50 protein-coding genes and 1 pseudogene (1 of these 51 cut by a window edge) are annotated in these 56,749 nt (G+C 72.8%); 19 read left to right on the plus strand and 32 right to left on the minus strand.

Translation table 11 applies throughout. The annotated features are described in order from the left end of the window. Positions 1-333: 333 nt before the first annotated feature. Positions 334-1,341 carry a stage II sporulation protein M gene (locus H299_RS0119730; protein ID WP_027749813.1) on the minus strand — a complete coding sequence of 336 codons (1,008 nt, stop codon included), beginning with the start codon at positions 1,339-1,341 and terminating at the stop codon, positions 334-336. Positions 1,342-1,421: 80 nt separating this feature from the next. Between H299_RS0119730 and H299_RS0119735 the strand changes: the two genes are divergently transcribed. Further along, positions 1,422-2,375: an RDD family protein gene (locus H299_RS0119735; RefSeq protein WP_027749814.1), complete on the plus strand. Its 954-nt coding sequence runs from the start codon at positions 1,422-1,424 to the stop codon at positions 2,373-2,375. Positions 2,376-2,410: 35 nt separating this feature from the next. Here the strand turns inward: H299_RS0119735 and H299_RS0119740 are convergent, their stop codons facing one another. The 8 genes from H299_RS0119740 to H299_RS0119775 all read right to left on the minus strand — a co-directional run bounded on the left by H299_RS0119740 (position 2,411) and on the right by H299_RS0119775 (position 10,837). After that, positions 2,411-3,037: a hypothetical protein gene (locus tag H299_RS0119740; protein ID WP_027749815.1), complete on the minus strand. Its 627-nt coding sequence runs from the start codon at positions 3,035-3,037 to the stop codon at positions 2,411-2,413. A gap of 99 nt (positions 3,038-3,136) precedes the next feature. Next, entirely contained in the window at positions 3,137-4,603 is a 1,467-nt protein-coding gene (gene ahcY, locus H299_RS0119745) for an adenosylhomocysteinase (RefSeq protein WP_027749816.1), read from the minus strand. 405 nt (positions 4,604-5,008) lie between these two features. Beyond that, entirely contained in the window at positions 5,009-5,929 is a 921-nt protein-coding gene (locus H299_RS35115) for a cation diffusion facilitator family transporter (protein WP_037759750.1), read from the minus strand. 54 nt (positions 5,930-5,983) lie between these two features. Continuing rightward, a complete protein-coding gene (manA, locus tag H299_RS0119755; protein WP_027749817.1) occupies positions 5,984-7,204 on the minus strand; it encodes a mannose-6-phosphate isomerase, class I in 1,221 nt (406 codons plus the stop codon). Positions 7,205-7,282: 78 nt separating this feature from the next. Next, positions 7,283-8,476 (minus strand): SIS domain-containing protein, encoded by a 1,194-nt coding sequence (locus tag H299_RS0119760; RefSeq protein WP_027749818.1) that lies wholly within the window; start codon positions 8,474-8,476, stop codon positions 7,283-7,285. A gap of 45 nt (positions 8,477-8,521) precedes the next feature. Further along, a complete protein-coding gene (locus H299_RS0119765; RefSeq protein WP_027749819.1) occupies positions 8,522-8,737 on the minus strand; it encodes a Trm112 family protein in 216 nt (71 codons plus the stop codon). 186 nt (positions 8,738-8,923) lie between these two features. Then, a complete protein-coding gene (locus H299_RS0119770; RefSeq protein WP_027749820.1) occupies positions 8,924-10,291 on the minus strand; it encodes a phosphomannomutase/phosphoglucomutase in 1,368 nt (455 codons plus the stop codon). 153 nt (positions 10,292-10,444) lie between these two features. Continuing rightward, positions 10,445-10,837 (minus strand): DUF3499 domain-containing protein, encoded by a 393-nt coding sequence (locus H299_RS0119775; RefSeq protein ID WP_027749821.1) that lies wholly within the window; start codon positions 10,835-10,837, stop codon positions 10,445-10,447. A 187-nt stretch (positions 10,838-11,024) separates the two neighbouring features. Here H299_RS0119775 and H299_RS0119780 point away from each other — a divergent pair, with 187 nt between their 5' ends. After that, the gene (locus tag H299_RS0119780) at positions 11,025-11,471 is read left to right on the plus strand and encodes a metallopeptidase family protein (protein ID WP_027749822.1); all 447 of its coding nucleotides are present in this window, start codon (positions 11,025-11,027) and stop codon (positions 11,469-11,471) included. Positions 11,472-11,532: 61 nt separating this feature from the next. Here H299_RS0119780 and H299_RS0119785 read toward each other — a convergent pair whose 3' ends face one another. The 5 genes from H299_RS0119785 to H299_RS0119805 form a co-directional block, all read right to left on the minus strand. Further along, positions 11,533-13,074, minus strand: coding sequence for a DUF5719 family protein (locus tag H299_RS0119785; protein WP_027749823.1), 1,542 nt, complete (start codon positions 13,072-13,074; stop codon positions 11,533-11,535). Beyond that, positions 13,071-16,811 carry a glycosyltransferase family 2 protein gene (locus tag H299_RS0119790; RefSeq protein ID WP_027749824.1) on the minus strand — a complete coding sequence of 1,247 codons (3,741 nt, stop codon included), beginning with the start codon at positions 16,809-16,811 and terminating at the stop codon, positions 13,071-13,073. The genes H299_RS0119785 and H299_RS0119790 overlap by 4 nt, the downstream gene beginning before the upstream one ends. Positions 16,812-17,082: 271 nt before the next feature. Continuing rightward, positions 17,083-17,499: an enediyne antibiotic chromoprotein gene (locus H299_RS0119795; RefSeq protein WP_037759770.1), complete on the minus strand. Its 417-nt coding sequence runs from the start codon at positions 17,497-17,499 to the stop codon at positions 17,083-17,085. 192 nt (positions 17,500-17,691) lie between these two features. After that, the gene (locus H299_RS0119800; protein WP_027749826.1) at positions 17,692-18,519 is read right to left on the minus strand and encodes an AfsR/SARP family transcriptional regulator; all 828 of its coding nucleotides are present in this window, start codon (positions 18,517-18,519) and stop codon (positions 17,692-17,694) included. A gap of 1,062 nt (positions 18,520-19,581) precedes the next feature. After that, positions 19,582-19,845 carry a WhiB family transcriptional regulator gene (locus tag H299_RS0119805; protein ID WP_027749827.1) on the minus strand — a complete coding sequence of 88 codons (264 nt, stop codon included), beginning with the start codon at positions 19,843-19,845 and terminating at the stop codon, positions 19,582-19,584. A gap of 667 nt (positions 19,846-20,512) precedes the next feature. Here H299_RS0119805 and H299_RS35120 point away from each other — a divergent pair. Genes H299_RS35120 through H299_RS0119820 form a run of 3 tightly spaced genes read left to right on the plus strand, consistent with a single transcriptional unit; the run spans position 20,513 to position 23,418 of the window. Next, positions 20,513-21,055, plus strand: a complete 543-nt coding sequence (locus H299_RS35120; protein ID WP_037759772.1) for a cysteine dioxygenase — start codon at positions 20,513-20,515, stop codon at positions 21,053-21,055. A gap of 12 nt (positions 21,056-21,067) precedes the next feature. Next, the gene (gene cofD, locus H299_RS0119815) at positions 21,068-22,048 is read left to right on the plus strand and encodes a 2-phospho-L-lactate transferase (protein ID WP_037759753.1); all 981 of its coding nucleotides are present in this window, start codon (positions 21,068-21,070) and stop codon (positions 22,046-22,048) included. Continuing rightward, positions 22,045-23,418, plus strand: coding sequence for a coenzyme F420-0:L-glutamate ligase (locus H299_RS0119820; protein ID WP_027749829.1), 1,374 nt, complete (start codon positions 22,045-22,047; stop codon positions 23,416-23,418). The genes cofD and H299_RS0119820 overlap by 4 nt, the downstream gene beginning before the upstream one ends. A gap of 45 nt (positions 23,419-23,463) precedes the next feature. Here the strand turns inward: H299_RS0119820 and H299_RS0119825 are convergent, their stop codons facing one another. The 3 genes from H299_RS0119825 to H299_RS0119835 form a co-directional block, all read right to left on the minus strand. Further along, positions 23,464-24,408 (minus strand): DNA-3-methyladenine glycosylase, encoded by a 945-nt coding sequence (locus H299_RS0119825; RefSeq protein ID WP_051262659.1) that lies wholly within the window; start codon positions 24,406-24,408, stop codon positions 23,464-23,466. A gap of 56 nt (positions 24,409-24,464) precedes the next feature. Beyond that, positions 24,465-25,604: a mannose-1-phosphate guanylyltransferase gene (manB, locus tag H299_RS0119830; RefSeq protein ID WP_051262653.1), complete on the minus strand. Its 1,140-nt coding sequence runs from the start codon at positions 25,602-25,604 to the stop codon at positions 24,465-24,467. A gap of 189 nt (positions 25,605-25,793) precedes the next feature. After that, a complete protein-coding gene (locus tag H299_RS0119835) occupies positions 25,794-27,242 on the minus strand; it encodes an N-acetylmuramoyl-L-alanine amidase (RefSeq protein WP_027749832.1) in 1,449 nt (482 codons plus the stop codon). A 130-nt stretch (positions 27,243-27,372) separates the two neighbouring features. Between H299_RS0119835 and H299_RS0119840 the strand changes: the two genes are divergently transcribed. From H299_RS0119840 to H299_RS35125, 4 genes are all read left to right on the plus strand, one after another. Next, positions 27,373-28,152, plus strand: a complete 780-nt coding sequence (locus H299_RS0119840; RefSeq protein WP_027749833.1) for a TIGR03089 family protein — start codon at positions 27,373-27,375, stop codon at positions 28,150-28,152. 212 nt (positions 28,153-28,364) lie between these two features. After that, positions 28,365-29,720 carry an LCP family protein gene (locus H299_RS0119845; protein ID WP_027749834.1) on the plus strand — a complete coding sequence of 452 codons (1,356 nt, stop codon included), beginning with the start codon at positions 28,365-28,367 and terminating at the stop codon, positions 29,718-29,720. A gap of 121 nt (positions 29,721-29,841) precedes the next feature. Further along, positions 29,842-31,698 carry an LCP family protein gene (locus H299_RS0119850; protein ID WP_027749835.1) on the plus strand — a complete coding sequence of 619 codons (1,857 nt, stop codon included), beginning with the start codon at positions 29,842-29,844 and terminating at the stop codon, positions 31,696-31,698. Positions 31,699-31,765: 67 nt separating this feature from the next. Next, a complete protein-coding gene (locus H299_RS35125; RefSeq protein WP_078512884.1) occupies positions 31,766-33,460 on the plus strand; it encodes an LCP family protein in 1,695 nt (564 codons plus the stop codon). A 61-nt stretch (positions 33,461-33,521) separates the two neighbouring features. On the opposite strand, the gene H299_RS0119860 is transcribed toward H299_RS35125, so the two are convergent. Continuing rightward, on the minus strand, positions 33,522-34,505 hold the full coding sequence (locus tag H299_RS0119860; protein WP_051262660.1) for a glycosyltransferase family 2 protein: 984 nt from the start codon (positions 34,503-34,505) through the stop codon (positions 33,522-33,524). 254 nt (positions 34,506-34,759) lie between these two features. Here H299_RS0119860 and H299_RS0119865 point away from each other — a divergent pair, with 254 nt between their 5' ends. Next, on the plus strand, positions 34,760-36,379 hold the full coding sequence (locus H299_RS0119865) for an LCP family protein (RefSeq protein ID WP_027749837.1): 1,620 nt from the start codon (positions 34,760-34,762) through the stop codon (positions 36,377-36,379). Between the two features lie 133 nt (positions 36,380-36,512). Here H299_RS0119865 and H299_RS0119870 read toward each other — a convergent pair whose 3' ends face one another. From H299_RS0119870 to H299_RS0119880, 3 genes are all read right to left on the minus strand, one after another. After that, on the minus strand, positions 36,513-37,028 hold the full coding sequence (locus H299_RS0119870) for a lytic polysaccharide monooxygenase (protein ID WP_027749838.1): 516 nt from the start codon (positions 37,026-37,028) through the stop codon (positions 36,513-36,515). Between the two features lie 345 nt (positions 37,029-37,373). Continuing rightward, complete coding sequence (locus H299_RS0119875; protein WP_037759760.1) at positions 37,374-37,673, minus strand: hypothetical protein; 300 nt, start codon at positions 37,671-37,673, stop codon at positions 37,374-37,376. 175 nt (positions 37,674-37,848) lie between these two features. Next, positions 37,849-38,403, minus strand: coding sequence for an acyl-CoA thioesterase (locus H299_RS0119880; protein ID WP_027749840.1), 555 nt, complete (start codon positions 38,401-38,403; stop codon positions 37,849-37,851). A gap of 129 nt (positions 38,404-38,532) precedes the next feature. On the opposite strand from H299_RS0119880, the gene H299_RS0119885 reads away from it, so the two are divergent. Beyond that, the gene (locus tag H299_RS0119885) at positions 38,533-39,807 is read left to right on the plus strand and encodes an LCP family protein (RefSeq protein WP_027749841.1); all 1,275 of its coding nucleotides are present in this window, start codon (positions 38,533-38,535) and stop codon (positions 39,805-39,807) included. A gap of 129 nt (positions 39,808-39,936) precedes the next feature. On the opposite strand, the gene H299_RS0119890 is transcribed toward H299_RS0119885, so the two are convergent. After that, positions 39,937-40,305, minus strand: a complete 369-nt coding sequence (locus H299_RS0119890) for a VOC family protein (protein WP_027749842.1) — start codon at positions 40,303-40,305, stop codon at positions 39,937-39,939. Positions 40,306-40,409: 104 nt separating this feature from the next. Between H299_RS0119890 and H299_RS35130 the strand changes: the two genes are divergently transcribed. Next, positions 40,410-41,036, plus strand: a complete 627-nt coding sequence (locus H299_RS35130; RefSeq protein ID WP_078512886.1) for a CGNR zinc finger domain-containing protein — start codon at positions 40,410-40,412, stop codon at positions 41,034-41,036. A gap of 19 nt (positions 41,037-41,055) precedes the next feature. Here H299_RS35130 and H299_RS0119900 read toward each other — a convergent pair whose 3' ends face one another. After that, complete coding sequence (locus H299_RS0119900) at positions 41,056-42,408, minus strand: UDP-glucose dehydrogenase family protein (protein ID WP_037759762.1); 1,353 nt, start codon at positions 42,406-42,408, stop codon at positions 41,056-41,058. A gap of 214 nt (positions 42,409-42,622) precedes the next feature. Here H299_RS0119900 and H299_RS0119905 point away from each other — a divergent pair, with 214 nt between their 5' ends. Then, positions 42,623-43,744, plus strand: a complete 1,122-nt coding sequence (locus H299_RS0119905; RefSeq protein WP_051262661.1) for an acyl-CoA dehydrogenase family protein — start codon at positions 42,623-42,625, stop codon at positions 43,742-43,744. Between the two features lie 87 nt (positions 43,745-43,831). On the opposite strand, the pseudogene H299_RS35135 reads toward H299_RS0119905, so the two are convergent. Beyond that, positions 43,832-44,137, minus strand: a pseudogene (locus H299_RS35135) (SAM-dependent methyltransferase); the annotation flags it as partial. Positions 44,138-44,173: 36 nt separating this feature from the next. Here H299_RS35135 and H299_RS39215 point away from each other — a divergent pair. Continuing rightward, positions 44,174-44,377 carry a hypothetical protein gene (locus H299_RS39215; RefSeq protein ID WP_027749845.1) on the plus strand — a complete coding sequence of 68 codons (204 nt, stop codon included), beginning with the start codon at positions 44,174-44,176 and terminating at the stop codon, positions 44,375-44,377. 17 nt (positions 44,378-44,394) lie between these two features. Here the strand turns inward: H299_RS39215 and H299_RS0119920 are convergent, their stop codons facing one another. Next, a complete protein-coding gene (locus H299_RS0119920) occupies positions 44,395-45,306 on the minus strand; it encodes a lytic polysaccharide monooxygenase (RefSeq protein ID WP_027749846.1) in 912 nt (303 codons plus the stop codon). A gap of 304 nt (positions 45,307-45,610) precedes the next feature. Between H299_RS0119920 and H299_RS0119925 the strand changes: the two genes are divergently transcribed. Further along, entirely contained in the window at positions 45,611-46,363 is a 753-nt protein-coding gene (locus H299_RS0119925) for a VOC family protein (RefSeq protein WP_027749847.1), read from the plus strand. Between the two features lie 166 nt (positions 46,364-46,529). Next, positions 46,530-47,018 carry an anthrone oxygenase family protein gene (locus H299_RS0119930; protein WP_027749848.1) on the plus strand — a complete coding sequence of 163 codons (489 nt, stop codon included), beginning with the start codon at positions 46,530-46,532 and terminating at the stop codon, positions 47,016-47,018. Positions 47,019-47,094: 76 nt separating this feature from the next. Here H299_RS0119930 and H299_RS0119935 read toward each other — a convergent pair whose 3' ends face one another. The 3 genes from H299_RS0119935 to H299_RS0119945 are packed head-to-tail and all read right to left on the minus strand — an operon-like array spanning position 47,095 to position 49,999. Next, on the minus strand, positions 47,095-48,288 hold the full coding sequence (locus tag H299_RS0119935) for a dipeptidase (protein ID WP_027749849.1): 1,194 nt from the start codon (positions 48,286-48,288) through the stop codon (positions 47,095-47,097). Continuing rightward, positions 48,285-48,791: a 5-(carboxyamino)imidazole ribonucleotide mutase gene (gene purE / locus H299_RS0119940; protein ID WP_051262662.1), complete on the minus strand. Its 507-nt coding sequence runs from the start codon at positions 48,789-48,791 to the stop codon at positions 48,285-48,287. The genes H299_RS0119935 and purE overlap by 4 nt, the downstream gene beginning before the upstream one ends. 35 nt (positions 48,792-48,826) lie before the next feature. Continuing rightward, complete coding sequence (locus H299_RS0119945) at positions 48,827-49,999, minus strand: 5-(carboxyamino)imidazole ribonucleotide synthase (RefSeq protein ID WP_027749851.1); 1,173 nt, start codon at positions 49,997-49,999, stop codon at positions 48,827-48,829. A 235-nt stretch (positions 50,000-50,234) separates the two neighbouring features. Between H299_RS0119945 and H299_RS35140 the strand changes: the two genes are divergently transcribed. After that, on the plus strand, positions 50,235-50,885 hold the full coding sequence (locus H299_RS35140; protein ID WP_078512888.1) for a GtrA family protein: 651 nt from the start codon (positions 50,235-50,237) through the stop codon (positions 50,883-50,885). Here H299_RS35140 and H299_RS0119955 read toward each other — a convergent pair. Continuing rightward, positions 50,826-52,082: an ATP-binding protein gene (locus H299_RS0119955; RefSeq protein WP_027749852.1), complete on the minus strand. Its 1,257-nt coding sequence runs from the start codon at positions 52,080-52,082 to the stop codon at positions 50,826-50,828. The two genes, H299_RS35140 and H299_RS0119955, sit on opposite strands and share 60 nt — an antisense overlap. A gap of 11 nt (positions 52,083-52,093) precedes the next feature. After that, the gene (locus H299_RS0119960; RefSeq protein ID WP_027749853.1) at positions 52,094-52,774 is read right to left on the minus strand and encodes a response regulator transcription factor; all 681 of its coding nucleotides are present in this window, start codon (positions 52,772-52,774) and stop codon (positions 52,094-52,096) included. A gap of 402 nt (positions 52,775-53,176) precedes the next feature. Here H299_RS0119960 and H299_RS0119965 point away from each other — a divergent pair, with 402 nt between their 5' ends. Both H299_RS0119965 and H299_RS35145 read left to right on the plus strand, forming a co-directional pair. Further along, positions 53,177-54,673 (plus strand): oligopeptide:H+ symporter, encoded by a 1,497-nt coding sequence (locus H299_RS0119965; protein ID WP_027749854.1) that lies wholly within the window; start codon positions 53,177-53,179, stop codon positions 54,671-54,673. Between the two features lie 103 nt (positions 54,674-54,776). Continuing rightward, positions 54,777-55,787: an alpha/beta hydrolase gene (locus H299_RS35145; protein WP_158692361.1), complete on the plus strand. Its 1,011-nt coding sequence runs from the start codon at positions 54,777-54,779 to the stop codon at positions 55,785-55,787. 48 nt (positions 55,788-55,835) lie between these two features. Here the strand turns inward: H299_RS35145 and H299_RS0119975 are convergent, their stop codons facing one another. Both H299_RS0119975 and H299_RS0119980 read right to left on the minus strand, forming a co-directional pair. Continuing rightward, positions 55,836-56,381, minus strand: a complete 546-nt coding sequence (locus H299_RS0119975) for an ATP-binding protein (protein WP_027749855.1) — start codon at positions 56,379-56,381, stop codon at positions 55,836-55,838. Positions 56,382-56,677: 296 nt separating this feature from the next. Beyond that, positions 56,678-56,749, minus strand: partial view of an STAS domain-containing protein gene (locus tag H299_RS0119980; protein WP_027749856.1) — the final stretch only. Its footprint extends 303 nt past the window's final position; 72 of the gene's 375 nt are visible here — the last part of the coding sequence; its start codon lies off the right edge, out of view; it ends in the stop codon at positions 56,678-56,680.

Consider the following 56,749-nt stretch of genomic DNA (forward strand, 5'->3'; position numbering starts at 1 on the left):
ATCAACATATCTGGCGTTGACTTTTGGCACGCTGTTGAGTTCTCAAAGAACGGACGCTTCCTTCGAATGCCGTCTCCGACACCCTCCGGGCTTTCCCTTCGGTATTTCGTGTTCCCGACTCTACCAGAAGAAATTCACTGGAAGTTTCGAGGGGCTTCGACGTCTCAATCCAGAAATGGAGTGCACGTGATGAAGCCGAAGAAGATACTCACTGCGGCTCCCGCTCTCATCGAGTTCGGGGCAACTGTTCGAATCTACTGCCCGCAAGGCCCCGTGTCAACGGTTCCCTTTGGACTCGGGAGACATTAGCAGGTCGGCAGAGCCGCACGCACATCAGGCTGCGGTCGGCTGCTCGGCCGGGCGGTCCGCGGCCTCCACGTCCCCCGTCTCCCCGGCCAGCACCGCCCGGCGGCCGACCACGTACACGTACGCCAGAAAGGCCAGCTCGGCGATGACGCCGATGGCGATCCGGCCCCAGGTCGGCAGGCCGGACGGCGTCACGAAGCCCTCAATCGCGCCGGAGACGAACAGGACGGCCGCCAGCCCCAGCGCCATCCCGATAGCCGCGCGCCCCTCCGCCGCGAGTGCCGTACGACGGCTGCGGTGCCCGGGATCGACCACCGTCCAGCCCAGGCGGAGGCCCGTGCCCGCCGCGACGAATACCGCCGTCAGCTCCAGGAGGCCGTGCGGGAGGATCAGCCCGAGGAAGATGTCGAGCCGGCCGGCCGAGTGCATGAGGCCGATGCCGATGCCGAGGTTGAGCAGGTTCTGGAAGAGCACCCAGAGCACCGGAAGGCCCAGGAAGGCGCCGAAGACCAGGCAGATCCCGACCGCCTGGGCGTTGTTCGTCCAGACCTGCGCCGCGAACGAGGTGGCGGGGTGGCTGGAGTAGTACGTCTCGTAGTCGCCGCCGGGACGGGTCATCTCCCGGAGCTGGTCGGGCGCGGCGATCGCCGCCTGGACCTCCGGATGGGTACCGATCCACCAGCCGATGAGCGCGGCCACGACCGTGGAGAGCAGGGCGGTGGGCACCCACCAGTGCCGGGTGCGGTAGAGCGCTGCGGGGAAGCCGGCCGTGAAGAAGCGGGTGACGTCCCGCCAGGAGGCCCGGCGGGCGCCGGTCACCGCACTGCGGGCGCGGGCCACAAGTGTGGTGAGGCGGCCGATGAGCGCGGGGTCCGGGGCGCTGGACTGCACCTGGGAGAGATGGGTGGCGGTGCGCTGGTAGAGGAAGACGAGCTCGTCCGCCTCGGCTCCGGTCAGCCGTCGGCGGGTGCGCAGGAGTGCGTCCAGCCGGTCCCACTCCGCCCGGTGGCTGGAGACGAAGACATCGAGGTCCATGGGGAGAGCTTGGCAGACGGTCCGTCCCGCGCGGCAGACTGTCCGGACGACGGTTGTGGCACTGCGAAGGAGGACAGCCGGTGAGTCAACTGGTGACGGGTGACGCGGTCGTGCTCGGGCTGCGGCCCGCGAAGCTGCCGAGCCGTGCGCTGGCCGTCTTCATCGACCTGGTGCTGGTCTGGGCGGTGTACATCCTGCTCTCCCTCACGCTGCTGACAGCCGCGCAGTCCTTGGACGACGCCGCGATGGCGGCGGTCCAGGTAGGACTCTTCCTACTGGTTCCCGTGGGTGTGCCGATCGCCGTCGAGACACTCAGCCGGGGGCGCTCGGCGGGCAAGCTGGTCTGCGGCCTGCGGGTCGTCCAGGAGGACGGCGGGCCGGTGCGGTTCCGGCACGCTCTGGTGCGCGGGGCGATGGGCCTTGTGGAGATCCAGTTCTGCGTGGGGGTCATCGCCTGCATCGCCTCGCTGGTCTCCGGCCGGGGGCGGCGGATCGGGGACGTGTTCGCCGGGACGCTGGTCGTACGGGAGCGGGTGCCTGCCGCACGGGCGGGTGCCCGGGTGCCCCCGCCGCCGCCCTGGCTGGCGGGTCACTTCGGTGAGCTGGACCTCTCACGGGTGCCGGACGCGCTGTGGCTGGCCGTACGGCAGTACCTGATGCGGGCCGGGCAGCTGGACGAGACCGTCTCGCACGCGATGGCGGAGCGGCTGGCGGAGGATGTGCGGGCCTGCACAGGAGCGGCGGTGCCGCAGGGGCTGCCGGCCGCCGCCTTTCTCGCGGGCGTGGTGGCGGAGCGGCAGGCGCGGGACGCGTACCGGGCCTTCGGGCCCGGCAGTGGCGCGCCCGCGGCTGCCGGGCAGCCGGTGCCGTCCGGGCCGGCGGTGGCTCCGCCGGTGCCGGAAGGGGCTGGTGGGGCGGGTGGGCCGGGCGGGTTCGCGCCGCCGGGTGCCGTGCCGGGTGCCGACACGGGCCGGGGCGCGGGGCGGCCGGACGAGCCACCGCGTACGCGTTCCGGCTTCGCGCCGCCCGGCTGACACGCACGCCCGCCCCGTTCAGCTGCGCCCGCGGGTCAGCCGGAGGCCGAGGGGAAGGACGAGGGCGGGGACTCCAGGTCCTCCAGCTCGATGCCCGGAGCGGCCAGGACCACGTCACCGGCCAGGTGCACGGTCTGCTGCTCCCCCGTCGCAAGGTCGCTCACCTGATAGTTATCCACAACCAGAGGGGCGTTGTCCGCCGGGTGTGTTTCGCTGGTTCCACGTGCCCAGGACTGGTCGACGGTCCGGGGGGCCAGCACGGGCGCCGTCAAGGCGACCAGGCGTGTGCGGGTCGGCAGCGCGCGGGCGGCGGGGCGCAGCAGCAGCGCCGTGGCGACGAGAAAGGCGGGGGAGGCACCGGTGAACGAGTGGGCGGCTACGTTGCCTTCCTGGGCGTCCTCTCCCGAGGGCGAGCTGCGGACCCAGGTGACGCCGTCGAGTGCGGCGCCGCGTACGCGCCAGCCCATGGCGTGCAGCTCGAGGCGTACGGGGCGTCCAAGGGCGTCGAGGGTGAGATCGACGGAGCCCACGTGGTCGCCGGCCGTACCGGTGATCTGGGAGACGTAGCGCCAGCCGGTGGGGCCGGTGGCGCAGTGGAAGTGTTCCTCGCCGAGGGGGGTGTGATCGTGCGGATCATGGAGCGAGTAGCGACCGCGTGGCATAGGGCGACTCTACGGCGGGCAGGCCGAAGGCCCCCGCCCGGCGGGGGCGGGGGCCTGGCGCGGAGGCGCTGTGCCTGTGCGGAGGGTGCCGCTCGCGGCTCAGTAGCGGTAGAGGTCCGACTTGTACGGGCCCTCGACCGGGACGCCGATGTACGCCGCCTGCTCGGGGCGCAGCGTGGTGAGCCTGGCGCCCAGGGCGTCCAGGTGGAGCCGCGCGACCTTCTCGTCGAGGTGCTTGGGCAGCACGTAGACGTCGGTCGGGTACGACTCCGGCTTGGTGAACAGCTCGATCTGCGCGATCGTCTGGTCGGCGAAGGAGTTCGACATCACGAACGACGGGTGTCCGGTGGCGTTGCCCAGGTTGAGCAGGCGGCCCTCGGACAGCACGATCAGGACCTTGCCCTCGGGGAAGGTCCAGGTGTGGACCTGCGGCTTGACCTCGTCCTTGACGATCCCGTCGATGGCGGCGAGGCCGGCCATGTCGATCTCGTTGTCGAAGTGGCCGATGTTCCCGACGATGGCCTGGTGCTTCATCCTGGCCATGTCCGAGGCCATGATGATGTCCTTGTTGCCCGTGGTGGTGATGAAGAGGTCGGCCGTCTCGACGACGTCGTCGAGGGTGGCGACCTGGTAGCCGTCCATCGCCGCCTGGAGGGCGCAGATCGGGTCGATCTCGGTGACGATGACGCGGGCGCCCTGGCCGCGCAGCGACTCGGCGCAGCCCTTGCCGACGTCGCCGTAGCCGCAGACCACGGCCGTCTTGCCGCCGATCAGCACGTCGGTGGCGCGGTTGATGCCGTCGATCAGCGAGTGGCGGCAGCCGTACTTGTTGTCGAACTTCGACTTGGTCACGGCGTCGTTGACGTTGATCGCCGGGAACAGCAGGGAACCGGCCTGGTGCATCTCGTAGAGCCGGTGGACTCCGGTGGTGGTCTCCTCGGTGACCCCGCGGATCTCCGAGGCCAGCCTCGTCCACTTGGTCGGGTTCTCGGCGAGGGTGCGGTTGAGCACCTCCAGGATGACCCGGTGCTCGTCGTTCTCGGCGGTGGAGACGGCCGGAGCGGCGCCAGCCTTCTCGTACTCGACGCCCTTGTGGACGAGGAGGGTCGCGTCGCCGCCGTCGTCGAGGATCATGTTCGGTCCGCCGGTGGGGGTGCCGGGCCAGCTGAGCGCCTGCTCGGTGCACCACCAGTACTCCTCCAGCGACTCGCCCTTCCAGGCGAACACCGGCACGCCCTTGGGGGCGTCCACGCTGCCGTCGGGGCCGACCGCGACAGCGGCGGCGGCGTGGTCCTGGGTGGAGAAGATGTTGCAGGAGGCCCAGCGCACCTCGGCGCCGAGGGCGACCAGGGTCTCGATGAGCACGGCGGTCTGCACGGTCATGTGCAGCGAGCCGGTGATCCGCGCGCCCGCCAGCGGCTGCTGCGCGGCGTACTCCTTGCGGATCGCCATCAGACCGGGCATCTCGTGCTCGGCCAGCGCGATCTCCTTGCGGCCGAAGGCCGCGAGGGAGAGGTCTGCGACCTTGAAGTCCTGCTCGGTGGTGGTCGTGGCGGTCGTCGTCATTCTTGGCTGCTCCTCGGGATGTCGAGGTGTGGCTGGCTGGTCCGTGCTGCGGCGCAGCGGGCCGACGCGTGGCGTGCCTCGTCGGGCGGCAGGGCCATGGTCTGCATGGCCTTGTCCGCCGGCGGGCACACGTCTCCCCTGCTCGCAGCACAGTCCGTCGGAGGCCCTCTCTCCCTCGGTGATCCGGGTACGGATCGCCCGACCGCCATCAGCAGCGACGTCTGTGCTCTACGAATCTACACCGCTCCCCCAGTCGAGCGGATGGCTTCGTACCGGTGCAAGACCGACCGTGGGTCGGTTTTCGGCCCCGGCCCGGTGTGGCCGGGGGCACGGCCGGGCCCTCGGCGCGCGACGAGGGCCGAATCCGACTCCTCGCGGTGGGACGGGAGGTGGGCGTCGCGGTGGCTACGTGGCGTCGCCGCGGTATATGTCCGGCTCCAGGTAGATCACCCGTGCGATGGGCACCGCCTCGCGGATGCGCTCCTCCGCGGCGTTGATCGCGTGCGCGACGTCGGCCGCCGTGTCGTCGTGACGCACCGCCACCTTCGCGGCGACGAGCAGTTCCTCCGGTCCCAGGTGCAGCGTGCGCATGTGGATGACGCGGGTGACGGTGTCCTCGTCGACAAGCGCCTCGCGGATGCGCGCGACCTGGGTGGCGTCGGCCGCTTCCCCGAGCAGCAGCGACTTCGTCTCGGCCGCGAGGACGATCGCGATGAGCACGAGCAGTACGCCGATGCACAGGGTGCCGATGCCGTCCCACACCCCGTCGCCGGTGGCGAGGGCGAGCCCGACGCCGCCGAGCGCGAGGATCAGGCCGACGAGCGCGCCGAGGTCCTCGAGCAGCACGACGGGCAGTTCCGGAGCCTTGGCCCGGCGAACGAACTGCGTCCAGGTGAGCTTGCCGCGAACCGCGTTCGACTCCTTGATCGCCGTACGGAAGGAGAAGGTCTCGGCGATGATCGCGAAGACCAGGACACCCACCGGCCAGTACCAGTGGTCGATCTCGTGCGGGTTCTTGATCTTCTCGTAGCCCTCGTAGAGCGCGAAGACGCCGCCGATGGAGAAGAGCACGATCGCGACCAGGAAGCTGTAGACGTATCGCTCCCGGCCGTAGCCGAAGGGGTGTTCCTCGCTGGCCGCCTTCTTCGCCTTCTTCCCGCCGAGCAGGAGCAGCGCCTGGTTGCCCGAGTCGGCGACGGAGTGCACGCCTTCGGCGAGCATCGAGGAAGAGCCACTGAAGGCGAAGGCCACGAACTTGGCCACCGCGATGGCCGCGTTCGCGACCAGCGCGGCGACGATCGCCTTCGTTCCGCCTGCTGCACTCATACGAAGGGGGGTCCCTCTCTCGGGGTGGTTTCGGTGCCCCGGCCGCCGCCTTGTCTAGACGGCCACGGTGGCGCGGAAGAGCGTACCGTCACCCGAGACCTCGGGGCGGCTCCATGCGCTCACATACGCCGACTGCCCGCGTTCCAGGACCAGTTCGGAGCCGTCCGCCAGGTCGCGCAGGCGGGCGCGGCCGACCGTGCACAGCAGGATCTGGGGCGTCCCGCCGCTCAGTTCCCGGCTCCGGCCGCCCGGTGCCAGGAGCAGCCGGGAGAGCCGGAACTCGCCGACGGGAGTCGCGTACACCTCCTCACCGGCGCCGTCCGGCTCCGGGCGGAGGATCTCGGGGGCGCCGCCCTCGAAGCGGACGACGCGCAGCAGTTCCGGCACGTCGACGTGCTTGGGGGTCAAGCCGCAGCGCAGCACGTTGTCCGAATTGGCCATCAGTTCGACGCCGAGTCCGGAGAGGTAGGCGTGCGGGACGCCCGCGCCGAGGTACATGGCCTCGCCGGGCTGGAGCCGTACGTGGTTGAGGAGCAGCGCGGCGACGACGCCGGGGTCACCGGGGTAGTGCCGGGCGAGCGAGGCACTGGCGGCGTACGCGGCCTGCGGCGTACCGGCCGGGGCGGTGCCGCCGTCACCGCCGCCGAGCCGCTCGGCGGCGGCGGCCGTCAGGGCGACGGTCTCCGCCAGTGCCGCTCGGTCGGCGGTCAGCAGCGCGGTGAGCACCTCGCGCAGGGCGTCGCCCTCCGGGCTGGCGCGCAGGATGTCCGCGTACGGCTTGAGGTCGTCCACGTCCAGTCCGGCCAGCAGCTGTGCGGCTTCCGGCGCGCGCCGGAAGCCGCACAGCCCCTCGAACGGGGTGAGGGCGCAGAGCAGTTCGGGCTTGTGGTTGGCGTCCTTGTAGTTGCGGTGCGGTGCGTCCGGAGGTACGCCGTCCGCTTCCTCGGCCGCGAAGCCCTCGGCCGCCTGCGTCAGATCGGGGTGCACCTGGAGCGAGAGGGGCGAGGCCGCCGCGAGCACCTTGAACAGGAAGGGCAGGCGCGGCCCGAAGGCCGCCGTGGCTGCCGCGCCCAGCTCGCCCTGCGGGTCGGCCGCGATCACCTCCGGGAGCGTGGCCGTCCCGGCACCGCGGTCGACGCGCGACGGGGCGCCGGGATGCGCGCCCATCCACATCTCGGCCTGCGGCTCTCCGGTGGGCGGCACGCCGAGCAGCTCGGGCAGTGCGGTGGCGGAGCCCCAGGCATAGGGGCGCACGGAGTTGTCGAGACGGTCCATGGCGTGCGGGCTTTCCTGACTCTGTGTACGGCCGACGGCCAGGAGGCGGCGACCTGCCGGCGATGCGGTTGCTGGCGATCAGGATGCGTCGCCGACGGCAAGCGTGAGGTAAACGGCGGCGAAATCCAGCGTGGCGATCAGCTCGGCCGCGGCTTCCAGCGGGCTGCTGCCCTCGGCGGGCTCCAGTTCGCTCAGCGGCGTGTCGTGTGCGTACGCCAGCTCCCGGGCGGCGACGGCCGCCGAGTCCCGCGCCAGGCCCTGCTCGCGCAGGAGTACCACCCGGGGGTGCAGCGACTCCGGGTCCTCGACGCGGTCGCGGAAGAAGTCCTGCTGCGGATCGCCCGCGGTCGTGAGCGCACCGGTGAGCATCGCGCCGTGCGCCTCGAGTGCCTCGGGCAGCGGAGCTGCCAGCGCGGGCCGCCCGGCGAGGGCGCCGAGGAGGGTGGCGGCGTGCCGGGCGGCAGCGCCCGCGAGCGGGCCCTCGCTCCACAGCAGCGGCAGCGAACCCGCCAGCTCCACGGCCAGCGTCTTGCCGGGGTTGCTGTAGGTGTCGACGGCAGGGCCGCACCGCTCGGCGACGCGGTCCAGCCGGTCGGCGAGCTTCTGGAGCGCGGTCGGCGGGGCGGAGACCAGGCCGAGCCGGTCGACGAGCACGAGGAGCGGGGTGATCAGTGCCCACAGGGTGCCGGGCCGGGTGACGGGTGTCCGGGCCGGTACGGGGGCGCCGTCCCGCTCGTGGGCGGCGGGCTCGTAGCGGGTGGGCTCGTAGCCGGCGGCGGGGCTGGTCGCCAGCGGGACGGCCAGCCCGCGGGTCTGCCCCATCGCCTCCGTCAGCGCGGAGCGCGGCGGGGCGACGGCCACGACGGTGCATCCGCGCCGGTACGCCTGCTCGACGAGCGCTTCCAGACCCGGTTCGTCGCCGCCGGAGGTGATGAGCAGCAGCAGGTCGAGGGGGCCCGCCCAGCCGGGCAGGACCCAGCCGAGCGCGGCGGGGGCCGCGAGGGCGCCGGTGGGGCGGAGCAGCGTGACCGGCAGGCCGCCGTTGCAGAACGCGCCGAGCAGGTCGGCCACGCAGCCGGCGGCCGGGCCCGGCCCGGCGACCAGGACGGAGCGGGGCCGCCCGTCGGGCTGCAGTCCGGCGAGCCCGGCGTCGTCGGCCTGCCGTATGGCGGTGCGGGTGCGGGCCCCGGACTCCGCCGCGCCGAGCAGCAACCCTGCCGCGTCGGCGCGGGCCAGCGCGTCGGGTGCGTCCAGCAGGGACTCGTCAAGCATGGGTTCGAGCCTCCGATCAGTCGTCGGGCAGGCGTCGGGCGGGTGTCAGCCGGGGCGGCGTGCCTCGTCCACGAGCAGGACCGGGATGTCGTCCCGGATCGAGTACGCGAGGCCGCAGTCCGCACCTCCGGTGCAGACCAGCTCGCCGCCGGAGGAGGCGTCGGCCTCCGCGTCCGGGCCGTCGGCGCCCGGCTCCTCACGGAGCGGCGCGTGGCACGCCGGGCAGGCGAGGATCTCGAGAAGGCCGGCTTCGAGCGGCATGGGGGATGTCCCTTCAGAGGCGGGCGGCGCTGTGCGGCCCAGCGTACCGCCGGGCCGCAGCGGGGCGCGGACCAGTCGCGGGCGGCTGGCGGTTCACCGGCCGGACCGCCGCCGCGCGGCGGTGCGCAGGTGCGCCGGAGCACCGGAGCGGCCGGAGCCCTCCGCCCGCGACGGCCGGGGCCGCCGTCAGCCGCGGATCAGGCCGAGAACCGTGTCGCGGACCTCCGCGACGGTATCCGCGTCCCGCGCCTCCACGTTGAGGCGCAGCAGCGGCTCGGTGTTGGAGGGGCGCAGGTTGAACCACCAGTCGCCCGCCGTCACGGTCAGCCCGTCCAGCTCGTCGAGGGTGACGCCGTCGCGGCCGGTGTAGGCCGCGCGCACGGCGACGGAGCTGGCGGCCTGGTCGGCGACCGTGCTGTTGATCTCCCCGGATGAGGCGTAGCGGTCGTACGCGGCCACCAGTTCCTCGAGCGGCCCGCTCTGGCCGCCGAGCGCGGCCAGTACGTGCAGGGCGGCCAGCATGCCGGTGTCGGCGTTCCAGAAGTCGCGGAAGTAGTAGTGCGCCGAGTGCTCGCCGCCGAAGATCGCGCCGGTCGCGGCCATCTCCTGCTTGATGAACGAGTGCCCGACACGGGTGCGTACCGGCTTGCCCCCCGACTCCCGGACGACCTCGGGCACCGACCAGGAGGTGATGCAGTTGTGGATGACGGTGGCGCCGGGCGACTTGGCCAGTTCGCGTGCGGCGACCAGCGCGGTGATCGCGGAGGGCGAGACCGGCTCGCCACGCCCGTCGACCACGAAGCAGCGGTCGGCGTCGCCGTCGAAGGCGAGCCCGAGGTCGGCCCCGGTCTCGCGTACGCGCGCCTGGAGGTCGACGATGTTGGCCGGGTCGAGCGGGTTCGCCTCGTGGTGGGGGAAGGTGCCGTCCAGCTCGAAGTACATCGCGTCCAGCGTGAGCGGCAGCCCGTCGAAGACGGTGGGGACGGTGTGGCCGCCCATGCCGTTGCCCGCGTCCACCACGACCTTCAGCGGGCGGATCGCGGAGAGGTCCACCAGGCCGCGCAGATAGGCGGCGTAGTCGGCGAGGGTGTCGCGCCGGGTGAGCGAGCCCTCGGGCGCCTCCGTGGCGGGCGGCCCGGCGGAGCCGTCGGCCGACCACTCCTCCACCAGCGCGCGGATCTCGGCCAGCCCGGTCTCCTGGCCGACGGGTGCCGCGCCGGCCCGGCACATCTTGATGCCGTTGTACTGGGCCGGGTTGTGCGACGCGGTGAACATCGCGCCCGGCAGCCCCATGCTGCCGCTGGCGAAGTAGAGCTGGTCGGTGGAGCACAGCCCGATCAGGGTGACGTCCGCGCCCCGCCCGGCGGCGCCGCGCGCGAAGGCCTCCGACAGGCCGGGCGAGGAGGGCCGCATATCGTGCCCGACCACGATCGCGTCGGCGTCGGTGACCTGTACGAAGGCCGCACCGAACAGCTCCGCGAGCGGCTCGTCCCACTGGTCCGGTACGACACCGCGCACGTCGTACGCCTTCACGATCTGCGACAGATCAGCCACGGCGACCAAGCCCTCCAGGAGTCCTCGAACGGAGCCCCAAACCTACCCGCAGGCGCGGCGGCGGCAGTTGAGGAGGGCGTGTTACGGCCATGGTGATCTTCAGGACCCCGACCGCCAGGCACCCGCGCCAGGCACCCGCGCCAGGCACCCGCCTCAGGGCTCCGGTGAGCGGAGCACCCGCAGGTGCCCGCGCCGGGCGACCTCCATCGGATCGGCGTCGCGCCCGCCCGGCCCCATCGGGGGCGGCTCCCCGCGCCCCGGCCTGCCGCGGTGCGTACGGGCGGCCTCGCGTACGGCGTCCGCCAGGGCCTCCAGGTCGTCGCCGCTGGGGCGGGGCGGGGCCGAGTCGAGCGCGAGCCGGACGACTTCCCAGCCGCGCGGGGCGGTCAGCCGCGCCGAGTGCTCGGCGCACAGGTCGTAGCAGTGCGGTTCGGCGTAGGTGGCGAGGGGGCCGAGCACGGCGGTGGAGTCCGCGTAGACATAGGTCAGCGTCGCCACGGCAGGGCGACCGCACGCGGTGCGCGAACAGCGGCGTACAGGACTCACGACGTTGGACGGTACCGCACTCTTGAGCGGGCTGCGACGACTCCACCGGACGTCACCCCGCCGTGTCGTGCCCGCGCGCCCGCGCCCGCCCGCGCGCCAGGCTCCTGCCAGGCGCGCGGACCGCGCCGTGCGGCGGGGCGCGGCGGGTGCGCGTGGCGCGCCCGCGCGAAGGCTAGGCTCAGAGGTGATGAGCGACCCGGTCCCGCCCCGCCCCGCCGAATCGCGGCCACGCCGCCGCGACCGCCACGGCCGTGGCATGCGCGGCCCGGTCGCCCCGCCGCAGGTGCCGCTGGCGACCAGCCGGGCGGAGCGGTTCGACGATCTGGTGCGTGACTCGGCCGACCGGCTGGAGCGGTACTGGCCCCAGCTGGCGGGGGTCGACTTCGCCGTGCAGGAGGTACCGCGCGCGGACGGCGGCGAACTCGAGGAGGCCGCCGCCGTACCGCTGGGGCGGGTCGTGCCGGCGCACGCCGACCGCCCTGACTGCGTGATCGTCTACCGGCGCCCGGTGGAGCTGCGGACCAAGACCCGCGACGACCGCGCACTGCTGGTGCACGAGGTGGTGGTCGAGCAGGTCGCCGAACTGCTCGGCCTCTCCCCCGAGTCGGTCGACCCGAGGTACGGACAGGAGTGACGGCGGCGCGCGCGGCAGGCGTACGCCGCGTACGTCCCGCCCGCCGCGCGCCCGGCCCGGCTCAGCGGCCCGTCAGCATCGACAGGTCCTGCTCCGCCGCCGGTACGGAGACGGTCCCCTCGTCGTCCGGCAGCGACTGCACCGTGAACATCGGGATGCCGTCCTGCTTCCGCTCGAGCGTGCGTGCCGCGTGGACCTCGCCTCCGGAGAGCCGCTCGACCGTCAGGGCATACGCCCCCTTGCCGCCCGCCGGGACGGGCGGGGTGACGGCCAGCGTGGCACCGGCCTTGACCGTGTAGTCCTCGGTGCGCGGCGTCCCGCCGCCGCTGCCCGGCGACGCGGTGACCCGTACCCGGGCCGACTTGCCGGGCGCCACCAGCGAGAGCGTCGTGCCCTTGGCCCGGTTGTCGGCCGCGGTGGCGCGCTCCTCGACGGGGGCCGTGGCGGGGATGAACGCCGTCTCCTGCTCGGCGCCCTTCCCCCTGGTCACGCGCAGCGCGGCGACGACCGGGGCGGCCTTGCCCTCGCCGGACGGCGAGAGGATCAGCGAACCGGCCTCGCCCCTGGTCAGGTCCGCGAGGTCGACGGCCATGCTCATGCCCGCCTTCACGTGCAGCGTCTCGTGGCCCGCCGGGGTCAGCTGCCCGGTCGGTGCCGCCAGCCGTACCTTCAGGTCCGCGTCCTCTCCGCCCGGGGCCACCACCATCAGGCGTACGGACGTCGCGTCGGCCGGGATGCCGGGCAGTACGGCGGTCGGGCTCGGTTCGGCGGCCGGGGGCAGCCAGTCGCCGCCCAGCTTCGTGTCGAGCGCCTGCACGTGGGCGGCGACCCGGCCGGAGCGGACGACGGCGTGGACCGCCACGTTGGTGACCGGCTCGGGGGTGAGCGTGGAGAGCAGCACCGGCACGGTGGAGCGCGCCGGGACGCTGATCTCTTCGCCCGCGGCCGTCTTGATCCGGCCGTTCTTGCCGTACAGCTCCAGGTCGACGACCGCGGAGGACTGGTCCGGGTTGGTCAGGTGGACGTAGTCCTGCCGCTCCGCCGCGGTGCTCGCGGCGGGGAACCAGAAGTCCGTGTCTGCGTCCGTACAGACCGCGCCGTGCAGGCCGCGGCCGGCTCCGGCGCTCACGGTGGTGGTCTGCTGAACGGTCCAGCCGGGGGCGAGCGGGCCGTCGGCGGAACCGATCAGGGCGGGGGCGTCGGAGCGGTCGGTGCGGGTGGCGACCGGCTTGCCCGGCTCCTTGAGGGGGAGCACGGGCTTGGTGCGCGCGCCGTCCCCGCCGTCGTCCTTGTCAGCCTTGTCGTCCTTGTCGTCTTTTCCGTCCGGGGCGGCGGGGTCGGAGTACTCGGCAGGGAACAGCTCCGCGCTGCCCTTGCCGCCGGCCCCGCCCTTCGGCGTGAACGCCGTGTACTCGGTCTCGCCCAGTTCCGACGTGGTCGGCTTCGGGCACAACCGGGTGGACCGCTCCACGGGCAGCCGCTCGGTCGACGAAGCGCTGTCGGCCGTGTCCCCGGAGTCCTCGGGCACGGTGAGCGCGCCGACACCGGTGACCGCGGCGAGCGCGGTGACGGCGCCGATCAGGGCGAGGGTGGTGCGGTTCACTGCTGGTCGCTCCTGTTGCCGTACGGGGTGCCGTCGTAGCCGTCGTAGCCGTCGTAGCCGCCGGGGTCGTAGCCGTACGGCTCGGCGGGCTGCTGCGGCTGCGGCTGCCAGTCGCCGTAGGGCGGCTGCTGCGGGGGTTGCGGGGGCGGGGGCGGGGCCTGGTCGTACCCCTGGTCGTACTGCGGCTCGTAGGGCTGGCCGTACGGCTGCTGGTAGCCGCCGTTCCCGTAGTCCTGCGACGCGTGGTCGCCCCCGTGGTCAGGCGCGAACTGCGGCTGCGGCTCGTACGGAGGCTCGTACGGCGCCTCGTGCACCGCCTCGTACGGCGGCTGCCCGGGCACCGGCGGCGCTCCGGCCGCCGCCTCGGCTCCCCCCTCCGCCTCGCTCTCGGCCCCCGCCTCCGCCGCCGCGCGCAGCCTGCGCGCCCGCCGCCCCTCACCCGCCACCGGCTGCGCGGGCACGGGCGCCGCCGCCACCTCCGGCAGGTCGTCGTCGACCTCGCGCCGCCGCCCCGGCAAGGCGAGCACGAGCACCACGACGGCGAGCAGGCCCTGCGCCCACACCCATCCGGTGTGTGACAGCGGAGTCTCGTACGTCAGGTCCAGCCGCCCGCCGTCCGTGGACAGTTCGAACCCCTGCGCCCAGCCGTCGACGGTGACCGGTTTGAGCGGCTCGCCGTCGAGCGTGGCCTGCCAGCCGCCGTCCGCCGCGTCCGCGAGGCGCAGGACCCGGCCGTCCGGCCCGGAGGGGATATCGGTGTGCGCCTCGACCGGCCCCGCGGCGACCGGCACGGGCGCGGTCACCGCACCCGCGGAACCGTCCTTCCGCGCTCCGGTGCCCGGCACGATGGAGACCCGCGAGACGTCCGCCTCCACACTCCACAGCGCACTGCCGTCCTCCTGGCTGAGCCGGGTCAGGCCGGGGGTCGCGTCCAGCACCCGGCCCATCTCGCGCGGCGCGCCGTCGCGTACGAGCACGTAGCGGACGGCGTAGCCGCCCAGCTGGCTGGTCTGGTCGGCGCCGGAGCCCGCGACGAGGTTGGCCACGACGCCGCCGAGCCGGTCGTCCTCGCCCGCGGCGGCGGTCAGTTCGGCGTCGCCCAGTCGGGCGCCGGAACCGCGCACCAGCGCGTACGAGACGCCGGAGTCCCGCGCCGAATCCGCGGCGAGCACGAGCGTACGGGCCTGGTCCTTGGTGCCGCTCTCCTCCGCGACGAACGCGGGCACCTGCACCGGGTCGCGCCGCGAGAGCGGCCCGTCGGCGCCGTCCGACATCCATCCGGCGGCGGCGATCAGCGGGGCGAGCACGGCGGCGGCGGCGATCAGCGCGGCGACCGGCTGCTGCCAGCCGAAGCTGCGCGAGGCGACGCGTTCGCGCGCCCCGTCGGCGCCCACGGCCGCGGCCGACAGCAGTGCCAGGCCGTAGACGAGGGTGGCGGGACCGGCCCAGCCGGAACCGTTGGTGAGGGCGGCGAAGAGCAGCCCGGTCAGCGCCACCACCCAGGCGGCGAGCGTCGCGCGGCGCCGGTCGGGGCGCAGCAGAGCGGCGAGGGCGGCGAGGACGATCCCGACGAGCAGCAGCCCGGCGGGCGTCCCCGGGCCGCCGGGGGTGAGGGTGAGCAGGTCCAGTGCGTCGGCGGAGCCCTCGCCGTACGGCAGGCCCGCCTCGTCGAGGAAGCGGGACGGGCTGCCGAGCAGCGTCATCGACCACGGTGCCAGCAGCACCAGAGGAGTGGCCAGCACGATCAGGGCGCGCAGCGCGGTGCCGGCGAAGTTGCCGCCCGCTGCCACGCCCGGGAGGACGGGCAGCGCAAGCACGACGAGCACGAGCACCAGCGTCAGCGGCCACACGACCGGGGTGAAGGCGGTGGTGAGGGCGAGCAGCAGCGCGAAGCCCCAGGCCGCGCGCCAGGAGGCGGCGCCGCGCAGTCCGCTCGCGGCGACCGCGGTGCGGGCCAGCAGCGGCAGAGTGATCGCCAGTACGGCGGTGCCGATGCGCCCGCCCGCCAGCGCGCCGGTGGCCGCAGGCAGGAAGGCGTACGCCACGCTCGCCCAGGCGCGTACCAGCCGGGATTCGGCCAGCGGGCGGGAGGCGAAGTAGGCGGTCAGTCCGGCCAGCGGCACGGAGCAGACCAGCAGCAGGGTGAGGGCGAGCCCGGTGCTGCCGAGGAGCAGGGTGGCCAGCGCGGCGACGATGCCGAGGTAGGGCGGCGCGGTCTCGGTGCCGCCGATGCCCACCGGGTGCCAGCCGTCGTAGACGTGCGACCACAGGTCGGAGGCGTCGGCGGGCGCGGGCAGCAGGGCGCCGCCCGCCAGCGCGCCGCCGCCCAGCAGGGAGCGGCAGGCGACGAGCGAGACCAGCAGCAGGACGCCGAAGAGCAGCGGACCGGGCTTGTGCGCGAGCCGCTTGAGCCGGGCGAACTGCTCGACCTCCAGGAAGTCCGCGTCCTCGTCCCCCGGCCCGGACTCGACGGCGCCGTGCCGTCCGCCGGAGGAGGGTTCGGCCTCGGTACGGCCGCCGAGGCTCCCGGCGATCTGCTCGACGGTGGCCCGTACGGTCGCGCCGGGCGGCGGGAAGAGCGCCCGCAGGTCGCCTTGGCTGACCGCCGGTTTGCCGCGGCTGCGCCGCGCGCCGGTGATCCGCAGGGGCCGCAGCAGGGTGCCGAAGAGGCCGCCCACCTCGTCGAGGGCCTGGCCGGGCACCTTGCCGACGAGATACGCCAGGGTGCGCACCAGGGTGCCGAGCACCAGCCGGAGCAGCACCCAGGGGAGCACGGCGGTGCGGCTGTTGGCGAGCAGCGTGTAGACGGCCCCTGCCTTGTCGACGCGGTGCGGGCTGGCGCCGCCGCCGCGCCCCACGCAGTCGACCGGACGGCGCTCGCGGGAGGCCGCCTCGGCGTGCCGCAGCACGGCGTCGGGGACGACGAGCACCCGGTGCCCGGCGGAGTGGGCACGCCAGCACAGGTCGACGTCGTCCCGCATGAGCGGGAGTCGCTGGTCGAACCCGCCGAGCTGCTCGAAGACGTCGCGGCGGATGAGCATCCCGGCGGTGGAGACGGAGAGGACGGGCCGTACGAGGTCGTGCTGCCCCTGGTCCTGTTCACGCCGCTCGACGCCGGTCCAGCGGCGTCCGCTGTGGGCGATGGTGACGCCCGCCTCGAGCAGCTGCCGGTGGTCGTACCAGCTGCGCAGCTTGGGTCCGGCGATCACGACCGAGGGGTCGGCGTCGACGACGTGCAGCAGCCGCTCGAGCGCGTCCGGCTCGGGGGCGCAGTCGTCGTGCAGCAGCCACAGCCACTGGACGGGCTCGCCGTAGGGGAGTTCCGGCATGTCGTAGGCGTCGTCGCGCCAGCTGCGGGTGGCCGGGTCCCAGCCGCTGGGCCGCTTGAGATACGGGAGGTCGTCCGGGGTGAGCACCCCGGCCGTACGGACGGCCTCCTCCACGGCGGTGCCGAAGCCGGTGCGCCGGGCCATGTGCAGCACCCGTGCGGGGCCGAGGGACTCGGTCAGGAGGGTGGCGGAGTCGTCCGCGCTGCCGGTGTCGGCGGCGACGACGTTCTGGACCGGGCGCTCCTGGCCGGTCAGTCCGGCCAGCGCCTCGGGCAGCCAGCGTGCGCCGTCGTGCGAGACGATCACGGCGGTGACGACATGCCTGGCGTAGGCGGGCGGCGTCGGGGTGGAGGTCAACCCTGCTGTGGCCGCCTCGTGTTGGGCCGCCGAGTGACTGTGCACGGACATCGAGGTAGGGGCCCCGTTTGGGTGGACTGCGGTGGACGCGTACGCCCCCTGCGGGGGCCGACACGTCTCGGACGGTGCCCCACACTAACGGCTCGGCGCCGGGCCGGTCCTCGTCCCGCCCGCGCTGCCTCCGCCCGGCCGCCGCCCGGCCGCCCGCGGCCTCACGGGGAGGGGCCGGACATGCGGACGGGCCGCCTCCGGCCCGGGTGGGGCGGAGGCGGCCCGTACGTCAGCTGATCAGGTGCGCGACCCGCTGACGGTCAGCGGCCGGTCACTGGAAGCTGATGGGCACGGCCACGGGCCCGCCCACCTCCTCCCAGGCGACGACCTGGCACTGGCTCACGGCACAGTCGACCGTGACGACCTGACCGGTGGACCAGTCGGTCGCCTGGAACGTCTTCTTCACGGTGTAGGAGGCCGAGAAGGTGCCGTCCGCCGCGGCCGGGGTGTGCACGGTGTCGTTGGCGCAGATGGTGTCCTGGACGCACTGGCTCACGCCGACGTTGGTTCCGGCGGTGTAGCCCGTTCCCGCCACGGCCACGGACTGACCGTCGGTCAGACCGGTGCTCGGGGTGACGGTGACCGCCGGAGCGGCCGACGCCGAGGCGGTGCCGGCGAACAGGAGCGTCGCGGCGGCCGCGGCGCCCACGGCGCCGATCTTGGAGAAACGGGAACGGTTCACGAGCATGTTCATCTCCACCTCATGCAGGTTGGGGTGCCTTGCACTGATCGCGCGCTCTCACACTGGGCGACGCCGAGGGAGCCTCACTTGAGCCTCACTTGAGTCCCGCAGACGGTGTCCGGCCGGCCGGTGCTCGCACCGGGCTCGCTTCACAGGTGGGGGTAAGGGCCGGGGGGCAGCCGGGTTTCCGGCCGGGAGTCAGGCCGCGTAGAGGTCGAACGTCGAGGTGCGGCGCGGCCCGGCGACGACTTCGAGCTGCGGGTCGACGGCGAGCATCGCCTGGTGCAGCCGTTGGAGCCGGGGGGAGGGTTCCACCCCCAGGTCCTCGATGAGCCGTCCGCGCAGCCGGCGGTAGGCGTCGAGCGCGGACGCCTGGCGCCCGGAGCGGTAGAGCGCCACCATGGCCTGCGCGTGCAGGCCCTCGTGCTGCGGGTGCCGGCCGACCAGGTCGGCCAGTTCGGCGATGAGTTCGGTGTGCCTGCCCAGCCGCAGCTCGGCGTCGATCCGCCGCTCCATGGTGACCAGGCGGCTCTCCTCGAGCCGGGTGACCTCGTTCTCCAGGACCGCGCCGGCCCGTACGTCCACCAGCGCCGGGCCCGTCCACAGTCCGAGGGCCGCCCGGAAGGCGCGGGCCGCCCGGTCGTCGTCCCCCGCCTCGAACGCCTGCCGTCCCTGGGAGACCAGGCGTTCGTACTCGTGCGCGTCCAGCCCTTCGCAGGGGAGCTGGAGGCGGTAGCCGCCGTGCTGGGTGGCAAGCACTTCTTTGGCCGAGGCCGCGCCGGCCGCGCCTGGTTCCAGCACGGCGGCCATCCTTCTTCGTAACTGGAGGATGTACGTCTGCAGAGTGGTGAGCGCGCTCGCCGGGAGGTCCGCGCCCCAGATCTCCTCCATCAATGTCTGAACGGGCAGGACCCGGCCCGGACAGAGGGCGAGCAAAGCCAGTATCTGCCGGGGCTTTCCCGCGGTCGGAACTACGGAGACGCCGTTGACCTCGACACTCAGCGGCCCCAGAACTTTCACCTTCACTGCTTCCTCCGTACCTCGCCGGACTCCTCCGATTCCGAGCCGGTACCCGAGCCGTAGATTCCGTCCTGCCGCGGGCTGCCTTTCCTTTCACTCGGCGCCACGAACAAGCAAATACATAAGCGTTTTCGACCTCTCACTCGGTCAACCTCCATTATTTTCCAACACATTCCTCCGGTGAGCAGGAAATGGAAGCGGCAGAGGTGCCGTTCGGGCACCACGGCCCGCGAAGTGCGCCCCTTCGGGCGCGGCCCGGACTCGTACGGCCACCGGGGAACGGGAACAGCCGATCACCAGACGGCGCCCTCACCGGGCAGCGGACGCAGGGCACGGGCCGTGCTCGCCGAATTCACGGAAGCCGGGGCAGCCGGGGCAGCCCGTCGCGCACTCCCCGGCCGACGGCACGCGGAAACGGGCTCAGCCGCTCCTCCACACTCCCCCGCGGTCGGCGAGCCCAGCACTGCGGTGCTCATGCTTCCCCCAGTTCGAGCATGCGGCGCGGGCCACGCGAACTCACCGTGTCCGCTCCTGAGACGGGACTTACCACACCGGACGTACACGAACCATATGATTAAAGAAACAGCGCAGACGGTTTGTCAACCCTTGGTAGTCCTCGTTTTTTACCCCCGCTTGGTGAATACGCGGCGTCAGCCGCGCGACAGCGCGCGAGGGTTGCGTGATACGAACACCGGGCCCGCCGCCACACGAAGCGATCCGACGACCCGCTCCACCCGCGGAAGCGGTCACGACAGGTCCGGGCGCGACGGGGATTGGGTGATCTGCGATCGAGTCGCGATCTTCACCTGTGCGGAGCTGAACGGAATTCGTAATTCCAGAAAGAATTCGGAGCGCCGCCACGGAGCGGCGGGCACGGCCCTGGCCGCGTGGGCCGCCCCCGGGGGCAGCCCGGTGGATCTCTGCGGAGCGGTCCGCGGTGTCCGGTGCCGTGCACGGCGAGGCGGAGGACCACCCTTCCGCGGGGCGTACCCGGGCGACTCCGACCACACGGCACAGCACGGCGCGGAGCCGGGCGTCGCGGGCCCGAAGGGACCCACCGGACCGCCCTCAGATGGCCGCCTTCTTCAGCCGCCGGCGCTCGCGCTCGGAGAGCCCGCCCCAGATCCCGAAGCGTTCGTCGTTGGCGAGTGCGTACTCCAGGCATTCGGAACGGACCTCACACGCAAGACAGACCTTCTTCGCCTCACGCGTAGATCCACCCTTCTCGGGGAAGAACGACTCCGGGTCGGTCTGGGCGCACAGCGCGCGCTCCTGCCAGCCGAGCTCCTCGTCCGCCTCGTCGACCAGCAGTTGTTCGAACAGCTCGGTCATGTGCGCGCCCCTCGTCCGTCTTTACGTCCCCGTGATGCAGCCGTTACCGATTCCGCCTGAACGACACGAGTGAAATTACAAGTGCGCCGATCCGGGCCAGTCAAGCCGAGATCTGCTATTGCGCCCGTTATTCACTCTGCGGAACCAAGGAGATCCGGTAAGTCTTCAAATAGCTACAAACTATGACATACCCGCCGAGCGGATGATCACTCTGTGCAGTCCTTGCCCGGAAGTCGGCCTCGGTCGAACATCCCCCGCCTCGCGCACCGCGACAAGCTCGGTCACGACAGGATCACAGAATCACAACGACGCTCCCCTGCGGGGTTGTTGCGCCACTTGTCCGCGATGAGTCGTGCACAAACCTTTCTCCACCCAAGGCCACCGGATGCGGTGAATCCGTACGCCCGAACGCGGGTGCTCAGTTGACAACGCCCCCGCGCAACGGGTCTCCTTGTGCGCATGTCTGTGCCCCGTTCGCTCCACCCGACCCGCTTCGGCCGGTCGGGCTGCGCCGCGTCCGGGCACTGTTGCTGTCGCTGCTGTTGAGGCGTCTCCACCCCGCCCAGCCCTCCGCAGAGGGCTGCTGAGCGCGGACTCCCCACCGGCCTCCGCCGGATCTCCAGCCCGACACGACCCACCGAAGGCCCTCCTTCCCGTGAACTCCTCCCTGGACAGCGACCTCCAGATCGCAGGCGACCTCCTCGCCGTCACACACCTCCTGCCGCCCGTGCCCGCCCACCCCAGCACCGTCGCCGGCTTCGCCGGACTGGCCCGCACGATCGCCGCCGACCGCGACTCCTGGGTGCCGCTCGTGCGGTACGACCCCCTCACCCGCTGGTACCACCGGCTGCGCACCGGCCCCGGCTACGAGGTGTGGCTGCTCAGCTGGCTGCCCGGCCAGAGCAGCGGACGGCACGACCACGGCGCGTCCAGCGGCGTGCTCACCGTGCTGGCCGGGGAGCTGACGGAGCATGTGCGGAGCGCGGGCGGCATGCCGCGCGCCACGGCGCCGCGCGTGCTCGCACCGGGCGCGCAGCGCGTCTTCGCGCCGGGCTATGTGCACGAAGCGCTCAACGACAGCCTGGAGCCCGCGGTGAGCCTGCACATCTACTTCCCCGGGCTCACGGCGATGCCCATGCACACCGCGAACGCTCCCCGCCCCGCGCTCGCGCCGTCACCACCACCCCTCAAGGATTCAGCCTCCGGCTGACACACTGTCGGGATGCAGCGCATTGTGGTTCTGGCCGGGGGCATCGGTGGTGCCCGGTTCCTTCAGGGGCTCAGGTCCGCGGCCCCCGACGCGGACGTCACCGTCATCGGCAACACCGGGGACGACATCCATCTGTTCGGCCTCAAGGTCTGTCCCGACCTCGACACGGTGATGTACACGCTCGGCGGCGGCATCAACGAGGAGCAGGGCTGGGGCCGCGCCGAGGAGTCCTTCACCGTGAAGGCCGAACTGGCCGCGTACGGCGTCGGGCCGGAGTGGTTCGGCCTGGGTGACCGCGACTTCGCGACACACATCGTGCGGACCCAGATGCTCGGTGCCGGATACCCGCTCAGCGCGGTGACCGAGGCGCTGTGCGCACGCTGGCAGCCCGGTGTCCGCCTGCTCCCCATGACCGACGACCGCGTCGAGACCCACGTCGCGGTGACCCTGCCGGACGGCGAGGGGGACGGAGCGGGCGACCGCAAGGCGATCCACTTCCAGGAGTACTGGGTGCGCCTGCGCGCCTCGGTCGAGGCGCACGCCGTCGTGCCGGTGGGGGCGGACAAGGCCGAGCCCGCGCCGGGCGTGCTGGAGGCGATCGCCGAGGCGGACGTCATCCTCTTCCCGCCGTCCAACCCCGTCGTGAGCGTGGGCACGATCCTGGCGGTGCCCGGCATCCGGGAGGCCATCGCCGACGCGGGTGTGCCGGTGGTCGGTCTCTCGCCGATCGTCGGCGACGCCCCGGTGCGCGGGATGGCGGACAAGGTGCTGGCCGCGATCGGGGTCGAGGCGACGGCCGCCGCGGTCGCCCGGCACTACGGCTCCGGACTGCTGGACGGCTGGCTGGTCGACACCGTCGACACCGGTGCCGTGCCGGAGGTCGAGGAGGCGGGCATCCGCTGCCGCGCGGTGCCGCTGATGATGACCGGCCTCGAGGAGACCGCCCGCATGGCGCGCGAGGCGCTGACCCTGGCCGAGGAGGTCCGCGCATGACCGGCAGCACGACGGCCTATCAGGTGTGGGCGCTGCCCGGCATCCCCGAGGTGCGCACGGGCGACAGCCTGGTGCAGCTCATCGTGGACGCGGCCACCGCCGAGCCGATGCCGGGCCTGGAGGACGGCGACGTCCTCCTGGTGACCTCGAAGATCGTGAGCAAGGCGGAGGGCCGGACGGTACGGGCCGCCGACCGCGAGGCGTCCATCGACGCGGAGACCGTACGGGTCGTCGCCCGGCGTGGTGCCGCCCGGATCGTCGAGAGCAGGCACGGCTTCGTCATGGCGGCGGCCGGTGTGGACGCCTCCAACACCCCGGCGGGCACGGTGCTGCTCCTCCCCCTCGACCCCGACGCCTCGGCCCGCGCCCTGCGGGACGGGCTGCGCGAGGCGCTGGGTGTCGAGGTCGGGGTGGTCGTGACCGACACCTTCGGGCGGCCCTGGCGCGAGGGGCAGACGGACGTCGCGATCGGCGCGGCCGGGGTGCGGGTGCTGGAGGACCTGCGCGGCGGTGAGGACACGTTCGGCAACCCGCTGGGGGTGACGGTCACCGCCGTCGGCGACGAGCTGGCGGCGGCCGGGGAGCTGGTCAAGGGCAAGACGAGCGGGCTGCCGGTCGCCGTGGTGCGCGGCCTGGCCCGGCACGTCGCCCTCGGCCCGCCCGGCGAGGCGGAGGGTGAGGACGAGGCCGCGCACGGCCGCGCACAGGCCCCGCAGTCCGCGCGTGCGCTGGTGCGCGAGGCGGCCGACGACATGTTCCGGCTGGGCACTTCGGAGGCCGTACGGGAAGCGGTGACGCTGCGCCGCACGGTGCGGGAGTTCACCGGCGCGCCGGTCGACGGTGCGGCGGTACGGCGTGCCGTGGCGCTGGCGGTGACGGCACCGGCGCCGCATCACACCACGCCCTGGCGGTTCGTCCTGCTGGAGTCGGAGGAGTCCCGGAAGCGGCTGGTGGACGCCATGCGCGAGGCGTGGATCGCCGACCTGCGGGCCGACGGCAGGAGCGAGGAGAGCATCGCCCGCCGGGTGCGCCGGGGCGACGTGCTGCGGAACGCGCCGTATCTGGTCGTGCCGTGCCTGGTGATGGACGGCTCGCACAGTTATCCGGACGCGCGACGCGCCGCCGCCGAGCGGGAGATGTTCGTCGTGGCGAACGGCGCGGGCATCCAGAACTTCCTGGTCGCGCTGGCCGGGGAGCAGCTGGGGTCGGCGTGGGTGTCGTCCACGATGTTCTGCCGCGAGACCGTACGGGAGGTGCTGGAGCTGCCCGCCGACTGGGACCCGATGGGTTCGGTCGCGGTGGGGCACCCGGCGGCCCCGCCCCGGAACCGGCCGCCGCGGGACGGCGCCGACTTCCTCACCGTGCGCTGACGCCGGCGGAGCCGGCCGGAGCCCGAGGGCGCGTGCGGCCCGCGTTCAGAGGCGGGCGATGTCGCCGCGCGGGAAGCGCGGCGCGCGGCGCGGCGGCGTGCGCCCGGTGGCCAGGATCAGCCGCGCCGCACGGTGCCGCTGTCCCTCGTACGGGGCGAGCAGCTCCAGCATGCGGGCGTCGTCGGCGCCGCGTTCGCCGGTGAGCGCGTAGCCGATGATGCCCGGCAGGTGCAGGTCCCCGACGGTGACGGCGTCCGGGGCGCCGTTGCTGCGCTGGAGCGTCTCGGCGGCGGTCCAGGGGCCGATGCCGGGGATGGCGCAGAGCCGGGCCGTCGCCGCCGCCAGTTCCATCCCGGCCGCCTCCTCCATCCGCCCGGCGCGCCGCGCGGCCCGTACGACGGTGGCGGAGCGCTTGCCGTCCACGCCCGCCCGGTGCCACTCCCAGGACGGGATCATGCACCAGGTGCGCGCGTCGGGCGGGACGTGCAGCCCGCCCATCGGGCCGGGAGCCGGGTCGCCGTAGCGGCAGACGAGCAGCCGCCAGGCGCGGTACGCCTCGTCGGTGGTGACCTTCTGCTCCAGGATCGACGGAATCAGGGACTCCAGTACGAGCCCGGTGCGGGCCAGCCGCAGGCCCGGGTGGCGGCGGTGCGCGTCGTGGGTGAGCCGGTGCTGCGGGACGAAGGCGGCCGGGTCGTCGTCGGCGCCGAGGAGTCGGGGCAGCCGGTCGAGCGACCAGTTGGCGCCGGGGCCCCAGGCGTCGGCGGCGATCCGCCCGGCGCCGTCCGGCGCGACGCGCAGCGTGGCCGGGCCGGCCGGGGTCCGGCTGACCCGCCAGACGGCGCCGTCCAGCACCCGGTACGCCGGGTCGTACGGGCCGCGCCGCAGCACGCGCAGGCAGCCGCGCAGGTCGTAGGGCCCCTCGGGGGTCCACACGCGCCGCCGGGCACCGGGCGCCGCACCGGAGGGGGCGCGGTGCTGGGCGGGCACCGGCCGGGAGGGGGAGTCGGGGGCGGGGACGGGTGCGGGGCCGTCCCCTGCGCTGCTCACTGGTCCGACGAGAAGCGGACCGATCCGGCGGCGAGTTCCGCCCCGCACCAGATCCGTATCCCTCCCCGCAGTTCGTTGTCGGCGCCGATCACCGCGCCGTCCCCGATCACCGCGCCGTCCAGCACCGCGCGGGCACCGATCCGCGCGCCCGCGCCCACCAGCGACTCGCGTACCCGCGCGCCGGGCTCGATGACCGCGCCGTCCAGCAGCGTGCTGCCCTCGATCCGCGCCCCCGCGCCGACCACGGCGCCGCCGCCCACCGCCGTGCCGCCGGTCAGCTTGGCGTCGTCGGCGACCCGGGCACCGGCCAGCACCAGGCTCTCGCCGCGCCGGCCGGGCACCGCCGGGGAGGGGGCGCGGCCCAGCACCAGGTCGGCGGAGCCGCGTACGAACGCCTGGGGCGTGCCGAGGTCCAGCCAGTAGGTGGAGTCGACCATGCCGTGCAGGTACGCGCCCGCGGCCAGCAGGTCGGGGAAGGTCTCGCGTTCCACCGAGACGGGGCGTCCGGCCGGGATGGTGTCGATGACCGAGCGCCGGAAGACGTACGCCCCCGCGTTGATCTGGTCGGTGACGATCTCCTCCGGGGTCTGCGGCTTCTCCAGGAAGGCGGTGACCCGGCCGCGCGCGTCCGTGGGCACCAGTCCGTACGCGCGAGGGTCGGCCACCCGCGTCAGGTGCAGCGAGATCTCGGCGCCGGAGGTGGTGTGCGCGGCGAGCAGGGCGCGGATGTCGAGGCCGGTGAGGATGTCGCCGTTGCAGATGAGGACGGGATCGCCGGGGGCGGAGTCGAGCCGGGCGGCGACGTTGCGGATCGCGCCGCCGGTGCCCAGCGGCTCGTCCTCGGTGACGTACTCCAGCCGCAGGCCGAAGTCGCCGCCGTCGCCGAAGTACGGCTCGAAGACCTCCGCCAGGTAGGAGGTGGCCATCACCACGTGTTCGATGCCGGCCGCCCGCAGCCGGGCGAGCTGGTGGCTGAGGAAGGGGACGCCGGCGGCCGGGACCATCGGTTTTGGCGTGTTCACCGTCAAGGGCCGCAGCCGGGTGCCCCTGCCTCCGACCAGGAGGACCGCCTCCGTACCGGCCGATCCAGCCCGCCCTACGGGACCGACGGCTTCGGATGACGCTCTGATCTGCATAGATCCCCCTGGGAAGCGGGTGACGCGCGGGGATCGACTCCGGCGCGTCCGATTGCTTCCGGAGATTCTCCCCCACCTGCCGCCACCGGCATACGCACCCGCGTCATGACCTGACCGGGGCCTCCTGTCCGGTTCTGCCAACGCGGGCGGGCGGCGGGTGCGGCGGCGGGCGGTGCGCCGCCGCGGGCGTCAGCGGCCCTGGAGGCGGCCGGCGGTGGTGCGGATGGAGCCGAGCCGGTCGTAGAGCTGCTTGCCGGGGCACTCGGTGCTGAATCCGTCACGGTGCCCGGAGACGGTGCGCATCCGCACCTTGCGGCCCTTGGCGTACTTGCCGCCGGCAGAGGTCATGGTGGTGGTGCCCTTGGCGTTGACGCCGAAGAGTCCCAGCTTCCAGGCCGTGATCTTGGCCACGGCGTCCTGCGCGGCACGGGAGGGCTGGGCCTTCCCGAACGAGCCGAGCACGGCGACGCCCATGCTGTTGCTGTTGAAGCCGTAGGTGTGGGCGCCCTGGACCGGCTCGACGACGCCGCCCGCGCGGCCCTCGTAGATCTTGCCGCACTTGTCGACGAGGAAGTTGTAGCCGATGTCCCGCCAGCCGCTGCTCTTGACGTGGTAGCGGTAGATGCCGCGAATGATCGCGGGCGCCTCGGCGCAGCGGTAGCCGTTGGTCATCGCGGTGTGGTGGACGAAGGCGGCCTTCACCGTCCGGGTGTAGAGGTAGCCGCCGTCGCGCAGGTCCGGGTCGGCGCCCCAGCCGGTGCGGGTCACGATGCCGGGGCGCGGGCCGATGTGCTTGCCGCCCCCGGCGGCGGCCTCGCCCAGGCCCTGCGCGGAGGCGGCGGCCTCGGTCTCGGCCTTGCTCAGCGCGGGCAGCTCGGCCAGCCGGCTCTCGGCGCTCTCCGCGTGGCCGACGCTCTCGGCCTTGTCGGCGGCGCTCTCGCCGTCGGCGGTGCGCCCCGTCTCGGCGGTGCGCTCCGTGCCGTCCCGGTCCTGCGAGCCGTCGCCGTCCCGGCCGCGGGGCTCGGCGGCGCCCGGGCCCGCGTCCGCGTCACCCGGGTCGATCAGGTCGAGCCGCAGCCCGCGCGGCAGGCCGTCGCGCCCTTCGGGGCTCACCCGCAGCTGCACTCCGTCGGACGCGCCGGTCCACAGCGGGTTGGTCGCCCCACGCACGCTGCCGCGCGCACGCTCCCCCGGAGCGGCGTCGGGGGCGTGCGCGCTGTGCACATCCAGCTCGCGCCACCCGGACCAGGCGCCCGTGTGCGCGGAGCGGATGCGTACCTGCGCCCGCGCCCGCAGCTCCTCGGCCGCGTCGTCCCAGATCAGCCCCAGCAGAGCGAACGGCCGGACCGTGCGGGGGGTGAGGCCCCGTTCGCCGGCCGTACGGGCGGGCGTGTCCGCGTCCGCCCCCCGGTCGCCGGCCGCGGGGCCCGGCGAACCGGCCGGACGGACCGGCCGGAGGTCCAGCGACTGCGTGCTGCCGGGCAGCACTGGTGCGGCGGGCCGGGCGGCGGGTGCCCCGCCGTCCACCGCCGGCGAGTGCTGCCCGGCGGCGGGCAGCGCTCCGGCGGGCGGGGCGAGCGGGATCAGCAGGGCGGCGGCGGAGAGGACACCGAGCGAGGTGAGAGGAAGTACGCGCATAGCCCTGATCTTGGACATACCCCCGCATATCTGTCCATCGGGGAACTGACGCCCAGTCGCCCCGACGGCACGGCAGCACCCGCCCCACGCACCCCCGTTGGCGCCTCGGGCGCCCCGTACCCTTGTGCGGATGGACACCCCCGACCGCACCCCCGCCGACCTGCTGGCTTCCGCCCTGGCCACGGACCCGTCCCGCCCGCTGGTGACCTTCTACGACGACGCCACCGGCGAGCGGGTGGAACTCTCCGTCGCCACCCTCGCCAATTGGGTGGCGAAGACCGCCAACCTGCTCCAGGACGAACTCGCCGCCGAGCCCGGCGACCGCCTCGCCCTGCTGCTGCCCGCACACTGGCAGTCCGCCGTCTGGCTGCTCGCCTGCTCCGCCGCCGGGGTGGTGGCCGAGGTGAACGGCGACCCGGGCAAGGCCCGCCTGGCCGTCTCCGGACCGGAGACCCTGGCGGCGGCCCGCGCCTGCACCGGGGAACGGGTCGCGCTCAGCCTGCGCCCGCTCGGGGTGCGGTTCCCCGAGCCGCCACAGGGCTTCATGGACTACGCGGTGGAGGTACCGAGCCAGGGTGACCGCTTCGCTCCGTACGCCCCGGTCGGCCCGGATGCGCCCGCGCTGGCCGTGCACGGCCCGGCGGACGGCACCCGCGGACTCCCCCTGGAACTGACGGGGGCGCAGGTCGTGGAGCGCGCCCGCGCCGACGCGGCGGCCCGGGGCCTCGCCCCCGGCTCCCGCGTCCTCTCGCTGCTTCCGTACGACAGCTGGGAGGGCCTCTCCGCCGGGCTTTACGCGCCGCTGGCCGCCGGGGCCTCGGTCGTACTGTGCCGCAACGCCGACGGGCTCTCCCCGGAGGCGCTGGCGAGCCGCCGGGAGAGCGAGCGCGTGACCCACAGCGCGGAGTGACCCCGGAGGGCGGGCGCGGTGCGAACGCGCGGGGGCGGACCGTCATCGGCAACCGCGAGGCTGCGCACCGTCCGCAACGAGATTTCCCGCGCGTACAACCAAATACCCGTTCCGGCCGTCTGTCCCTGTGACCGAAGCCCGCACACCTGTACCCCCGGTGGGTGCGGCGGTGCGAGTCCGGCAACCGAAGACCTCGCGAGGGATGGACACACGTGACCGACGCCAGCCCGGCACCGGCCGAAGAGCCAGCTGCCGACGACCCGGCGGCGGCAGACGACCCGACGGCAGGCGGGACGACAGCGGAACCGGCGACCACCGAACCGGCAGCCGCCGAACCGGCGCCTGCCGAGCCCGCAGGCGCGGAGCCCGCCCCTGCCGAGCCCGCAGGCGCGGAGCCCGCCCCCGCCGAGCCCGCACGCGCGGAACCCGCACCCACCGAGCCCGCGCCGCCGCCCGTGCGCCGGCGCCGCTGGCTGCGCTGGGCCGCCCTCGGCACCTCGGTCCTCCTCCTCGCCGCCGCCGGCACGGGCTGGACGCTCTACCGGAAGCTCAACGGCAACATCACCACCGACCAGGACACCGCCCGGGAACTGGAGCGGCACGAGGCCGAGCGCCCCGCCCCGGCGGACAACGAGGCGCAGAACATCCTGCTGCTCGGCTCCGACAGCCGCGAGGGCGAGAACTCCAAGTACGGCCGTGGCGGCGGCACCCAGCGCTCCGACACCACGATGCTGCTGCACCTGCCCGAGGACCGGGCCAGCGCGACGGCCGTCTCCCTGCCGCGCGACCTCATGGTGGACATCCCCAGCTGCCGCAAGGCGGACGGCGGCAGCAGCGAGGCGCAGCACGCCCAGTTCAACTGGGCCTACGAGTTCGGCGGCGCGGCCTGCACGATCCGTACCGTCGAGAAGCTCACCGGCATCCGCATCGATCACCATCTGATCGTCGACTTCACCGGATTCAAGGACATAGTGGACGCCGTGGGCGGCGTCGAGGTCTGCCTGAAGAAGGCGGTCAGCGACACCGACGCGAAGCTCCACCTGGAGTCGGGGAGACAGATACTCCAGGGCGAGGACGCGCTCGGCTACGTGCGCGCCCGCAAGAGCTTCGACGGCAGCGACACCCAGCGCATGGACCGCCAGCAGCAGTTCCTCGGCTCACTGGTGAAGAAGGTGCGCACCAACGGCGTGCTGCTCAACCCGGCGAAGCTCTACCCCTTCCTGAACGCGGCGACCTCCGCGCTCACCGCGGACGCCGGGCTCAACTCGCTCAAGGAGCTGTACGACCTCGCCAGCGGGCTGCGGGACATACCGGAGGACGAGGTGCGCTTCCTCACGGTGCCGCGGCAGCCGTACGCCCTGGACAGCAACCGGGACGAACTGGTGCAACCAGAAGCGAACCAGCTCTTCACGTTGCTGCGCGAGGACGCGCACATAGAGGTCGACGACAAGCGCTCCAAAGACGGGAAGAAGGGCGATGAGGACGGCAGTTCGTCCCCCACCTACCGGGGTACGACCGCCGCCCGTGACTCATGTGCGGGGGAGGGTGCAGAGAATGCGGCGGATTGACCGTTTGTAAGCCAGTGGAATGTGTCACCGACGTCGCTGCGCCTGGAAGTCGGCGGATAGTGTGAGCGATCCGGTCCGCCCTCCGGGGCGCCAGGCGGCATAATGGAGGACTTTCGCAATCGTGGACGCGCATGGCCGGCGGCACGCGGGCGATATCGACCCCGCGGATCAATGGGTGTTCAATCCGGACACCGGCAGCTACGAGCTGCGGCTGACGCCTTCGAACGGCGGCACCCAGCCCCAGGGCACGCACGAGAGCGGTCAGCCGACCGCGCCCCTGCGCCAGGTCAGACCGTCCGCCCGCAACGGCGCGCAGAGCGGAGATTCCGGCGCTGACCGGGGCTCCCCCGGGCCGCGCGGCGCGCGCTCCGGCGGCGGCAGGCGCCGTGCGGCCGGCCACTCCGCCGAGGGCGGTGCCACCGGCTCCGGCGGTTCGGCGGGTTCGGGCGGCTCCGATGACTCCGGCGGTACGGGCGGCCCGCCCGGAAACGGCGGCTCGGGCGGTTCCGGCGGCACCGGCGGGCACAGCCGCCGCAAGCCGAAGAAGAAGCGGAGCCGCAAGCAGAAGGTGCTGCTGTGGGGCGGCGGCAGCATGGCGCTGCTGCTGGTCAGTGCCTGCACCGGCGGCTACCTCTACTACCAGCACCTGAACAACAACATAGACAAGGTCGACGTCGGCATCGACAATCCGGCCGTCTCGGACGGCCCGGTGAACATCCTGGTCATCGGCACGGACGACCGCACCGGTTCGGGCAACGAGGGCTACGGCGACGCGGGCAGCGTCGGCCACGCGGACACCACGCTCCTCTTCCACGTCTCGGCGGACCGCTCCAACGCGACGGTGCTCTCCATCCCGCGCGACATGGTCACCGACATCCCGGACTGCCCCACCAAGCAGGACGACGGGTCGACCAAGACCATCCCCGGCGAGCAGAACGTCCGCTTCAACACCAGCCTCGGCCAGCGGGGCCGCGACCCGGGCTGCACCTGGCGCACCGTGCAGAAGCTGACCGGGGTGGAGATCAACCACTTCATGATGGCCGACTTCAACGCGGTCAAGGAGCTGTCCAGCGCGGTGGGCGGCGTCGAGGTCTGCGTCGCCAAGGACATAGACGACCCGAAGTCGCACCTCAAGCTGGACGCGGGCAAGCACACCATCGAGGGCGAGGAGGCGCTCGCCTTCGTACGGACCCGGTCCTCGGTCGGCTTCGGCAGCGACCTCAGCCGCATCGAGCTTCAGCAGCAGTTCCTGGGCGCGATGATCCGCAAGATGAAGTCCGGCGGCACGCTGACCAACCCGAAGAAGCTCTTCGGCCTCGCGGAGTCGGCGACCGAGGCGCTCACCGTCGACACGGGGATAGGAACGATCAAGAAGCTGATCGCGCTGGGCAAGGACCTGCGCCGGGTGAACACGGACAACATCACCTTCGTCACCACCCCGGTCCTCGACAACCCGGAGAACAAGGCGCTGGTGATACTGGACGAGACCAAGGCCAGGCCGCTGTTCAAGATGGTCCAGCAGGACAAGTCGCTGACCGAGACCAAGAAGGACAAGGCGGCCAAGGACAAGGCGGCCGAGGACGTGAAGGCGAAGCCCGCGCCGGCCGCCGAGGTCCGGGTGGACATCGTCAACGGCGGCGGTCCGGTCGGCGCGGCGCAGGCCACCGTCACCTGGCTGCAGAACGAGAAGGGCGTGACCCTGTCGACCAACGCGGGGAACGCGCCGGAGGAGCTCGCCAAGACACGGCTCGTCTACGCCGCCGACCAGGCCGGACAGGCCGCCGCGCTGGCCAAGATGATGGGTCTGCCGGGCTCCGCGCTGAAGAAGTCGGGCGCGGAGGCCGGGCCGCAGGAGGCGATGAAGCTCACCCTCGGCAAGGACTTCACCGGCGCCGGAGAGCCGATCAGCGCCCCGGAGAAGGCGCCGGAGGGCGTGCGGGAGGTCAACGCCGGTGACAAGAACGTCTGCGCGAAGTGAGCCCGGCCCCCGGCGCCGCCGTCGGCACGGCGCCGGAAGCACCGCCATATGAACATGGGGAGGTCCCGTGCGGCATCGCAACGGCGCCCGTAGCGAAGACGGCCGCACGAACACGCCCGCGACGCATGCGGCCGGTGACCGCGGCCGGGGCGGCGAGCCGTACGACGGCGAGGGCGCCGTCGGCGGAGGCGGCAGGCGCGCCAGACGCGAGGGCGACCGGGGCGGCGCGAGCAACGCGGGCGGCGGCGCCGGGCGCGGCCGGAAGCGGAAGCGGCCCAAATCCGTGAAGCGCCGAATATTCACCTGGTCCGCGCTGACCCTCTCGGTCCTCGTCCTCGCCACCGCGGGCGCCGGGTACCTCTACTACCGGCACCTGAACAACAACCTCGACAAGGACGACCTGAACCTCGGCGACAACAAGCTCGGCCGCAGCGCGCCCAACGCCGACGGCCAGCGCCCGCTCAACATCCTGCTGCTGGGCTCCGACTCACGCGCGTCGGACAAGAACGTGAAACTGGGCGGGTCCCGGGCCGACCGGGACCGGGCGCCACTCGCGGACGTCCAGATGATGCTGCACGTCTCGGCCGACCGCAGCAACATGTCGGTGATCTCCATCCCGCGCGACACCAGGGTGGAGATCCCCAAGTGCACCGACAAGGACGACGACAAGATCTATCCGGAGACCAACGACAAGATCAACTCCAGTCTCCAGCACGGCGGTCCCGGCTGCACGGTCGCCACCTGGGAGCGGCTGACCGGTATCCCGGTGGACCACTTCATGATGATCGACTTCGCCGGGGTGGTGTCCATGGCCGACGCGGTGGGCGGCGTCCCGGTCTGCGTCGACAACAACGTCTACGACCGCAAGTCCGGACTCCGGCTGGAGAAGGGCGAGTCGGTCGTCAAGGGCGAACAGGCCCTCCAGTGGCTGCGTACGCGCCACGGCTTCGGCGACGGCACGGACATAGGCCGGGCCAAAGCTCAGCACATGTACATGAACTCGATGGTCCGCCAGCTCAAGTCGGGCACCAAGCTCACCGACGCGGGCAAGCTGCGCAACCTCGCCGAGTCCGCCACCAAGGCGCTCACCGTCGACCACGGCCTGGGCAGCGTCAAGAAGCTGTACGACCTGGGCAACGACCTCAAGCAGGTCCCCACCAAGCGGATCACCATGGCCACCATGCCCTGGGAGTACGCGCAGGGCGGCAGTTACGTGGTCCCCAAGGAGAACGACGCCGAGAAGGTCTTCTCGATGGTCCGGCAGGACATCGCGCTCGACGGCAAGGACAAGCGGCGGCCGAAGCAGGACGACTCCGAGAAGTCCGGCGACCGGGCCGCGCCCAAGGCCGAGATCGGCGTACGGGTGATGAACGGCACCGGGACCGCCGCGCAGACCCCCGTCACCGGCCGCGCGGGCACCGTCGCCGAGTACCTCGCGCAGGACGGCTTCACCCAGGCCGTCGCCGACCAGTCCCCCAGGTCGCAGGCGGACACGACGGTCAGCTACGCGAACGAGGACCAGCACGGCGACGCGCTCGCGGTGGCCAAGGCGCTGAACATCCCGGAGCGGCTGGTCAAGCACTCCTCCGCGGTGGAGGACGTCACCCTGGTGGTGGGAGCGGACTGGCGGTCGGGGCCGGAGTACCCCAAGGCCACGGGCGGCGGCGACAGGGAAGAGGACAAGACGCCGGACACCACGGACATGCTCAACGGCGACGACAAGAAGGCGTGCATGAACGTGAACCCGAACAACACCTGGTGACACCGCCCGCAGTGGGCGCGGCGGCGCGGCCGGGGCGCCCGCCGCCCGCGCGCCGCGCGCGTCAGTCCGCCGCGGCGACGGTGTCGCGGCGGCTGGCCCGCACGTGGCGGGCCAGCTTCCGCGGGCTCGTGAGGAAGCCCCAGCCCCACGACATGTGCATGGTCGCGAGCGCGACCGGGATACGCGCCCGCGCCGCGGCGGGCAGCCCCTTGCCCGCCGGCAGCGACCCGGCGACCAGTGCCGCCACGTACCCCGCCGGCACCACGAAGCCCCACGGCGTCACGACCGCGCCCACCACGGCGCCCGCCGCGATGGCGCACAGCGCCGTCGGCGGTGCGAGGTAGCGCGGGTTGATCGAACCGGCGTGGTAGCGGGCCACGACGTGCCGCCAGCGCCCGTAGTTGCGATACTGCGTGGCCAGCGCCCGCACGCTGGGGCGCGGCCGGTAGGAGACGCGCAGCTCCGGCGAGAACCAGATGAGCCCGCCCGCCTCGCGGATGCGGAAGTTCAGCTCCCAGTCCTGCGCCCGGATGAACTCCTCGTTGTAGCCGCCCTGCTGCTCCAGTACCTCGCGGCGGAAGACGCCGAGGTAGACGGTCTCGGCCGGTCCGGCCTCGCCCCCGGTGTGGAACGCGGCGTTGCCGACGCCTATCCGCGCGGTCATGGCGGCGGCGACGGCGTGCTCCCAGTCGTTCTCGCCCTCGGCGTGCATGATGCCGCCGACGTTCGCCGCGCCGGTCTCCTCGAGCAGCCGCACGGCGGTGGCGATGTAGTCCGGCGAGAGCATGCCGTGACCGTCCACCCGTACGACGACCGGGTGCCGGGACGCCTTGATCGCGGCGTTCAGCGCCGCGGGCGTACGGCCGCTCGGATTGGGCACGGTGTGCACGCGCGCGTCCTCGCGCACCAGTTCGGCGGCGATCTCGTCCGTACGGTCCGCGGAGGGGCCGAGGGCGATCACCACCTCGAGCGCGCCGTCGTACTCCTGCTCCAGGATGTGCCGCACGGAGGTGCGCAGATGCCGCTCCTCGTTGAGCACGGGCATGATCACGGAGACGGCGGGGGCAGCAGATCCAGTCACAGCGGTCACGTTACCGCGAACGGGGGACGCCTTCGCACGCCAGCCGGGTGCCGCCGGGCCGCCGCACGGCGTGTGGGCTGCGGTGCGGAGATCATATGTGTCTACGGTGCGATGGCCATCCAGGCCCGGCCGGCTCCGAGCCTGCCGGGTGGCCGCCCGTCGGAGGCCACCCGGCACACTCCGGTACCGGCCCCGGCCCACCGCCGCGGAGGTCCGTCTTGCCCGCACCGGCACATCCCCAGCCGCCACCCCGTCCCCCTTACGCGCCCCGTACGGGCCGCCCGCCGCACGTGTACGCGGGCCGTGCGGCCCGTCCGGCCCCCCGGCGCGGGCGGCCGGCGCGCGGGAGACGGCCGCGCTGGGGGCTGCGGCTGGTCGCGGCCACGTCCGCGCTGGTGCTGACCACCAGCGGGGTGGGCCACGCACTGGTGACCGGGCTGGAGTCGGGGGTGCGCCGCGTCGACCCGTTCACGGGCCTCCGGGACCGGCCGGACGCCTCCGAGGGGCTCAACTTCCTGGTCGTCGGCGTCGACAAGCGGGGGCAGCTGAGCCGCGAGGAGCGGCACAAGTACCGGCTCGGCAGCACCTCCTGCGACTGCACCGACACGCTGATGCTCGTCCACCTCTCCGAGGACCGGGACCGGCTCAGCGTGGTCAGCCTGCCGCGCGACACCTACGTCAAGCTCCCCGAGCACACCGACGAGAGCACCGGCCGGCGGCACACCGCCTACCCCGCGAAGATCAACTCGGCCTACACGCACGGCGGTCCGCACCTGACCGTCCGCACGGTGGAGCAGATGACGGGCGTGCACGTCGACCACTACCTGGAGGTCGACTTCACCAGCTTCATGCGCACCGTGGACGTGCTGGACGGCGTCCCGGTGTGCACCGTACGGCCGCTGAAGGACCGCTACTCCGGGCTCGACCTGCCCGCGGGCACCTCGCGGCTCAGCGGCGCGGAGGCGCTGGCGTACGTACGGGCGCGGCATCTCGACGGCGCCTCGGACCTGGGGCGGATGCAGCGGCAGCAGCGCTTCATCGCCTCCGTCATCGGGCGGGCGACCGACAGCGGGGTACTGCTGAACCCGGTGAAGTTCAACAAGTTCGCCTCCACCGTGCTGGCGTCGGTACGTGCCGACCGGGGTTTCGGCGGTGACGAGATGCTGGCGCTCGGCGAGAACATGCGGGGCTTCACGCCCGCCTCCTCGGAGTTCGTCTCCGTCCCGCTCAAGGACGTCGACCACCGGGTCGACGGGCTCGGCTCCACCGTGACCTGGGACCGGCGGCGAGCGGCGAAGCTCTTCGCGGCGCTGCGCGAGGACCGGCCACTGGCCGGGAAGGGGAAGGCGGAGAAGGAAGGGAAGGGCGGGGCGCCGCAGGGTGGCGCGGGCAGGGACGGCGCGGCCAAGGGCGCGGCGGACAGGCGCGCCGCGGTGCCGGTCGACGTGCCCGCCCCGCAGATCCGCGTCCAGGTCGAGAACGGCACCGGACGCGCCGGGCTCGGCCACAAGGCCGACACCGCGCTGCGCGGCACCGGCTTCAACACCACGGGCATCCCGCGCAACGCGGCGCGGCAGGACGCCAGGAAGACCGTCATCACCTACGACCCGCGCTGGAACCGCTCCGTGCGCACCCTCGCGGCGGCGCTGCCCGGCGCGACGCTGCGCAAGGAGAACGGGCGCGGGCCGACGATGCGGGTCACCGTCGGGGCGGACTTCACCGCGGTGCGCGCAGTGCGTCCGGCGGACGTGATGCCCGCACCCGGCTCGACCGGGCAGGACGGGAAGGGCGGGAAGGGGTTCCAGGCCGTCACGGGTGACGAGGTGACCTGCCCCTGAGCGGGCCGGGGCAGCGGGCCGGGGCCGGCGGGGCAGCGGCCCGCGGGTGTGCGGTGCCGCGGCCCGGGCCGCGGCACCGCTCCGGCGCTCCGGGTCAGGTCGTCACCTCACCCGTGGGCACCGCCGGGCCCGTTCAGCGGATGTTGACGTCGATGCAGGCGTAGAACGCGTTACCGGTGTCCGCGATGTTCCAGACCGCCAGCACCTTCTGCTTGCCGGAGACGCCGCCGAAGTTGACGCTGTGCGACACCGAGGCGCCCGGAATCCTGCCACCGTCGTTGAACTCGGCGACCTTCTGCCCGCCCGCGTAGTACTGCCAGGTGCTGGTGGCGTGCCGTGCGGTCAGGCGCCAGGTGAACGTCTGCTGGCGGCTGACGTCCGAGACCCGCCAGCCCTTGCTGTTGTCGTCGAGGTCGGCGAAGCGGGAGTTTCCGCCGCTGCAACTCGTGAGCCCCTTCGGCCCCTCGACGCTCTGCGGCTCCCACTTGATCTGTCCGCAGGACACGGTGCCCGCGGCACACTGTGCCTGGCGACTCGCGGGCGAGTTCACGTAGCCGTGCGCGCTCGCGGACGCGGACGGGAGGGTCACGGCGATGAGCGGAGCGATACCGGCGCCGATGACGAACGCCAGTTTGCGTTTGTTGTTCATGCCAGCTCCTTCACGGTGGAGATCGCGGACCGCCTGCCGGAGGTGGGGGTGGCAACGGGTTCTGCGGACCCGAGGCCTTCAGGCGGCTTGGTGCTCCTGGCCGACGCGAAGACGGACGTACCGCCAGCGGTGAGGGATGCAGCCGCCCCGTGAAGTGATGACGGCTGCGCAGTGGTCGATTCGGATTCACGTGACCATTAGTCTAGACCTATTCCATTGTCTGACCACGGTCAACCCTGGACACCGTGAAACTCTCGGAATCGGCGCCGATTGGCCGAGTTGCGCCTCTGGACTGTCGCGGAACGGTGGATTCGGCGGGGTATGGCGAGGTACGGCGGGGAGCCGTCACCGCTCGGCGTGGTAGCCGCCGACCCCTTCATCGTCCCCGCCCGTCCACAGCGTCTCGTCGTACGCCGGGCCGGGCACCTCGACGATGTCCTGCGCGCCCGCGGCACCGGTGCGCCCGGCCGGGGCGGGCAGCGCCTGCACCTCGCTGAGGTCGATTTCCAGCCGCTCCGCGTCGTTCACCAGCCGCCGCACCGCCGGCACGTCCCCGTACCGGCCCCGCAGCTCGCCCACACAGCGCCGCAGCTCCGCCACCGCCCGCTGCACCGCCGCCGTCTCCGCCGTCGCCGTGCTCGCCATCCCGGTCACACCCTCAGCTCGCTCGAAGTCCGCGTGTTCCGCAGGTTCCGCGTGTTCCGCGTGTTCCGCGTGTGCAGCACTTCTAGACGGCCGGAGGCGGGAAACAGGGGCATTCACCCCGGCGGTGGCGTGTCAGGGCGGGGGCAGGGGGGGCCAGGGCCGGGGCGGAGCGCCGTCAGTCGTCGAGAAGGCCCTCGGCCGCGCGCCTCTCGCGCAGGTCCTTGATCGCCCGGCGCCGCGCCAGCCGGTGCGTACGGCGGATCTGGGCCTCCTGGTAGCGGCGCCGGTCGCGCTCGCTCTCCGGCACCACCGGCGCCACGGAGCGCGGCTTGCCGTCCTCGTCCACGGCCGCGAACACCAGGTACGCGCTGCCGACCTGCGTCGCCGGGGTCGACTCGTTCCACCGCTCCGCCAGCACCCGGACGCCGACCTCCATGGAGGACCGCCCCGTCCAGTTCACCTGGGCCTTCACATGGACGAGGTCCCCGACGCGCACCGGCTCCAGGAAGACCATCTCGTCCATGGAGGCGGTGACCGCCGGTCCGCCGGAGTGCCGCCCGGCGACCGCGCCCGCGGCGTCGTCCACCAGCTTCATGATCACGCCACCGTGCACGGTGCCCAGCAGATTGGTCTCGCTCGCGGTCATGATGTGACTGAGCGTGGTACGGGAGGCGGCGGTCGGCTTGCCCGGTAGGGCACCGTCCGCCGCCGTAAGAGCCTGGTCGGTCATGCCGTCCACCATATGCGCCGACATGCCCGACACCCGACCGGGCGCGATTGCGACAGGTCTGCTACAGCCTCGCCCCGAAGCGGCACCCGGACTGTGTCGGGCCGACTACCGCCGTGCACACTACGGTTCATGAATCAGTGGCCCGACGGTTGGACCGACGACTCGCGTGGCAGGCACGGGGGCGGCAGCTCCGCGCCCGAGCCCGATCCCACCCGCGTCATGCCCCACACCCAGCGCCCCGACGTACCCCAGCAGAGCCGGGGCGGGCACGACGACGGCTACGGGTACGCGGGAAGCGCCTCCGCACCCGGCGGCGACGGTTCGTACGACTCCGGCTACAGCCAGGGCCAGGTCTACGGCGGCAGCCCCGCTCGCGGCGGCGGCGGTGACGGCGGCCAGGACAGCGCGTACGGCGGCACCCGGCCCCGCCCGAACTGGCGGAAGCGGATAACGGTCGGTCTGGTCCTGTTCTTCGCCCTGATGCTGGTGTGGTCCGTGGGCACCTACTTCTGGGCCGACTCGAAGCTCAAGCGCGAGGTCGACCTCAGCAAGGTCCAGGACCGGCCGGAGGGCGGCGAGGGGACCAACTACCTCATAGTCGGCTCGGACAGCCGCGAGGGCCTGTCCGACGACGAGAAGAAGGACCTGCACACCGGCTCCGCCGAGGGCAAGCGCACCGACACCATGATGATCCTGCACGTCGGTGACAACGGGAACACCATGGTCAGCCTCCCCCGCGACTCGTGGGTGACGATCCCCTCCTTCACCGGTTCGGAGAGCGGCAAGGAGTTCCCCTCCCCCGGCGCGAACAAACTGAACGCGTCCTACTCCATGGACGGGCCCACGCTGCTGGTCCGCACCGTCGAGCACAACACCGGGCTGAAGATCGACCACTACGCGGAGATCGGCTTCGGCGGCTTCGCCAAGATCGTCGACGCGATGGGCGGGGTCGAGCTGGACATCCCCCGGGACATCAAGGACAAGAACTCGGGCGCGGACTTCAAGAAGGGCAAGCAGACCCTCAACGGCGAGGACGCGCTCGCCTTCGTCCGCAACCGCTACGAGGCGGGGAGCGACCTGGAGCGGACGAAGAACCAGCAGAAGTTCCTGTCCGCCCTGGCCAACCAGGCCGCGACACCCTCGACGATCATCAACCCGTTCAAGCTCTACCCGGTGATGGGCGCGGGCCTGGACACCCTGATCGTCGACAAGGACATGAGCCTGTGGGAGCTGCGGAAGATGTTCTGGGCGATGAAGGGCATCACGGGCGGTGACGGCACCTCGATGAACATGCCGATCGCCGGTCCCGCGCCCAGCGGCTCGCTCAAGTGGGACATGGAGCGGGTCAAGCAGCTGGTGTCGCAGCTGAAGGCGGACGAGAAGGTCACCGTCAAGGGCGACTAGCGCGGCGTCAGGCGACGCTGAACACCGAAGGGCCCCCAGTGGTCCGGCCCCGGGCAGGGGTGCCGGACCACTGGGGGCCTTCGCGTGTCAGCACACGCCCGGCGGTGCGCTCAGCAGGCGCTCAGCAGCTCAACAGGCGCACAGGCAGAAGGGGTGCCCGGCCGGGTCCAGGTAGACGCGGAAGTCGCGCTTCCCCCCGTCGTCCCCCTGGGCCACCCGCGCGCCCAGCGCGAGCACCTCGCGCTCCGCCGCGTCGAGGCGGTCCTTCGGCACGTCCAGGTCGAGGTGGAACTGCTGCGGGTGCTCCAGGCTCGGCCACTGGGGCGGGATGAATCCGGGCGACTCCTGGAAGGCCAGCCGCTGCCCCTCGGGCCCGAGCGCTTCGACCCAGTCCCCCTCACCCTCGGCCTTCCAGCCCAGCACGCCCGCGTAGAACTCGGCGAGCGCCCGGGGGTCCGGACAGTCCAGCACGACGGCGCCCATCTTCGCGATGGCCATGGTGATCCCTTTCGGCGACGAATCTCGATCTCCGTTACCGCTTATCAGACTTAAGCGGTAACGGGCGTTACCCATAGTGCACTGTTGCCAGTAACGTGGCAAGGGTGACCGACAGAACCGCGCCGCCGCCACTCGTCCTGGTGCAGGACCTGGTGAACACCCTGGACATCGACGCGGGCGAGGACGCACTGGGCACGCCCGAGGGCATCGCCGCCTTCCTGCACAGGCACGGCCTGCACGGGTACGGCCTGGCGGAGACGTCCGAACTGCTGGAGCTGCGCGAGGCGCTGCGCGCCGCGTGTCTCGCGCACACCGGTAGGGACCTGTCACCGGGGCAGGCGGGCTCCCTGGCCCGGCTGCTGGCCGCGGCGCCCCTGGTGCTGCGGATCGGGGAGGACGGCGCGGCTACACTGCGGCCCGCCGACGGGCTGCACGGCGTGGCGGCGCTCACCGCCCGCGTCGCCGCGGGCATCGCGGCGGCGGGCGACGGCGGCTGGCAGCGGCTCAAGGCGTGCGAGGCGGACGACTGCCAGTGGGTGTTCTACGACCGCAGCCCGGCGGGACGGGGCCGCTGGTGCACGATGGCGGTCTGCGGCAGCCGCGCCAAGATGCGGACGTACCGTGCGCGCCGCCAGAGCGGCACGACGGACAGCGGCACGACGGACAGCGGCACGACGGGCGGCGCTGCGGACAGCAGCGCGGGCGCCGGTCGCCACGCGCCGGGCACCTGACGCGGACGCCGCCGCAGCGTCACGCCGTGGGCCGCCCCAGGGCCCGGAACCGCCAGCCCGCCTTGCGCCACTGCGCCGGGTCCAGCGTGTTGCGCCCGTCCAGGATGTGCCGCTGGGCGACCTCCTCGCCCAGCACCGCCGGGTCCAGCTCCCCGAACTCCCGCCATTCGGTCAGATGCAGGACGACGTCCGCCCCCCGTACGGCCTCCCGCGCGCCCGGAGCGTAGCCCAGGGTCGGGAAGAGGGCGCGGGCGTTGGCCATGCCCTTGGGGTCGTAGACGGTCACCTGGGCGCCCTGGAGGTGCAGTTGGCCCGCGACGTTGAGCGCGGGTGAGTCCCGTACGTCATCGGAGTCCGGCTTGAAGGTGGCGCCCAGCACCGCGACGCGCTTGCCCAGCAGGCCGCCGCCGACCGCCTCCCGGGTCAGCTCGACCATGTGCGTACGGCGGCGCATGTTGATCGAGTCGATCTCGCGCAGGAAGGTGAGCGCCTGGTCCGCGCCCAGCTCGCCCGCCCGCGCCATGAAGGCGCGCAGGTCCTTGGGCAGGCAGCCGCCGCCGAAGCCGATACCGGCCCGCAGGAACTTGCGGCCGATCCGGTCGTCGTGCCCGATCGCCTCGGCCAGCTTCACCACGTCGCCGTCGGCCGCCTCGCACACCTCGGCCATCGCGTTGATGAAGGAGATCTTGGTGGCCAGGAAGGAGTTCGCGGAGGTCTTGACCAGCTCGGCGGTGGGGAAGTCGGTGACGATGAACGGGGTGCCCTCGGCCAGCGGACCCGCGTAGACCTGCCGCAGCAGCGCCTCCGCCGCCTCGGAGCGCACGCCCGCGACGATGCGGTCCGGGCGCAGCGTGTCCTGCACGGCGAAGCCCTCGCGGAGGAACTCCGGGTTCCACGCCAGCTCCACCGCCTCGCCGGCGGGGGCGAGTTCGGCCAGGCGGGCGCCCAGCCGGGCCGCGCTGCCCACCGGGACGGTCGACTTGCCGACCACCAGCGCGGGCCGGGTCAGCAGCGGGGCGAGCGTCTCGAAGGCGCTGTCCACATAGCTCATGTCGCAGGCGTACTCGCCGTGTTTCTGCGGGGTGTTCACGCAGACGAAGTGGACGTCGCCGAACTCAGCGACCTCCGCGTAGGAGGTGGTGAAACGCAGCCGCCCGGAGGCGCCCGGCAGCCCCTCGACGTGCCGGCCCAGCAGTTCCTCCAGCCCTGGCTCGTACATCGGGACCTCGCCGCGGGCGAGCATCTCGATCTTCTCCGGGACCACGTCCAGGCCGAGCACCTCGAAGCCCAGCTCCGCCATGGCGGCGGCGTGCGTCGTGCCGAGGTAGCCGGTGCCGATCACGGTGATCCTGGGCTGGGCCGGATTGGCCATGTGCTGCTCCTGTGTCGCCAGTCGTATGAGACTGCCCGCGAGCATAACCGGGGCCGTACCGGAGATGTAGGTCACGTATGCCCGTCCTGGAGTTCACCTCTAGAATTGGGTTACTTAACGGTAATTAGCATAAGGGGAGTGAGAGAGCGTGGCGCCCTCAGTGAACAGCTCGGCCGCTGACTTCGACCTCTACCGTCCGGCCGAGGAGCACGGCATGCTCCGCGACTCGGTGCGCGCGCTCGCGGAGGCGAAGATCGCCCCCTTCGCCGCCGACGTGGACGAGGAGGGCCGCTTCCCGCAGGAGGCCCTCGACGCGCTGGTCGCAGGCGACCTGCACGCCGTGCACGTACCGGAGGCGTACGGCGGCGCGGGCGCCGACGCGCTCGCGACGGTGATCGTCATCGAGGAGATCGCGCGGGTCTGCGCGTCCTCGTCCCTGATCCCGGCGGTCAACAAGCTCGGCTCGATGCCGCTGATCCTGGCCGGCTCGGAAGAGCTGAAGAAGACCTACCTGGGCCCGCTGGCCAAGGGCGACGCGATGTTCTCGTACTGCCTGAGCGAGCCGGACGCGGGCTCCGACGCGGCCGGGATGAAGACCACCGCCGTGCGCGACGGCGACGCCTACGTCCTCAACGGCGTCAAGCGCTGGATCACCAACGCGGGCGTCTCCGACTTCTACACGGTGATGGCCGTCACCGACCCGGAGAAGCGCACCAAGGGCATCAGCGCGTTCGTCATCGAGAAGTCCGACGAGGGGGTGTCCTTCGGGGCGCCGGAGAAGAAGCTCGGCATCAAGGGCTCACCGACCCGCGAGGTCTACCTCGACAACGTACGCGTCCCCGCCTCCCGCCTCCTCGGCGCCGAGGGCAGCGGCTTCGCGACCGCGATGAAGACGCTGGACCACACCCGCGTCACCATCGCGGCCCAGGCGCTGGGCATCGCGCAGGGCGCCCTCGACTACGCCAAGGGCTACGTCGCCGAGCGCAAGCAGTTCGGCAAGCCGATCGGCGACTTCCAGGGCGTGCAGTTCATGCTCGCCGACATGGCCATGAAGCTGGAGGCCGCCCGTCAGCTCACCTACGCCGCCGCCGCCCGCTCCGAACGGGTCTCCCTCGGCGGCCCGCACGAGGACCTCACCTTCTTCGGCGCCGCCGCGAAGTGCTACGCCTCCGACGCGGCCATGGAGATCACCACGGACGCGGTCCAGCTCCTGGGCGGCTACGGCTACACCCGCGACTACCCGCTGGAGCGCATGATGCGCGACGCGAAGATCACCCAGATCTACGAGGGCACCAACCAGATCCAGCGCATCGTGATGGCCCGCAACCTGCCGTAACGCGGATTCCCGCCGGTGCCCGCAGGGACACCCCGGCCCCCGGCCCCGCGCCGGGGGCCGTTCGCGTGGACCCGCGTACGGCCCGGCTCAGCCCACCGCGGCGCGAGCGATCAGCGTCCCGATGTGGCCGGGCTCCGGAGCCTCCAGGACCCGGACCTCGGCCTGCTCGAATCCGGCCCGCAGCAGGAGGCTTTCCCACTTCCGGGGCGTGTAGCTGTACCGGTACGTGTACCTGGCCTTTCCTGCGAATCCGCCTTTGTACATTCCCTGCGGCCCGTACGCGCCGGGAATGGCCGGGGGATGGGAGAAGACCAACGTGCCGCCAGGGTTGAGCCGCCTGGCGATCAGCGGAAGGAGCTTCACCGGGTCGGTGAACCACACCGCTCCGAAGAGGGCCGCGGCTACGTCGTCCGGCACACGCTGCGCGATGTGGAGGGCGACGTCTACGCCCGCGTGCGCGGCACCGGCACCGGCACCGACGAGGCGGAGCCGCTGGCCGACGGGCCGGAGAGCCCGTGGGACGGCCTGTGGTTCTGCTCCAACCCGGTCTTCGTGCAGGTCCGTCAGCGGAAGTCCGGGGGCGGGGCCGAGGTGCGGCGCGCACGGCAGCGGGCGCGCCGCACCCGGGGGTGACGGTCAGAAGGTGACGGTCAGACCTTGCGGCGGCGGAAGAGGACGAAGCCTGCGGCGGCCACGGAGACCGCGGCCACGCCCGCGAGGGTCGTCTGCGGCAGCGAGCCTTCACTCTGGGCCGAGGCGGCGGTGTTCGCGGTGTTCTCCGCGTTCAGCGCGACGCTGCCGCTCCCGGCGTCCATCTCGGAGTGGGGTCCGCCGTGGCCGTGGTGGGAGACGGTGGACTTGGACGAACCGGCCTCGATCGACTTCTCGGTGGGCGCGTCCGGAGCGGCGGCGGCGGCCTTGGCGCTCTGGCCGAAGACGACGTCGGAGCAGCTGTAGAACGCCTCGGTGCTGTCGTTGCGTTGCCAGACCTTGTAGAGCAGGTGGCGGCCCGACTTCTTCGGCAGGTTGCCGGAGAACTCGTAGTAGCCGGCCGGGGCGGTCTTGGCGGTCTTCGTCGTCGCCACCGGGTCGGCTTCCAGGTCCGACCACTTCAGCGGCTTGGACGGGTCGTAGCTGTCCTTGGTGATGTAGACGTTCATGGTGCCGGGGTGGGCCGCGGTGACGCGGAACCTGAAGTCGAAGGGCCCGGAGGCCACTTGGGTGGCGGGCCAGTCGGTACGGGCCCAGTCCAGCGCCTTGTACTTCTCGCGGTTCGCCGAGCACAGCCTGCCGTCGGGGATGATCTCCTTGTGGCGGCCTGCGGCGTTGGCGATGTTCACCTCGTTCCAGTCGTACAGCGGCTGGGTGCCGCTGGCGGCGACGAGGTCCTTGCACACCTGCGAATCCGGACTCTCGGGGCCTTCCGCGTAACAGGCCGCGACGCGGCTGACCGGGTTGAACACCGCGCCGTGTGCGTGTGCCTGACCGGGCGTCAGCGTGAGGATCAGGGCGGATGCGGCGCCGAGTGAGCCCAGCGAGGCGGCTTTGCGTCGAGCGGACATGTCGGGGTAACTCCATTCTGCTGCGGGGGAACAGAGAAGAGGAACTGTCTCCTTACGCAGGCCACGTCGCGCGCTTACTGCCTGCCGGACAGGAGAGGCAAGACACAACGCCCTGGCGGGGGGTGTGAAAGGAGAGTCGCATTGGACTAGACCAGAAGACAAGAGGTCTGCACCGGTGAAACTGACGGGCACAGGGTGGGGCATGACGGAAAATCAGATGCGGACGCCGCGCCGACGCTCCTAAACTCCGCCCGCGGGAGGGCGAGGCGCCGTATCCTCCGCCGGTGATCGGAGACGCACGGGAATGACCAGTCAACTGTTCGCGATCTGCTTCCACGCGACCCGGCCGCCGGACCTGGCGCGGTTCTGGTCCGGGGTCCTGGGCTGGGCACCGGCCGCCGGAAGGGGCGACGATGCGGCGGACGAGGCCGACGGCGTCGCGCTGCTGCCGCCGGACGGCGCCGGGTTCCGGCTCCGCTTCCTGCCCGGCCACGAGCCGAGGACGGGCCCCAACCGCGCGCACTTCGACCTCACCAGCGCGTCCCCGCAGGAGCAGCGGCAGACGGTGGCCAGGGCGCTGGAGTTGGGCGGACGGCACATCGACGTGGGCCAGCTCCCCGAGGAGGGGCATGTGGTGCTCGCCGACCCCGACGGCAACGAGTTCTGCGTCATCGAGGCGGGCAACAGGTTCCTCGCCGACACCGGCACCATCGGAGCGCTGGCCTGCGACGGTACGCAGGAGGTCGGCTACTTCTGGAGCGAGGCGCTGCACTGGCCGCTGGTCTGGGACCAGGAAGAGGAGACCGCGATCCAGTCGCCGCAGGGCGGCACGAAGATCACCTGGGGCGGACCTCCGGTGGCGCCGAAGAAGGGCGCGAACAGGCTGTACTTCGAGCTGGTGCTGCCCGACGGCGCGGACTGGCGGGCGGAGGTCGACCGCCTGGCCGCGCTCGGCGCGAAGCGCGCCGGGACCCCCGGGGGCGAGGGCGGCGACGGCGGCTCCGTGCCGATGCTCGACCCCGACGGCAACGAGTTCTCGCTGCGGCGCCCCCGGTAGCGCGCACGCGCCGCACCGCGCCGCACGGCGAGACGGGCGGCGAGACGGGCGCGTATGCCGAGGAGAGCGTGGGCCATGGCCGGGCGGGGGTCGCGTGGCGTCGAATGATCAGTACGGGGAGCCGGTCGGCTCCCCGGGATGTCCGGTACGGAACGGGGTACTGATCATGCAGGGTGTGACGCTGGGAGCGGCGGCGGTCTTCACCGGGCTGATGGCGGGGATCTACTTCGCCTTCAGCGTGGCCGTCATGCCGGGGCTGAGCGCGACGAACGACGAGACGTTCGTCCGGTCCATGCAGTCCATCAACGTGAAGATCCTCAACGGCTGGTTCATGCTGGCCTTCTTCGGGGCGCTGGTGGTGCCCGCGCTGGCCGCCTTCCTGCTCTTCCGCGACGGCGGCATGCGGGCCGTCGTGGTGTGGGCGCTCGCCGGGCTGGTGCTGTACGCGGCAACGATCGCCGTCACCGCCGGGGTGAACGTGCCGCTGAACGACAAGCTCGCGGCGGCCGGGACTTCTGCGGGCGACCTGGGATTCGCGGCGGCGCGCGAGCAGTTCGAGAGCGCGTGGGTGCGCTGGAACGCCGTACGGGCGCTGCTCGCCGTCTCGGCCTGCGGCTGCCTGGTGCGGGCCGTGTTCCTGCACGTGAACAGCTGACCGGCGGCGGGCCGCGTGGTGGCACGCGAGCCCGCCGCGGGCGTCGGACACGGGCGCGTCGCCAGGCCGGGGCGCCTCAGGCGGGTGTGCCGTCCAGCTGCGCGAGGGTGGCGATCGAGGGCCCGCGCCGCCGCTGGATGTCCGCCGCCGCCGCTTCGGCGTCCCGCAGCACCCGTACCGCGTTGTGCCAGGTGAGCTTGGCGAGGTCGGCCTCGGACCAGCGGCGGTCCAGGAGTTCGGCGACGAGGTTCGGATAGCCCGCCACGTCGGCGAGCCCCTCCGGGGTGAACGCGGTGCCGTCGAAGTCCCCGCCGATGCCGACGTGGTCGATGCCCGCCACCTCCCGCATGTGGTCGAGGTGGTCGGCGACGGTGGCCGGGGTCGCGGCCGGACGCGGATGCGCCTCCTCGTACGCGCGCTGCACGCGCAGGCCCTCCTCGGTGCCGTCCAGGGGGTGCAGTCCGTGCGCGCGCATGTTCTCGTCGGCGGCGGCCGTCCACTCGACCGCCGCAGGGAGCACGAACTTCGGCACGAAGGTGGCCATGGCCACGCCGCCGTTGCCCGGCAGCAGCGCCAGCACGTCGTCCGGGATGTTGCGCGGGTGGTCGCAGACGGCACGCGCCGAGGAGTGCGAGAAGATCACCGGCGCCTCGGTGACCCGCAGCGCGTCGCGCATCGTGGACGCGGCGACGTGCGAGAGGTCGACGAGCATCCCCGTCCGGTTCATCTCCCGGACGACCTCCTCGCCGAAGCGGGTGAGGCCGCCGTGGCGCGGCTCGTCCGTCGCCGAGTCGGCCCAGTCGAGCGTGTCGTTGTGGGTGAGCGTCAGATAGCGCACGCCGAGGCGGTGCAGGGCGCGCAGGGTGGCCAGCGAGTTGTTGATGGAGTGGCCGCCCTCGGCGCCCATCAGCGAGGCGATGCGGCCCTCGGCGCGTTGGGCCTCCAGCTCCGCCGCGCTGAAGGCGAGCCCGAGGTCGGCGGGATGGCGCGCGGCCAGCGCCCGTACGACGTCGATCTGCTCCAGGGTGGCGCTGACCGCCGCGTCCCCGGCCAGGTCGGTGCGGACGTAGACGGACCAGAACTGGCCGCCCACGCCGCCCGCGCGCAGCCGGGGGATGTCGGTGTGCAGGTGGGCGGACTGGTCGGCGGCGAGGTCGCGCCGGTCCAGGTCGTAGGCGACCTGCTCGCGCAGCGCCCAGGGCAGGTCGTTGTGGCCGTCGACGACGGGGTGGGCGGCGAGCAGTTCGCGCGCCCGCGCCAGGGAGGTCACTGGGGGCCGCCGAAGCCGAAGCCCGCCTCGGCCGACGCCGCCTTGGCGCGTACGCGGCGGCCCTTCTCGGTCGCCTCCTCGTTCAGCTCGGCCTGGAAGCGCAGCATCTCCTCCTGGAGCACCGGGTCGTGCGCGGCGAGGATGCGTACGGCCAGCAGCCCGGCGTTGCGCGCGCCGCCGACCGAGACGGTGGCGACCGGCACGCCCGCGGGCATCTGCACGATGGAGAGCAGGGAGTCCATGCCGTCCAGGTACTTCAGCGGCACGGGGACGCCGATGACCGGCAGCGGGGTGACCGAGGCGAGCATGCCGGGCAGGTGGGCGGCGCCGCCCGCGCCCGCCACGAGCACCTTCAGGCCGCGGCCGGCGGCCTGTTCGCCGTAGGTGATCATCTCGCGCGCCATGCGGTGCGCGGAGACGACGTCGGCCTCGTAGGGGACGCCGAACTCGTCCAGGGCCTTGGCGGCGGCCTCCATGACGGGCCAGTCCGAATCGGAGCCCATCAGGATGCCGACGGCGGGGGCAGGTGCGGAAGCGGTCACTCTTGGATCGTCCCTCGCAGGTAGCCGGCGGCGTGGGCGGCGCGCTCGCGCACATCGGCCAGATCGTCGCCGTAGGTGTTGACATGCCCGACCTTACGGCCGGGTTTCACGTCCTTGCCATACATGTGGATCTTGAGTTGTGGATCGCGCGCCATGCAGTGCAGATAGGCGGTGTACATGTCGGGGTAGTCGCCGCCGAGCACGTTCGCCATCACCGTCCAGGGGGCGCGCGGGCGCGGATCGCCCAGCGGCAGGTCCAGCACGGCCCGCACGTGGTTGGCGAACTGCGAGGTCACGGCGCCGTCCTGGGTCCAGTGCCCGGAGTTGTGGGGGCGCATCGCCAGTTCGTTGACCAGGATGCGGCCGTCCCGGGTCTCGAAGAGCTCCACGGCGAGATGGCCGACGACCCCCAGCTCCCGCGCGATCCGCAGGGCCAGTTGCTGCGCCTCGGCGCCGCGGCCGGGGTCCAGCCCGGGGGCGGGGGCGATCACGGTGTCGCAGACGCCGCCGACCTGGACCGACTCGACGACGGGGTAGGCCACGGCCTGGCCGTGCGGGGAGCGGACGACGTTCGCCGCCAGCTCGCGCGCGAAGTCCACCTTCTCCTCGGCAAGCACCGGCACCCCCGCGCGGAACGGCTCGGCCGCCTCCTCGGCGCCGCCGACGACCCACACGCCCTTGCCGTCGTACCCGCCGCGCACGGTCTTCAGGACGACGGGGAACCCGTCCCCCGCACCGTCCCCCGCACCGCCTGCCGCGGCGCCCTCGGCGGCGAAGGCGGCCACGTCGGCCGGGTCGCGCACCAGGCGGTGCCGCGGCGAGGGGGCGCCGATGAGGTCGAGCCGGGCGCGCATCACCCCCTTGTCCTGCGCGTGCTCCAAGGCGTCCGGGCCGGGGCGTACGGGGATGCCGTCCGCCTCCAGCGCCCGCAGGTGGGCCGTGGGCACGTGCTCGTGATCGAAGGTGATCACGTCGCAGCCCCGCGCGAAGCGGCGGAGCGTGTCCAGGTCGCGGTGGTCGCCCACCGTGACGTCGCGGACGACCTGCGCCGCGGAGTCCTGCGGGGTGTCCGAGAGGAGCTTGAACCTGATGCCGAGGGGGATGCCCGCCTCATGGGTCATCCGGGCGAGCTGCCCGCCGCCCACCATGCCGACTACCGGAAATGTCACGCTCTCCAGCGTATCCGGCCCCCGGATTCCCGCTGACGGCCGCCGGGAGGCCCGTCGTGACGTGCGCCTGCGCGGCGTGTGATTCGCCCCGAAAACAGCGTGGAAAGGCGGGCTTGACGACGTCGCGGCACGGGCCCGCAGGCCGAGATCCGGGCTCAGGCTGCGTCTGCGGACTCCGGCTGGTTAGCATGAGGGCAGCGGACGACGCCGATCGAACGGGGACTGGGCAATCACTATGGGTGAATGGCGCGATGTACCCCCACGCCTCGAACGAATCGTCCGCGAGCTGGCCAAGTTCGGCACGGTCGGCGCTTTCGGCTTCCTGGTCAACGTAGCGGTGTTCAATCTCTGCATCCACACGTTCCAGTTGGCCACCGTGCGTTCCGGCGTGATCGCCACGGCGGTGGCGATCGGCACCAACTACGTCGGCAACCGCTACTGGACGTACCGGCACACCGACAAGACCCGCGTCCAGCGCGAGGTCTCGCTGTTCCTGCTGTTCAGCGGAATCGGGATGGTCATCGAGAACGGCGTGCTCGCCCTCTCGCACTACGGCTTCGACTACACCACGCCGCTCGCCGACAACATCGCGAAGAACGTCGTCGGGCTCGGTATCGCCACGGTGTTCCGCTTCTGGTCCTATCGCACCTGGGTCTTCTGCGACGACCAGGCCGAGGCGGACGGCACGGCGGCGCGGACCGGCGCGGCAGCGCAGCCAGGAGCGGCAGCGCAGCCAGGAGCGGCGGAGCAGACCGGCGCGGCGGCGCAGGCCGAGGCCGTGCCCGCCGTCGCCGTTCCGGGCCCCGGCACCGGCCCGGACGCGCCCTCAGCGGTCCGACTGCCTGCTCAGGAAGAGAGCGAAGACCGGCGGGTACTGCTGAAGTAGCTCCAGCCGCCCGCCGTCGGCCTCGGCCAGGTCCCGGGCCACGGCGAGGCCCAGCCCGGTGGAGTTGCGCCCGCTGACCGTGCGCTCGAAGACCCGGGAGCCCAGCTCCGGGTCGACCCCGGGCCCCTCGTCGGTCACCTCGGCCACCACCTGGTTCCCGGTGACACGGGTCCGGATGGCGACCGTGCCGCCCCCGTGCATCAGCGCGTTCTCGATCAGCGTGGCCAGCACCTGGGCGACCGCCCCCGGGGTGCCGACGGCGCGCAGCCCGGTCTTGCCGGAGCGGACGATCGCGCGGCCCTCGCCCCGGTAGGCGGGCTTCCACTCCTCCATCTGCTGCTTGACGACGTCGTCCAGGTCGAAGTCGACGGCCGAGCCGGAACGCGGGTCCCGCGAGTTGGTCAGCAAGCGCTGCACCACGTCCGTCAGCCGCTCCACCTGGGCCAGCGCGATGGTGGCCTCCTCCTTGAGCGTGGCCCGGTCCGCCGGGTCCTCGGTGTCGGCGGTGGCGATGATCTCCTCCAGCCGCATCGAGAGCGCGGTGAGCGGGGTGCGCAGCTGGTGCGAGGCGTCCGCCGCCAGGCGCCGTTCCGCCGTGAGCATGCGGCCGATCCGGTCGGCGCTGCCGTCGAGCACGTCCGCCACCCGGTCCAGCTCGGGCACGCCGTAGCGCCGGTGGCGGGGGCGCGGGTCGCCGGAGCCGAGGCGTTCGGCCGTCTCGGCGAGGTCGGTGAGCGGCGCGGCCACCCGGTGCGCCTGCCGTACGGCCAGGACCGCGGCGGCCCCGATCGCCAGCAGCGCGACGGCGAGGATGATCAGCAGCGAGCGGCCCACCTCGGCCCGCACCGCGCCCTGCGACTCGCTGACGGTGACGGTCTCGCGGTGGCCGCCGGTCTGCTGTGCCGTGATGGCGTCGCCGCCGGGGTTCTCGCCGAACTCGATGGGCGCCCGGCCCGGCACCTTGATGTGCACGTAGTGGTCGCCCTCGACCGTGGTGCGCATGCTCTGCTCGGTCACCCGCTCCCCGGCGACCAGGCGGCTCTCCACGACGGACACCAGCCGGGCCGCCTCGGACGCCACGCTCTCGCGCGCGCTCTCCTCGATCGTCCGGCTCTCGACGATGACCAGGGAGACCCCGAAGACGGCGATCACCACGAGGACCACGGCCAGCGTGGACTGGATCAGACGACGGCGCATGAGGGGCGGTACTAGCTCTTCTCGAAGCGGAAACCGACGCCGCGCACGGTCGCGATGTATCGGGGGTTGGCCGCGTCGTCGCCGAGTTTCTTGCGCAGCCACGAGATGTGCATGTCGAGCGTCTTGGTGGAGGACCACCAGGTGGTGTCCCACACCTCACGCATCAGCTGGTCCCGGGTGACCACCCGGCCCGCGTCCCGTACCAGCACGCGGAGCAGGTCGAACTCCTTGGCGGTCAGGTGCAGCTCCTCCTCGCCCATCCAGGCGCGGTGCGACTCGGCGTCGATCCGCACCCCGTGGGTGGCCGGGGGCTGCGCCGCCTCCACGACCGCGCCGCGCCGCAGCAGGGCGCGGACGCGGGCGAGCAGCTCGGCGAGGCGGAAGGGCTTGGTGACGTAGTCGTCGGCGCCCGCGTCGAGCCCGACGACGGTGTCCACCTCGTCGGCGCGGGCGGTGAGGACCAGTACGGGGAAGGTGTGGCCGTCGTTGCGCAGGCGGCGGCAGACCTCCAGGCCGTCCATCCCGGGCAGGCCGAGGTCCAGCACCACGAGGTCGACGCCGATGCGCAGCCCGGCCTCCAGCGCGGTGGGACCGTCCTCCCGGACCTCGACCTCGTAACCCTCGCGGCGCAGGGCTCGGGCGAGTGGCTCGGAGATCGACGCGTCATCCTCGGCGAGCAGTACACGGGTCATGACCTGATGGTAGTCCTCGCGCCACAGCGCGTGGATCGTCCCCGGCCCGGCGCCGAGGGTGCTGCGAATCACCGCTCAGGCGTTTCTGCCACCTGGGAATGCAGGAGACGATGTGCCGCGTCACCTGTGATCTGAGTCGCAATCCCTTCCAATTGCTGTCACATGCTGACGTAAGGTGGACCGCGCTTCTGCACGTGAACGTCAAGGACCCTTGGCCGCTGCACCACGCCGAGGGTCCTTCCGCTGTTCGGAGCAGCGTGCGAAGCGCCTGTGCGGACGTGCCCGTGCGGCCTCCCGGCCCGCCCCGGAGGACCGCCCGCGGCTCCGCACCATCCCCCCACGGGGGCGGCGCGGCCGGTACCCCGGCACGCGCCCGTCCCGAGCGAACAAGGAGCCGGCACCATGGCGTCCAGTCTGACGAAGGCCCCGGCCAAAGATCCCGGCACCAGGACCTTCTTCGGCCACCCCCGCGGCCTCGCCACCCTCTTCATGACCGAGATGTGGGAGCGCTTCAGCTTCTACGGCATGCGCGCGCTGCTCGTCCTGTACCTGACGGCGCAGGTGGCGGACGGCGGGCTGGCCATGAAGGCCGCCACGGCGACCGCGCTCTACTCCGTCTACAACGCGACGGTGTACCTGCTGGCGCTGCCCGGCGGCTGGTTCGGCGACCGCGTCTGGGGTCCCCGCAAGACCGTGGCCGTCGCGGGCGCGGTGATCATGGTCGGGCACTTCCTGCTGGCCGTACCGGTGCAGGCGTCCTTCTTCGCCGGACTGGTCTTCATCGCCGCCGGCTCCGGACTGCTGAAGGCCAACATCTCCACGATGGTCGGCCACCTCTACGACGGGCCCCAGGACCCGCGCCGGGACGGCGGCTTCACCGTCTTCTACATGGGCATCAACATCGGTGCCTTCCTCGCCCCGCTGACCATCGGCACGGTCGGGCAGAAGGTCGACTGGCACCTCGGCTTCGCGATGGCCGGGGTCGGCATGGCGCTGGGCCTGGTCCAGTTCCTCGTCGGCACCAGGCACCTGAGCGCCCGGAGCAGCCTGGTCCCCAACCCGCTGTCGGCCGAGGAGCGCACCGCCGCCGTACGGCGGATCGCCCTCGGCGCCGCCCTGGCTGCCGTCTTCTACGGCGCGCTGGCGCTCTCCGACATCTTCACGATCGACTGGGTGCTGTGGCCGCTGTCCATCGGGGGCATCGTGCTGCCGGGGCTCTACTTCGCCCGCATCCGCCGCGACAAGGACGTCACCCCGGACGAGCACAGGAAGATGAGCGGCTACATCTGGTTCTTCGTCGCCGCCGCCATCTTCTGGATGATCTTCGACCAGTCCGGCTCGACGATGACCGTCTTCGCGGCCGACAGCACCTCCTCCTCGCTGTTCGGCATGAACTTCCCCGAGAGCTGGTTCCAGTCGCTGAACCCGCTGTACGTGATGGCGTTCGCGCCGGTGATCGCAGCGATCTGGGTGAAGCTGGGCACCCGCAACCCGTCCACCACCGTGAAGTTCACGATGGGCCTGATCGGGGTCGGCGTCTCCTTCGGCGTGATGATGCTGGCCATGGCCGCCGCCTCCGGCGGCGAGCGGGTCACCCCGCTGTGGCTGGCCACGGTCTACCTGATCCAGACGCTCGCCGAGCTGTGCCTCTCCCCCGTCGGCCTCTCCGTCTCCACCAAGCTCGCCCCGGAGAAGTACGCGGGGCAGGTGATGGGCCTGTGGTTCCTGGCCGTGACGGCGGGCGACTGCGTGGCCGCCATCACCCAGCTGGTGGTGGGGGACGAGGTGGTCGGCTCCACGGCGTACTTCGGCAGCCAGGGGGCGCTGGCGGTGATCGCGGGGCTCGCGTTCCTGGTCTACCGGCGGAAGGTCGTCCGGCTGATGGGCGACGTGCACTGACCCGTCGTACGCTCCCCGGGACGCGTCCGGCAGCCCGTTCCCCGTTCACCCGTTCGCCGGTACGCCGGGTGCGGCGGGCGCCGGCGCCGGTGACGATGTGGCCGTGCGCACCCTCACGAGCGTCGTCGCGGTGTGCGCGGCTGTGGCGTTCTGCGTCAGCCCGGTGCCCTTCTCCGAGGCACCCCCGCCCGGCGAGGCGGGGCTCGGCGAACCGCGACCCGTGGAGCTGCGGGCGGACGCGCAGGGCCCGCGCGCGGAGCGCACGTATGCCTACGGGCCCCATCCGCGCCAGCAGCTGGCGGTCCACTGGCAGCGGCGCGGGGCCGGGGCGCCCGCCGCGCTCCGCCCCGGCCTCGTCGTGCTGCACGGCGGCTACTGGCGGCTGGACCGCGCGCCGGGCTGGCGGGAGTGGTCGGGCGCGCTCTCCACCCGCGGGCTCGTCGTCTTCGACGTCGACTACCGGCGCAACGTGGACGCCCGCTGGCCGGCCCAGCGCGCCGACGTGCTCGCCGCGCTGGGCTGGATAGCGAAGCGGGGCCGCTCCTTCGGCGCCGACCCCGACCGGCTGGTGCTGCTCGGCTCCTCGGCGGGCGGACACCTGGCGACCAGCGTGGGCACGTACGGCGCGGGCGCCCGCCGTCTCGCCGGGGTCATCGGGCTCTCGCCGGTGGCCGATCCGCGCCGCGCCTGGCCGCGGGCGCCCTCCGCCGCGTCGCTGCCGGCCGAGCCGCGCCGGGCGGGCGTACGGCGCAACGCGGTGCTGCTGGCGGGCTGCCCGCCGCGCCCGGCGGTGCGCGGCCCCAGGAGCGGCTCGGGGCCCAAGGAGCGGCGCCAGGAGGCGCGGGACGCGGCCTGTGCGGCCGTCTGGCGGGACATGGCGGCCGTCTCGCACGCCTCGGGTGCGGACGACGCGCCCATGCTCCTGCTGCACTCCGTGCACGACTTCGTGCCCCGGGCGCAGTCGCGCGCCCTGGCGCGGGCGGAGCGGGCCGCGGGCATGCCCGCGCGGGGCATCACCGTGCTCACCGTGCCCGGCGGCACCCATGGCGGCGGCCTGCTGGGCGAGCCGGGGATCACCGCGACCCTGCTGGCCTGGATCGACGCCAGGACGTGAACCCGGCGTACGCCGCGGCTCGCGCACACGGCAGCGCGCCCGCCCCCGTCAGTTCGGGGCGGCCAGCTCCGCCCAGACCGTCTTCCCCGACCCCTCGGCGTTCCGGACGACGCCCCAGTCCAGGCACAGCCGCTGCACTATGAACATGCCGTGCCCGCCCGGCCGGCCCGCCCGGTGCGGGGTGCGGGGTGCGGGTGCGCCGCTGCCCAGGTCGACGACCTCCACCCGCAGCAGCTTGGGGCTGCTCCCTATGCGCAGCTCCTCGGGCCCGTTCGCGTGCAGGCACGCGTTGGTGACCAGCTCGGAGACGACCAGCAGGGCGTCCTCGGCGGCGGCGCGCTGGTCGGCGGTGGCGGCGGGGAGCCAGCCCCAGTCCTGGAGCGCCTGGCGGGTGAAGTCACGAGCCCGGGCCACCGCACCCGACGCACCGACCAGACGCAGTCTGCGCACCTGGCGCAGCGGCCGGTCGGCCGTACGGCCGGCGGCACCCGCGCCGCTTCCGGTGACCCCGGCGTCCGGCACGGCTGCGGTCGTCGCGGCGCCCTCGGGCTCCGGGCCGCAGTCGCCCGCCGGGTACGGCCGGGTGGTGCTCATCCGTGGTTCACCTCACCGAATACCTGACAGATTCAGAGGTCTCCTGCCCTGCGGGACGGGGAGAACACCCACTGATTCGGTCGGACTGGTGTGATGCGTATAACGCCCGGGTTACGCCCGAGGGCCGTCCCGTCACCCGTGGTGGATCAGCGCACAGGGCGGCGCCGGGCGGAGGAACGGCCTCGTACCGGGCGCGTGCGCGCGCTCCGACGACGCCGGGGGGACCTCCAGGCGAAGCCGGGGGGAGAGGTGCCGTAGCTGCCGTCGGGCGCCCGCCAGGGGTGACGAGGCAGCTCTCAGGACACATTCGCGAGCGCGCTGTCGAGGTCGTCGTGCACGGTGAAGACCGCGTCGGCGCCCGTGATCTG

This window comes from Streptomyces sp. CNH287 (genome assembly GCF_000424825.1).

Coding starts and splice junctions, on each gene's coding strand:
- H299_RS0119920 (WP_027749846.1), bottom strand. CDS start 45,306: ATGTCCGCTCGACGCAAAGCCGCCTCGCTGGGCTCACTCGGCGCCGCA.
- H299_RS35115 (WP_037759750.1), bottom strand. CDS start 5,929: ATGAGTGCAGCAGGCGGAACGAAGGCGATCGTCGCCGCGCTGGTCGCG.
- H299_RS0119790 (WP_027749824.1), bottom strand. CDS start 16,811: ATGTCCGTGCACAGTCACTCGGCGGCCCAACACGAGGCGGCCACAGCA.
- H299_RS0119885 (WP_027749841.1), top strand. CDS start 38,533: ATGAATCAGTGGCCCGACGGTTGGACCGACGACTCGCGTGGCAGGCAC.
- ahcY (WP_027749816.1), bottom strand. CDS start 4,603: ATGACGACGACCGCCACGACCACCACCGAGCAGGACTTCAAGGTCGCA.
- manB (WP_051262653.1), bottom strand. CDS start 25,604: ATGCAGATCAGAGCGTCATCCGAAGCCGTCGGTCCCGTAGGGCGGGCT.
- H299_RS0119900 (WP_037759762.1), bottom strand. CDS start 42,408: ATGGCCAATCCGGCCCAGCCCAGGATCACCGTGATCGGCACCGGCTAC.
- H299_RS0119925 (WP_027749847.1), top strand. CDS start 45,611: ATGACCAGTCAACTGTTCGCGATCTGCTTCCACGCGACCCGGCCGCCG.
- H299_RS0119835 (WP_027749832.1), bottom strand. CDS start 27,242: ATGCGCGTACTTCCTCTCACCTCGCTCGGTGTCCTCTCCGCCGCCGCC.
- H299_RS0119805 (WP_027749827.1), bottom strand. CDS start 19,845: ATGACCGAGCTGTTCGAACAACTGCTGGTCGACGAGGCGGACGAGGAG.
- purE (WP_051262662.1), bottom strand. CDS start 48,791: ATGGGCTCCGATTCGGACTGGCCCGTCATGGAGGCCGCCGCCAAGGCC.
- H299_RS0119955 (WP_027749852.1), bottom strand. CDS start 52,082: ATGCGCCGTCGTCTGATCCAGTCCACGCTGGCCGTGGTCCTCGTGGTG.
- cofD (WP_037759753.1), top strand. CDS start 21,068: ATGCAGCGCATTGTGGTTCTGGCCGGGGGCATCGGTGGTGCCCGGTTC.
- H299_RS0119740 (WP_027749815.1), bottom strand. CDS start 3,037: ATGCCACGCGGTCGCTACTCGCTCCATGATCCGCACGATCACACCCCC.
- manA (WP_027749817.1), bottom strand. CDS start 7,204: ATGGACCGTCTCGACAACTCCGTGCGCCCCTATGCCTGGGGCTCCGCC.
- H299_RS0119730 (WP_027749813.1), bottom strand. CDS start 1,341: ATGGACCTCGATGTCTTCGTCTCCAGCCACCGGGCGGAGTGGGACCGG.
- H299_RS35140 (WP_078512888.1), top strand. CDS start 50,235: ATGGGTGAATGGCGCGATGTACCCCCACGCCTCGAACGAATCGTCCGC.
- H299_RS0119975 (WP_027749855.1), bottom strand. CDS start 56,381: ATGAGCACCACCCGGCCGTACCCGGCGGGCGACTGCGGCCCGGAGCCC.
- H299_RS0119930 (WP_027749848.1), top strand. CDS start 46,530: ATGCAGGGTGTGACGCTGGGAGCGGCGGCGGTCTTCACCGGGCTGATG.
- H299_RS0119890 (WP_027749842.1), bottom strand. CDS start 40,305: ATGGCCATCGCGAAGATGGGCGCCGTCGTGCTGGACTGTCCGGACCCC.
- H299_RS0119860 (WP_051262660.1), bottom strand. CDS start 34,505: ATGCCCGTGCTCAACGAGGAGCGGCATCTGCGCACCTCCGTGCGGCAC.
- H299_RS0119760 (WP_027749818.1), bottom strand. CDS start 8,476: ATGCTTGACGAGTCCCTGCTGGACGCACCCGACGCGCTGGCCCGCGCC.
- H299_RS0119905 (WP_051262661.1), top strand. CDS start 42,623: ATGCTCCGCGACTCGGTGCGCGCGCTCGCGGAGGCGAAGATCGCCCCC.
- H299_RS0119965 (WP_027749854.1), top strand. CDS start 53,177: ATGGCGTCCAGTCTGACGAAGGCCCCGGCCAAAGATCCCGGCACCAGG.
- H299_RS0119780 (WP_027749822.1), top strand. CDS start 11,025: ATGAGCGACCCGGTCCCGCCCCGCCCCGCCGAATCGCGGCCACGCCGC.
- H299_RS0119880 (WP_027749840.1), bottom strand. CDS start 38,403: ATGACCGACCAGGCTCTTACGGCGGCGGACGGTGCCCTACCGGGCAAG.
- H299_RS0119960 (WP_027749853.1), bottom strand. CDS start 52,774: ATGACCCGTGTACTGCTCGCCGAGGATGACGCGTCGATCTCCGAGCCA.
- H299_RS0119765 (WP_027749819.1), bottom strand. CDS start 8,737: ATGCCGCTCGAAGCCGGCCTTCTCGAGATCCTCGCCTGCCCGGCGTGC.
- H299_RS0119875 (WP_037759760.1), bottom strand. CDS start 37,673: ATGGCGAGCACGGCGACGGCGGAGACGGCGGCGGTGCAGCGGGCGGTG.
- H299_RS0119840 (WP_027749833.1), top strand. CDS start 27,373: ATGGACACCCCCGACCGCACCCCCGCCGACCTGCTGGCTTCCGCCCTG.
- H299_RS0119795 (WP_037759770.1), bottom strand. CDS start 17,499: ATGCTCGTGAACCGTTCCCGTTTCTCCAAGATCGGCGCCGTGGGCGCC.
- H299_RS0119820 (WP_027749829.1), top strand. CDS start 22,045: ATGACCGGCAGCACGACGGCCTATCAGGTGTGGGCGCTGCCCGGCATC.
- H299_RS0119870 (WP_027749838.1), bottom strand. CDS start 37,028: ATGAACAACAAACGCAAACTGGCGTTCGTCATCGGCGCCGGTATCGCT.